This window comes from Nocardia colli (genome assembly GCF_008704205.1).
Taxonomy (GTDB): Bacteria; Actinomycetota; Actinomycetes; order Mycobacteriales; family Mycobacteriaceae; genus Nocardia; species Nocardia colli.
On sequence record NZ_VXLC01000018.1, the window covers coordinates 228,124 to 270,166 of the forward strand.

General features: G+C 67.7%; 39 protein-coding genes (1 of these 39 cut by a window edge). 28 read left to right on the forward strand and 11 right to left on the reverse strand.

Annotated features, from left to right (window positions below):
- On the forward strand, positions 1–117 hold the final stretch of the coding sequence (locus F3087_RS32995; protein ID WP_223885533.1) for an MFS transporter. 1,038 nt of this gene lie to the left of the window's left edge; 117 of the gene's 1,155 nt are visible here — the last part of the coding sequence; the start codon falls outside the window, past its left edge; it ends in the stop codon at positions 115–117.
- A gap of 101 nt (positions 118–218) precedes the next feature.
- On the opposite strand, the gene F3087_RS33000 is transcribed toward F3087_RS32995, so the two are convergent.
- Positions 219–1,181, reverse strand: coding sequence for an alkaline phosphatase family protein (locus tag F3087_RS33000; RefSeq protein WP_150406005.1), 963 nt, complete (start codon positions 1,179–1,181; stop codon positions 219–221).
- Between the two features lie 318 nt (positions 1,182–1,499).
- On the reverse strand, positions 1,500–2,264 hold the full coding sequence (locus tag F3087_RS33005; protein ID WP_223885518.1) for an enoyl-CoA hydratase-related protein: 765 nt from the start codon (positions 2,262–2,264) through the stop codon (positions 1,500–1,502).
- Positions 2,265–2,572: 308 nt separating this feature from the next.
- On the opposite strand from F3087_RS33005, the gene F3087_RS33010 reads away from it, so the two are divergent.
- On the forward strand, positions 2,573–3,181 hold the full coding sequence (locus F3087_RS33010) for a cysteine hydrolase (RefSeq protein WP_150406006.1): 609 nt from the start codon (positions 2,573–2,575) through the stop codon (positions 3,179–3,181).
- On the opposite strand, the gene F3087_RS33015 is transcribed toward F3087_RS33010, so the two are convergent.
- A complete protein-coding gene (locus F3087_RS33015) occupies positions 3,182–3,553 on the reverse strand; it encodes a PNPOx family protein (protein WP_150406007.1) in 372 nt (123 codons plus the stop codon).
- A 174-nt stretch (positions 3,554–3,727) separates the two neighbouring features.
- On the reverse strand, positions 3,728–4,411 hold the full coding sequence (locus tag F3087_RS33020; protein ID WP_150406008.1) for a hypothetical protein: 684 nt from the start codon (positions 4,409–4,411) through the stop codon (positions 3,728–3,730).
- Positions 4,412–4,487: 76 nt separating this feature from the next.
- Between F3087_RS33020 and F3087_RS33025 the strand changes: the two genes are divergently transcribed.
- The 8 genes from F3087_RS33025 to F3087_RS33060 all read left to right on the forward strand — a co-directional run bounded on the left by F3087_RS33025 (position 4,488) and on the right by F3087_RS33060 (position 12,034).
- The gene (locus tag F3087_RS33025; protein WP_223885519.1) at positions 4,488–5,180 is read left to right on the forward strand and encodes a TetR/AcrR family transcriptional regulator; all 693 of its coding nucleotides are present in this window, start codon (positions 4,488–4,490) and stop codon (positions 5,178–5,180) included.
- Positions 5,181–5,301: 121 nt separating this feature from the next.
- Entirely contained in the window at positions 5,302–6,141 is an 840-nt protein-coding gene (gene panC / locus F3087_RS33030) for a pantoate--beta-alanine ligase (protein WP_150406009.1), read from the forward strand.
- A gap of 48 nt (positions 6,142–6,189) precedes the next feature.
- Positions 6,190–7,317 carry a serine hydrolase domain-containing protein gene (locus F3087_RS33035; protein ID WP_191094253.1) on the forward strand — a complete coding sequence of 376 codons (1,128 nt, stop codon included), beginning with the start codon at positions 6,190–6,192 and terminating at the stop codon, positions 7,315–7,317.
- Positions 7,308–8,255 (forward strand): ABC transporter ATP-binding protein, encoded by a 948-nt coding sequence (locus F3087_RS33040; protein WP_150406011.1) that lies wholly within the window; start codon positions 7,308–7,310, stop codon positions 8,253–8,255. The genes F3087_RS33035 and F3087_RS33040 overlap by 10 nt, the downstream gene beginning before the upstream one ends.
- Positions 8,252–9,004, forward strand: coding sequence for an ABC transporter permease (locus tag F3087_RS33045; RefSeq protein ID WP_150406012.1), 753 nt, complete (start codon positions 8,252–8,254; stop codon positions 9,002–9,004). Before F3087_RS33040 ends, F3087_RS33045 begins: the two co-directional genes overlap by 4 nt.
- A 46-nt stretch (positions 9,005–9,050) precedes the next feature.
- The gene (locus tag F3087_RS33050) at positions 9,051–10,370 is read left to right on the forward strand and encodes an aminotransferase class III-fold pyridoxal phosphate-dependent enzyme (RefSeq protein ID WP_150406013.1); all 1,320 of its coding nucleotides are present in this window, start codon (positions 9,051–9,053) and stop codon (positions 10,368–10,370) included.
- 4 nt (positions 10,371–10,374) lie between these two features.
- Positions 10,375–11,793: a class I adenylate-forming enzyme family protein gene (locus F3087_RS33055; RefSeq protein WP_150406014.1), complete on the forward strand. Its 1,419-nt coding sequence runs from the start codon at positions 10,375–10,377 to the stop codon at positions 11,791–11,793.
- A gap of 10 nt (positions 11,794–11,803) precedes the next feature.
- Entirely contained in the window at positions 11,804–12,034 is a 231-nt protein-coding gene (locus tag F3087_RS33060) for an acyl carrier protein (protein ID WP_191094254.1), read from the forward strand.
- Here F3087_RS33060 and F3087_RS33065 read toward each other — a convergent pair.
- Genes F3087_RS33065 through F3087_RS33095 form a run of 7 tightly spaced genes read right to left on the reverse strand, consistent with a single transcriptional unit; the run spans position 12,031 to position 19,855 of the window.
- The gene (locus tag F3087_RS33065) at positions 12,031–12,822 is read right to left on the reverse strand and encodes an SDR family NAD(P)-dependent oxidoreductase (protein WP_150406016.1); all 792 of its coding nucleotides are present in this window, start codon (positions 12,820–12,822) and stop codon (positions 12,031–12,033) included. The genes F3087_RS33060 and F3087_RS33065 overlap by 4 nt on opposite strands.
- Positions 12,823–12,831: 9 nt before the next feature.
- The gene (locus F3087_RS33070) at positions 12,832–14,232 is read right to left on the reverse strand and encodes an aldehyde dehydrogenase family protein (protein ID WP_150406017.1); all 1,401 of its coding nucleotides are present in this window, start codon (positions 14,230–14,232) and stop codon (positions 12,832–12,834) included.
- On the reverse strand, positions 14,222–15,373 hold the full coding sequence (gene aepY / locus F3087_RS33075; RefSeq protein ID WP_150406018.1) for a phosphonopyruvate decarboxylase: 1,152 nt from the start codon (positions 15,371–15,373) through the stop codon (positions 14,222–14,224). Before aepY ends, F3087_RS33070 begins: the two co-directional genes overlap by 11 nt.
- Complete coding sequence (locus tag F3087_RS33080; RefSeq protein ID WP_223885520.1) at positions 15,370–16,293, reverse strand: isocitrate lyase/phosphoenolpyruvate mutase family protein; 924 nt, start codon at positions 16,291–16,293, stop codon at positions 15,370–15,372. Before F3087_RS33080 ends, aepY begins: the two co-directional genes overlap by 4 nt.
- A 17-nt stretch (positions 16,294–16,310) precedes the next feature.
- Positions 16,311–17,321 carry a C-terminal binding protein gene (locus tag F3087_RS33085; RefSeq protein WP_150406019.1) on the reverse strand — a complete coding sequence of 337 codons (1,011 nt, stop codon included), beginning with the start codon at positions 17,319–17,321 and terminating at the stop codon, positions 16,311–16,313.
- A 31-nt stretch (positions 17,322–17,352) separates the two neighbouring features.
- Complete coding sequence (locus F3087_RS33090; RefSeq protein ID WP_150406020.1) at positions 17,353–18,669, reverse strand: helix-turn-helix domain-containing protein; 1,317 nt, start codon at positions 18,667–18,669, stop codon at positions 17,353–17,355.
- On the reverse strand, positions 18,659–19,855 hold the full coding sequence (locus tag F3087_RS33095) for a phosphonoacetaldehyde reductase (protein WP_191094255.1): 1,197 nt from the start codon (positions 19,853–19,855) through the stop codon (positions 18,659–18,661). The genes F3087_RS33090 and F3087_RS33095 overlap by 11 nt, the downstream gene beginning before the upstream one ends.
- 259 nt (positions 19,856–20,114) lie before the next feature.
- On the opposite strand from F3087_RS33095, the gene F3087_RS33100 reads away from it, so the two are divergent.
- The 18 genes from F3087_RS33100 to F3087_RS33185 all read left to right on the forward strand — a co-directional run bounded on the left by F3087_RS33100 (position 20,115) and on the right by F3087_RS33185 (position 41,508).
- Positions 20,115–20,906, forward strand: coding sequence for a class I SAM-dependent methyltransferase (locus F3087_RS33100; protein ID WP_150406022.1), 792 nt, complete (start codon positions 20,115–20,117; stop codon positions 20,904–20,906).
- A 57-nt stretch (positions 20,907–20,963) separates the two neighbouring features.
- Positions 20,964–22,166 carry a M20 family metallopeptidase gene (locus F3087_RS33105; RefSeq protein ID WP_150406023.1) on the forward strand — a complete coding sequence of 401 codons (1,203 nt, stop codon included), beginning with the start codon at positions 20,964–20,966 and terminating at the stop codon, positions 22,164–22,166.
- The gene (locus F3087_RS33110; RefSeq protein ID WP_150406024.1) at positions 22,163–23,551 is read left to right on the forward strand and encodes a condensation domain-containing protein; all 1,389 of its coding nucleotides are present in this window, start codon (positions 22,163–22,165) and stop codon (positions 23,549–23,551) included. The genes F3087_RS33105 and F3087_RS33110 overlap by 4 nt, the downstream gene beginning before the upstream one ends.
- On the forward strand, positions 23,551–24,627 hold the full coding sequence (locus tag F3087_RS33115) for an SDR family oxidoreductase (protein ID WP_191094256.1): 1,077 nt from the start codon (positions 23,551–23,553) through the stop codon (positions 24,625–24,627). The genes F3087_RS33110 and F3087_RS33115 overlap by 1 nt, the downstream gene beginning before the upstream one ends.
- A gap of 231 nt (positions 24,628–24,858) precedes the next feature.
- Positions 24,859–27,090, forward strand: a complete 2,232-nt coding sequence (locus tag F3087_RS33120; RefSeq protein ID WP_150406026.1) for a SulP family inorganic anion transporter — start codon at positions 24,859–24,861, stop codon at positions 27,088–27,090.
- 253 nt (positions 27,091–27,343) lie between these two features.
- Positions 27,344–29,596, forward strand: coding sequence for a SulP family inorganic anion transporter (locus F3087_RS33125; protein WP_150406027.1), 2,253 nt, complete (start codon positions 27,344–27,346; stop codon positions 29,594–29,596).
- 94 nt (positions 29,597–29,690) lie between these two features.
- The gene (locus tag F3087_RS33130) at positions 29,691–30,116 is read left to right on the forward strand and encodes a TIGR02611 family protein (RefSeq protein WP_150406028.1); all 426 of its coding nucleotides are present in this window, start codon (positions 29,691–29,693) and stop codon (positions 30,114–30,116) included.
- Positions 30,113–30,727, forward strand: coding sequence for a (2Fe-2S)-binding protein (locus tag F3087_RS33135; RefSeq protein WP_223885521.1), 615 nt, complete (start codon positions 30,113–30,115; stop codon positions 30,725–30,727). The genes F3087_RS33130 and F3087_RS33135 overlap by 4 nt, the downstream gene beginning before the upstream one ends.
- 252 nt (positions 30,728–30,979) lie before the next feature.
- Positions 30,980–33,070: a threonine--tRNA ligase gene (gene thrS, locus F3087_RS33140; protein WP_396897597.1), complete on the forward strand. Its 2,091-nt coding sequence runs from the start codon at positions 30,980–30,982 to the stop codon at positions 33,068–33,070.
- Entirely contained in the window at positions 33,067–33,657 is a 591-nt protein-coding gene (locus F3087_RS33145) for an HIT family protein (protein ID WP_150406030.1), read from the forward strand. The genes thrS and F3087_RS33145 overlap by 4 nt, the downstream gene beginning before the upstream one ends.
- Before the next feature lie 2 nt (positions 33,658–33,659).
- A complete protein-coding gene (gene pgsA, locus F3087_RS33150; RefSeq protein ID WP_150406031.1) occupies positions 33,660–34,352 on the forward strand; it encodes a phosphatidylinositol phosphate synthase in 693 nt (230 codons plus the stop codon).
- A gap of 46 nt (positions 34,353–34,398) precedes the next feature.
- Positions 34,399–35,391, forward strand: coding sequence for a phosphatidylinositol mannoside acyltransferase (locus F3087_RS33155; RefSeq protein ID WP_150406032.1), 993 nt, complete (start codon positions 34,399–34,401; stop codon positions 35,389–35,391).
- Positions 35,388–36,512 carry a glycosyltransferase family 4 protein gene (locus tag F3087_RS33160; protein WP_150406033.1) on the forward strand — a complete coding sequence of 375 codons (1,125 nt, stop codon included), beginning with the start codon at positions 35,388–35,390 and terminating at the stop codon, positions 36,510–36,512. Before F3087_RS33155 ends, F3087_RS33160 begins: the two co-directional genes overlap by 4 nt.
- A complete protein-coding gene (locus F3087_RS33165; protein ID WP_150406064.1) occupies positions 36,512–37,555 on the forward strand; it encodes an NUDIX hydrolase in 1,044 nt (347 codons plus the stop codon). Before F3087_RS33160 ends, F3087_RS33165 begins: the two co-directional genes overlap by 1 nt.
- Before the next feature lie 471 nt (positions 37,556–38,026).
- The gene (gene pdxS / locus F3087_RS33170) at positions 38,027–38,929 is read left to right on the forward strand and encodes a pyridoxal 5'-phosphate synthase lyase subunit PdxS (RefSeq protein ID WP_150406034.1); all 903 of its coding nucleotides are present in this window, start codon (positions 38,027–38,029) and stop codon (positions 38,927–38,929) included.
- Positions 38,930–39,016: 87 nt separating this feature from the next.
- The gene (locus F3087_RS33175; RefSeq protein WP_191094258.1) at positions 39,017–39,925 is read left to right on the forward strand and encodes a LysR family transcriptional regulator; all 909 of its coding nucleotides are present in this window, start codon (positions 39,017–39,019) and stop codon (positions 39,923–39,925) included.
- Between the two features lie 154 nt (positions 39,926–40,079).
- Positions 40,080–40,574, forward strand: coding sequence for a hypothetical protein (locus F3087_RS33180; protein WP_223885523.1), 495 nt, complete (start codon positions 40,080–40,082; stop codon positions 40,572–40,574).
- Between the two features lie 202 nt (positions 40,575–40,776).
- Complete coding sequence (locus F3087_RS33185; protein WP_150406036.1) at positions 40,777–41,508, forward strand: SDR family oxidoreductase; 732 nt, start codon at positions 40,777–40,779, stop codon at positions 41,506–41,508.
- Positions 41,509–42,043: the final 535 nt, after the last annotated feature.

Below are 42,043 nucleotides of genomic sequence, written 5' to 3' on the forward strand. Positions count from 1 at the left end.
GCCGCGACATTGACGCACGGCGCCGCTCTCACCACGCTATGCCTGATCGGAGCCGCCCTCGCCGCAGTCGCCGCCCCATTGATCTACCTCGACAAGGCACGGCAGATGACGGGGTAACCGGGGGCTACGCGCACCGAGGCGCGACCGATCGATGCGTAGGATCTCGCCGCGCACGCCGGCGCCCCCGGCTCTGGATGAGCCGAGGGCGCCGGGGAACGTCAGTCCGCGTTGATCATCGACGTGCCGTCGAAGTCCTTGCTGGCCGGAACACCCAGCAGCGCGACGGCGGTGGGGGTGATGTCGACGAGCGAGTTCTTGGTCTTCGCACCGGGTTTGAACGACGAGCCGCGGGCGATGACGAAATTGGCTGTCTCGTCGGCGGATTGGCCGCCGTGACCACCGGTGGGGCGGTGGCCGTGATCGGCGGTGACGATGATCTGCCACTTCTCCTTAGGGTTGGCGGCGGCGCGGGCGTCGACGGCGGCGACGATCTTGCCGACCTGCTGGTCCACCCGGGTGACGGCGTCCAGGTATTCCCGCGAGGCGCCGCCGTGGCTGTGGCCTGCCTCGTCGACCTGGTCGAGATGGGTGAACAGGAAGTCCGGGGCGTCCTTGGCGATGGCGGCGGCACTGGCGTCGGCGGTGGCCGCGTCGATCTTGGATTCGTCCGGATCGTCCGGTTGCGCCGCGGTCGCGATGTTGACGTCGGCGTGCGGATCGCCGCTCCCCGCGATGGTGGCGATGGGACCCCAGGTCGCGATGGACTCGGTCGTCAATTCCGGCTTGGCGGTTTCGAGTTGGGTGAAGACGGTGGGGTACTTGGCGAACGGGGTGGCGTCGAAGTTGTTGTTCTTGATGCCGTGCTTGGTGTCCCACACGCCGGTGAGCACGGTGGCCCACGACGGGCCGGAAATGGTGGTGTGCGGGGCGATCGAGGACTGGGCCAGGGTGCCCTGCTCGGACAGTGCGAGCAGGTTGGGCGCTTTGGCTTCGACGATCTTCTTGTACATGGTGCCGTCGAGCCCGATGACCACCACTTTGGTGTTCGAGCCGGATGACCCGGTGCCGGGCAATCCGGGTGCGCCGGTGGCGGGACCGGCTACCAGCAAGGTAGCGGCGATCGGGGCGATCGCGGTGGCGGTGATCCAGCGCGAGGACTTCGATTTGCGGTGCGGTCTCATGGTCTAGACCATTCCATTCGGCATTCGCCGGACGCTAGATCGCATGCGATCAGTTCACCGATGATTCGTTCGGATAAACGATCGGTGCGCCCCGTTCCGTTGATTTCGAACGGAACTGCCGGCCCGCCCTTTCGGGGCGTTGACGAGCACTTATGTGCCGAGGGGGTGAGCCGCCGCCGCTGTTGCGGAGTTCGTCGCTATGTGTGAAATCAGTTGCTGCGCACGGCATGTCGCGTCGTCTGATAATTTCATCTGGAAATTGCCGAAGCATTCACGCGGATTTCATCTGCTCGCGCCTGCTGGTGCCGCGAGGTGGATTCACCTGCCGCTCCACCGGGGTTCACGGCGCTCGAAGAACGCGGTGATGCCCTCCATGGTGTCCTTGGACGCGAGGACGGCGGTCATCGCGTCGTGGGTGATCCGCCAGGCTGTCTCGTCGTCGGCGGAATTGATGCGCTCGAGGGCGGTCAGGCTCTCCTGGACCGAGATCGGCGCGTTGCGGCAGATCCGTTCGGCCAATTCTAGCGCGGCGTCCAAGGTGTCGCCCGGCGCGGTCAGCACATTCACGAAGCCGAGGTGCCACGCGCGTTCGGCGCCGAGTGGTTCGCCGGTGAGCAGCAGCTCTTTCGCGACATTCAGCGGAAGTGCCCGCTGGGTCCGGAACAGCCCGCCGCACGTGGCGATCACGCCGCGTCGTGGCTCGGGGAGTCCGAAGGTGGCGGTGTGCGCGGCGACCACCAGATCGCAGGCGAGCACGATCTCCATGCCGCCGCCGAGCGCGTATCCCTCGACGGCGGCGATCAGGGGCTTGCGGCGTCGCCTGCGGATCACGCCGTATTCGCCGCCGCGCGCCGTGGCGGCGCCCGGTCCCGTGCTCAGATCCGTTCCCGCGGAGAACCTTTCGTCGCCACCGGTGACGATGGCGACCCGGAGTTCTGGATCGTCCTCGAATTCGTTGAGGGCGCGGTCCAGCTCGGCGGTCATCGCGGCGTCGAACGCATTGCGTTTGGCGGGACGGTTCATCCCGATGATGAGGGTGTGGCCGTCGCGTTCACCGCGGATCAGATCGGAATCCGTCGTCATATTGTCGGTACCTCTCGGGGGCGGGGCGGTCGCCGCGCGGGCTCCCTACTTGACGGTAAGTTGTTGTGCCCCCGCAGGTCTCGACACGATTCGCCACGGGATTGACATCCGGAGTCAGGCGCGCGGCTCGCGGGGGCGTCGACGACCGACGCCGAGCAACGTCCGTGATCTACTGCGAGCAAGGTCTGGCGGATCCCCGTCCGGCAGATTTACTAGCATAACGCTAATATTGACGTAATCACGGCTGACAATGAGCAAAGTCGCGCCGACAGATTTGCCCGCGGCCACGGCGCTCGGAATGGAGTGGCATGCGTGAATCGAGGTATCGCGCGGCGCGAACCCTGTTGCTGTCCATGGATTTCCAGCTCGGACTGCTGGAACAGATGCCGCCGGACGCTTACGAGGCGGCCGTCACGACGCGGCTGGTGCTCGCCGTCGCCCGCCGCGCCGATATTCAGGTCGGCCACGTCGTTGTCGGGTTCCGGCCCGGATATCCCGACCTGGCGCGGTGGAACACCGCGTTCGCCGGTGTGCCCGAGTCCGGGCGGATGGTCGTCGGCGGGCCGGACGCCGCGATTCATCCCGAACTGACGCCGGTGGGTCAGGAGTTCGTCATCACCAAGAGCCGGGTCAGCGCGTTCGGCGCCACGGACCTGGATCGCATTCTGCGCAGCCGGGAGATCACCACCGTCGTGCTCGCCGGGGTCGCGACGAGCGGGGTGGTGCTGGCCACGCTGCTCGACGCCTTCGACCGGGACTACCGGGTGATCGTGCTGCGCGACTGCACCGCCGACAGCGACGTGCACGTGCACAACGCGCTGGTCGAGCGGATCTTTCCGCGCTATGGCCAGGTGCTGTACGCCGATGAGCTCGAAGGTTTGTTTTCATCGGTAGCGACGCCAGTGGCCGTCTGCTGATCAGCGCTCGATCACATCAGCTACCAGGACCGGCACCAGGCGCGTGTAAATACTTGCGGGAAAAGGGAATTCGGTCGCCCGCGTCGCGTCGATCACCTGCGGCGTGACCAGCTCATGGGTGCGGCGGCGGTATGTCGCCAGACCGCCGCCGGCCGCCAGAAGGTTACGTACCCAGTCGGTCCGCTCGCCGTAGAACAAAGGGACCAGCAGTACACCGTCTCGGTAGCTGCCGAACACCGGCGTGTCGAACATGCGCCCCGAACGGCGTCCGCTGTGGTGAATCACGGTGTACGGCGGCAGCTTTCCCGCCGTCACGCGCACGATCGGATTGGTCACGACGCGGTTGAAACGAGCGATGAGGCGTCTCGGCATGAGCGGAGCCTATGGACCGAACCACGTACCGGCCATGACTTGATCCGCCAGTCGATTGAGCTTCCGGGTCAGCGCGCCATCCATAACGACGACTCCGCCGAGGACTCGCTGAACGCGCCGTTCTGCGAGCGGAACACCGCGACCGGATCGAACACCACGGCACGCGGTGCCGCGTCAGACCGGTTTGCAGATGATGGACGCGAAGCCGACGCGATTCGCGCGCATTTTCCGGTAGACCGAGTTGCGGAAGTTGGGTCCCAGCAGGGCGAGGATGAATGCCGCCAGGGTTCCGGGGAGGCGTACCTGATTGATGAAAACGTACGGGGCATCCTCGAGTGGTCCGAGGAGCGCGATGTCGTCCACCTTGGCGTCGCGGCTGAACCAGCCCGCGACGGAGTCGAAGTACCGCAACGCGCGATCGGGGTCGTCGGCGGTGAAGTGGTTGAACAGGAAGGTGCCCGAGGGGGAGCGGTCGATGTCACCGAGGCGCCTGATGTTGCGGGCGGGCATGACGAAGTCGGCGCCCAGCTGCTGGACCTCGGGCGTAATCTGTACTGCCGCAACGGTGTCCGGTGTGGTGGTCTCGATCAGGACGATCACGTCGAAGCGCGGGCTCACCGGGGAAGGCTGGATCGCCACCGCCCGGTAGGCCCTCGCCGAGACCACCTGATCCATCGCCCGCAGCCGGCGAGTCACTTCCTGGCACCGGCGCAGCACTTGCCGGCGTCGGGAACTGCGTGGCACGAGCGGAATCCGGCGCGGCGGGTCGGCCCGGAATCCCAGGTAGAGATAGCCGTAGGCAGTTGGTTCCACGTAGGGAGGGGGTGGATTGGTATGAGTACGCGAGTCGATGGTCATGCGCTTCTCCTTCTCGGAGTAAAATAAGCGATCGTTCGATTAATTGTATACCCGGAGAAGGAGGCGTGGAAGCCCGATGACAACACCACGGCGTGGGCCGGGGCGGCCGCGAAAGACGGACGCAGGCGATACCAAGGCCGCACTGCTGAACGCCGCCCTGCAACTGTTCGCCCGCAACGGCTACGCGGGGACCTCGATCCGGTCCATCGCGCGCGAGGTCGGATTGAGCGAGAGCGTGCTCTACGCACACTTCCCCAGCAAGCAAGCGATATTCGATGCCGCGCTCGCCGCCCTCGGCCCCAAGAACCCACTCGACGCGATGAGCGACGCCGCCGCCACCCTCATCGACACCGACCCCCCGCAATACCTGCGCGAACTCATCCGCGCCGCCCTGGACGAATGGGAGACCGACAACGCCCGGCTACTGATCAGCGTGATGGCTAGGGACGGCCTCCTGCACAGCCCCGCCCTCCGCGAAGCGCTCTCGGCCATGCGAACCCCGGTGCGCCTCCTGTTCGACCGCTGGATCACCGCCGGCCTGATCCCAGCAGACCTCGCCACCCCGGAAGACCTCGCAATGTCCTTCACCGGCCTCATCGGCCTGACCCGAATCCTGCACCTGCACGCCGACGCCACAGCCGAGGACCGCGCGAACGCCCGCGACGACATCCGCCACCACGTCGAGACCTTCATCCGGCTGGTTTTCCGAGACAATAGAGCCGTCCACGATCACAACGCCCGGAGGATGTCCGAAAACCCTTCTGAGTAGCGCGGATTCGAGAGCGCGAGCGAAACCTGCTTGTTAGGATCGCGGGGTGTATAGACCGTGGGGGGTTTCGCACGTTGATGGCGGCGGTTGTCGCGTGTCGTACTGCTGAGGGATCGACGCGATGATTGTGGTCAGGAGTGGGGAGGAGCTTCGGCGTGCGCTGGAGGAGGCGCGGGGGCGGGGGAGGAGTGTCGGGTATGTGCCGACCATGGGGGCGCTGCATGACGGGCATCTGGCGTTGGTGCGGGCGGCCAGGGGGCTCGATGACGTGGTGGTGGCCTCGGTTTTCGTGAATCCGCTGCAGTTCGGGGCGGATGAGGACTTCGAGACGTATCCGCGGGACGAGGAGCGGGATCTGGGACTTCTGGAGAAGGCGGAGGCGGATATTGCCTGGTTGCCTTCGGCGGAGGAACTGTTTCCGGCGGGGTTCGGGCTGACGATCGCGGTGCCGCGGCTGTCGAATGTGCTGTGCGGGGTGGGGCGGCCTACGCATTTCGCGGGGGTCACCACGGAGCTGGGGAAGATCTTGATCTTCCTGGCGCCTACCGCGGTTTATTTGGGGGAGAAGGACTTTCAGCAGTTGGTGGTGATGCGGGCGCTGGTCCGGGATCTGGGATTGCCGATGGCGGTGCGGGCGGTGCCGACGGTGCGGGAGCCGGACGGGCTGGCGCTTTCGTCCAGGAATGTCTATCTGACGGTTGATCAGCGGCCGGTCGCCGCGTCGATCTTCCGGATCCTGTCGGAGCTCACGACGCAACTGCGGGGCGAGCGAGCGTCGGTCGACGCGGTGCTCGCCGAGGGACGTCAGGCGTTAACGCGAGCGGGTGTGCAGCGGATCGAATATTTAGAGCTGGTGGACCGCGAGACGCTCGACCCGGTTCGTGCGGCCGAACCCGGTAACCGTCTCGTGGTCGCCGTGTGGGTTGGGAGTACACGCCTGATCGACAACATGGAGGTTTAGCCCGCGGCTGGGGGCAGCGGGATGCACTGGGGGGCGCGGGAGACGACGATGGACATGATTACCGAGCTGCTGAAGGCCGTGTCGGCCGACGTGGAAGCGCGCCGGATACCGGGCGTGGTGGTTGCGGTTACGGAGAACGGGTCGCTGATCGATCTGCAAGCGATCGGTGACCTCGACGCGAGCGGCGAGCGTCCGATGCCGGCCGACGCCATCTTCCGGATCTATTCCATGACAAAGGTCTTCACCGCGCTGGCGACGCTCACGATGGTGGCGGAGGATCGGCTCCGATTGGACGACCCGGTCGCCGAATGGCTGCCCTGCTTCGCGGACACGAGCGTGCACGACGGCACGGTGCGACCGCCGAGCCGTCCGCTGACGGTCCGGGACCTGATGCGCCAGACCGCGGGCATCGGCGGCGGCTACCACTCCTCGGAGAACATCAAGCCGTACTACGCGGCAGCGAAGGTCCAGAAGTACGAACACCGCACCGGCACATACACACTGGATGATGCCGTGCGGAACCTCGCCCGGCAGCCCCTCGCCGCCGACCCCGGAACCGTCTGGGAATACGGCATGTCCATGGACGTCCTCGGCCGCATCCTCGAAATCGCGGACAACCGCCCCCTGGACGCGATCATCGATCAGCGAGTCTGCCGCCCACTCGGCTTGCGCGACACCGGATTCAGCGTCCAAGCACCGGACCGCGTCGCCGAACCGCTCGCCGAAGGAACACCGAACGGGCTTGTGGCACACCAGAAAACCCCGGCCTGGCTCTCGGCTGGTTCCGGCGCCTATTCAACCGTCGGCGACTTCGCCGAGCTGCTCTGCGCCATCACCCCCGACCGTGACGGCCACCTGTCGATCCCAGCTTTGGGACCGATCACCAAGGAACTCTTCATCGATCAGATCGGCCCGCTGGCCGGCACCGGCCCGGACTACATCCCGGGCAAGGGCTACGGCTTCTCCTACGGCCTGCACGTCCCGAGCAGCGACCCGACCTGGGCGGCCCTGGACCCGAACGCACGCACCGTCGGCTGGCTCGGCCGCGCCGCAACCAGTTTCGTCTACCACGTCCCCAGCGGCGTCGGCGCGGTCCTGATGACGCAGCGCTACGGCCGGGCGGTCCACTACCGCGATCTGGTCCGCTCGATCGTGGAGAGACAGTCATGGAGATAACCGACGAACCGGTCGTCTCGGTGGACGGACTGTGCAAGCGATACGGCTCGGTCCGCGCCCTGAACGAGATGAGCCTGGCGATCGGCCGCGGCGAGATCTTCGGCCTCCTCGGCCGCAACGGCGCCGGCAAATCCACGGCGCTGGACATCATTTGCGGACTGGTCAAACCGACCGCGGGCCGGGTCCAGGTATTCGGCACCGACGTGCGCAAGCACGGCCGGAAGGTCCGCCGCCACATCGGCTATGTCCCGCAGGACAATACGGTCTACCTGGCCATGACGGTCTGGCAGAACCTCCGCTTCTCCGCGGTCATCCGCGGCCTGTCCCACGCCACCGCGCAACACAGAGCGGCGGAGGTGATGGAACGGCTGGGCCTCAGCCAGATCGCCGACCGGGGCGGCGCGCAGCTGTCCGGCGGCGAGCGCCGCCGGCTCTCGATCGGCATGGGCATCGTCCATTCACCACCGCTGATGGTCCTCGACGAACCGAGCACGGGTGTCGACATCGATTCCCGCCACGCCATCCACAACCTGCTCCGGGAGATGCGCGGCGAGGGCTCGACGATCCTGTACACCACCCACCATCTGGAAGAAGCCGAAATCCTTTGCGACCGAATAGGTGTGCTCGATTCCGGCTCGATCATCGTCACCGCCGACGTGAAAAGCTTTGTCGCCGAATACGGCAACCCCTACTGCGAGATCGTCAGCGACGAGACCTCGGCGGTGCTGACACTGCTGCGCGACGCGCTACCGGACACCGGAATAACAGTGCACGGCAGGCGCATCAGGGTGGCCGCGCACGAAGTGGAGATTCTCCCCGCCGTGGTGCGGGTCCTCGACGAGAGCCACGTCCCGATCAAGGACGTGCGCTTGGTCCCGATCTCCCTGGAAAACGCGTTCCTGCACGCCATCGAGCAGCCCGGATCGGCGACATCATGACGATCACCTGGGCCTTCGCCCGAAAAGAGCTGGCCACCTGGCGTCAGGACCCCACCCTGTTCGTCTTCCTCTTCGCCGCACCGTTGCTGATGCAGGCCCTGCTGAGCGACGCCTTCTCCGGTATCACCGGCAGCGCGGGTGCGAACCAGACGGTCCCCGGCTTCACCATCATGTTCGGCTTCTACGTCATGATGTTCATGGGCACCTCGCATTACCGCGAACATGCCTCGGGCGCATGGAGTTTGGTGCGTACCAGCGGCCTGTCCCGCGGCATGATGGCGATCCAGCTCGCGATCCCGTACTTCGTTCTCTCCGCGGTGCAGATGGCGCTGTTGATCGTCACCGGACGGTTCCTGTTCGGCGGCACGATCAACGGATCGCTGCTCGCACTGACCGTGCTGATTCTGGCCATCGCCTGGACCGCCATTTCCCTCGGCCTGGTACTGGTCTCGCTCACCCGCAACGTCTCCGCCATGCAAAACCTGTGCCAGCTGGTGGTTCTCGGCATGGGCGCGGTCGGCGGCGCCGTCGTGCCGGTCCGCCTGATGCCGGCCTGGGACCGCCCGCTCGCCCCGCTGACCCCGCAGTACTGGGCGGTCGACGGGATGAAGCGGGTGCTGGCGGACAACGGCGGGTTGTCGAGCATCGTGCCGAACATCCTCGTGCTGACCGGTTGGGCCTGCGTCCTTTCGGTCATCGCGACCTTCGCCTTCGACCCGGGTACGCAGCGTCGCGTCGCCATTCGCTGAGGTCGGAATCGAGTAGTACCAAGGTAATTCGGGAGGTGTCTCGCCAATGGCAGAGTCAAAGGGGCGGGTAATACAGTCATGGTCGCGGCAGGGGGTACAACCGCCACCGCGGATCGTCGGCGGCGACGGCTGCCGATTCTTCGACGCCGCGGGACACTCCTATCTCGACTTCGGTTCCCAGCTGGTCAACGCCAACCTGGGACACAGCCGCACCGAGGTGCAGGAGGCGGTGCAGAAGCAGGTGGCCAGCATGGCGACCCTCGGCCGCCCGTGGGATATCGAGATCGTCGAGGAACTGGCGGACCGGCTCGCCGAAGTCACGCCGGGCGACCTCAACTCGTTCTTCTTCGCGTGCAGCGGAACCGAGGCGAACGAGGCCGCGATCCGGCTGGCTCGCGCCTACACCGGCCGGAGCAAGGTCATCGCGCGTTACCGCTCGTACCACGGCAGCACGGCGGGCGCGCTCACCCTGACCGGCGAACCACGCCGCTGGGTGGGCGAGCCGGGCCTGCCGGGCGTGGTCCGCATGCTGGACCCCTACACATACCGTTGTCCCGCAGGGCATCCCACGCCGTGCCCGGTGTGCACGGGCGCACCGCATCTGCGTGAGCTGCTCCAGTACGAAGGCGCCGAGAACGTCGCGGCGGTGATCATCGAGCCGATCACCGGCATCAACGGCGTGATCGTCCCGCCCGACGGATATCTCGAGGCGATCCGCGAGGTGTGCACCGAGCACGGAATCCTGCTGATCTTCGACGAGGTGATGACCGGATTCGGCCGCACCGGAAGCTGGTTCGCCTGCGACCGGTGGAACGTGGTTCCCGACATCATCACGTGCGCAAAGGGTCTCACCGCCGGCTACGTGCCGCTGGCCGCGGTCGCCGTGAGCGACCGGCTCTCCGGCTGGCTCCAGGACTCGGTCTTCCCCTACGGCCTGACCCACAGCGCCCATCCGGTCGGCTGCGCGGCGGCCGTGGCGGTGCTGGGCGTCTATCAGAAAGAACGGCTGATCGAACGCTCGAACCGGCTGGGCCCACTGATCGAAACGGAGCTGCGCAAGCTGGCCGAACGGCATCCGTCGATCGGCGATATCCGCGGCAGCGGTTGTTTCTGGGGCATCGAACTGGTCGTCGACCGCGAAACCAAGGAACCGCTGGTCCCGTACAACCCCGATGCCGCTGCCGCCGAACCGATGTCGAGGCTGACGGCCGCGGCCTTCCGCAAGGGCCTGTACCTGCTCACCCACTGGAACATCATCCTGATCTGCCCGCCGCTGATCATCGAGGAGGCGGAAATCCACGAGGGGATGGCCCTGCTCGACGAAACCCTGTCCATCGCCGACGAATACGTCCGCACCGAGGGATGACCGCATGACCGTCTCGATCTGTGCTCTGATCGCGCGCACGGCAGCCGAGCGGCCGCGGGAATGCGCCGTCACGGTGCGCGGCTTCACCGCCGGCGAGGAGATCACCTGGCACGACCTCGTGATCAAGTCACGCGAGCAAGCGGAAGCCTATCGGCGCAACGGTTTACGCCCGGGTGACCTGGCCGCGGTCGCCTTGCCGCCCGGAATCGGCCACGTCATCGCGACGCTCGCGCTGTGGGAGGTCGGCGCCGCCGTCCTCCCGGTGGACCACCGCTGGTCGGAGGACGTGAAATCCGGCATCGTCGAACGCTATTCCCGCGGCTGGGTGGTCGAGGGAAACGACCTGGCCCTGATCGCTGCACACGACATGAACGTCCCCACCGAACTACCGCCGGACGGAATCCCGAGATCGATTTCGCTGTCCGGCGGAACCACCGGTGTGGCCAAACTCATCATCCGGAACCGCCCCTGGGAGTACGCGGACTCCGGACCACTCAGCAGCAAGGAGAAGGAACGGGGAATGGCCTACGGCCAGACCCAGATCATCGGACTTCCGCTCTACCACGCGGGTTTCGGCGCGCTCTATCACGGTCTCGCGCTGGGCCACCGCATCGTCATCCCCGGCAACGCCTCACCCAAGTTGTTCCTCGATCTGCTCGAATCCGAACGGGTAGCGGTACTTCGGACCGTGCCCGCCCAGATGAGCACGCTCATCGAAGCGAGTCGCATGAACAGGCAGCCGTTCTCGTCGCTGCGGCTGGTCGTGCACACCGCGGCGCGATGTCCGGAATCGGTGAAACGCCGGTGGCTGGAACTGATCGAACCATCCAGGGTGTACGAGGAATACGGCAGCGTCGAACGGATCGGCGTGCTCAGCATCCGCGGCGACGAATGGCTGCGACATCCCGGATCCGTCGGCCGTCCGATCCATTGTTCGGTGCGAATCCTGGACGACTTCCTTCAGGAGGTCCCGGTCGGGCAGACCGGCGAGCTGTTCATGACCGACGACAACGCCACCCAGCCGGCCTACATCGGCTCCGGGCCGAAACTGGACGAAGTAGACGGGCATTTCAGCGTCGGCGACCTCGCCTCGATGGACGCCGAGGGCTACGTCACGCTGGTGAGCCGCAAGGACGACGCCATCAACGTCGGCGGCGTCAAGGTCTTCCCCCGCGACATCGAACGGGTCCTGGACCACCATCCCGCCGTCCGCGACGTCCGCGTTCGCGCCATGCCCGACCCCGCGCTGGGCGAGGTAGTGCATGCCGCGGTCAGCCTGAACAGCGGTGACCCGGAACAGATCTCCGCCGAGCTGTGGCGCAGCTGCCGCGAGCAACTGACCAGAGCTCAGACACCGCGAGCGATCGAGATCGTCGCCGACGTGCGCCGGACCGCCGCCGGCAAGCTGCGCCGAGCAGACTAGGAGAGCGATTGTGCAGGAACGTATCTGGGGCATCGTGGGGCAGGTATGCGGCGCGGGATATACCGAACCGGCCGCGAACTTCTACGAGCTGGGCGGCGACTCCCTGCTCGCCGGCGAGCTGATGTCCGCACTACGGAAGGAATTCGGCGTAGAGGTCCCGATGAACCTCTTGTTCGAGGCGCCCGACATGGGCACGTTCGTGAACGACGCGGTCCTGCTGGTCGATTCGCCGCGGGCCTAGCGCGGTGGTTCGTAGCGCCCGTCGACGGCGGTCCACCCGCCGTCGACGGTCAGCATCGTCCCGGTGACGAAGCTGGACGCGTCGGAGGCCAAAAACGCGACCGCCCCGGCGATTTCACTCGGCTGCGCCCACCGGCCGAGCGCACTCTTGTCCGCGTAGGCCTGCTGCCACTCCGGCACGTCGAAGATCGGATCGGTCAGCGGCGTGCGCACCACGCCCGGCGCGACCGCGTTCACCCGGACCCCGGCCGGACCGAACTCGGCGGCGGCCCCGCGAATCAGCTGGAGCAGACCGGCTTTGGTCGCCGCGTAGACGGCCTGCCCGGGCTCCACGGTGATCGCCCGGATCGATGACATCCCCACGATCGAACCGCTCCCGCGCGCGACCATTCCCCGGCCGAACGCGCGAAGCATATGGAAGGCGCCGCGCAGATTCAGGTCGACGACGGCGTCGAACTCGTCCACCGCGTAATCGAGCAGCCGCTTGCGCACATTGCGCCCGGTGGTGAACACGAGCACGTCGAGTTCCGGCAGCGCCGCGGCGGCCGCGTCGACGGCCACCGCGTCCCGCACATCCAACTGGATAGCGGCGGCCAGCGGTCCGGCCAGCTTCGCGGTCTCCTCGGCCGTGGCGAGATCGATGTCGGCACACGTCACTTCGGCGCCGAGCGCCCCGAGGGCCAGGGCCGATTCGCGGCCGATGCCGCTGCCCGCGCCGATCACGAGGATGCGTTTCCCGTCGAGCCGGAACAGGGCCTGGTAGTCGGGCGATGCGGGTTCCGCGGTCATGGGTTCGTCCTAACCTTGATGTAGTGGGTAGGGCAGCGTGATGGTCTTGACGGTGCTCATCTCCCGAATCGAGTAGGGGATGCCCTCGCGGCCGATCCCGCTGGACTTCACCCCGCCGAACGGGATGTGTGGTGAGTCGAAATGTGGTCCCGCATTGAGGTTTACGGCGCCGACCCGCAGCGCGGCGGCGATCTCGGTGAATTCGGCCACGTCCGCGGTGATCACCCCGGCCTGCAACCCGTATCGCGTGCTGTTCGCGACCCGGATCGCCGCCGCGGTGTCGGCCACCCGGATCACCGGGGCGACCGGACCGAACGTCTCCTCGACCACCAATTCGGCGTCGGCAGGCACGTTATCAAGGACGGCGGGGGTGATGAGCGGACCGCGCCGGTCCCCGCCGAGCAGGAGTTTCGCATTCGCGGCCACCGCGTCACCGATCCGCCGTTCGACGGTGATCGCCGCCTCCTCGCTGACCAGCGGCCCGACGTCGGTCGCCGGATCGAGGGGATCCCCGGCCTGTTTGTGCCGAGCCGCCTCGACCAGCCTGGCGACGAGGTCGTCGGCCGCCGCGCCGACGACGATGACCCGCTTGATCCCGCGACACGACTGTCCGGCGGTGGCGAAGGCACCCTGGCCCGCCAATTGCACCGCCAGCGCGAGATCGGCATCCGGCAGGACGATCAGCGGATCGTTCCCGCCCAGCTCCAACAGGATCTTCTTGCCCGCGGCCGCAACGGATACCGCCCGCCCCGTGTGCACGGAGCCGGTGAAGGTGACCATGTCGATGTCCGGATGCCCGGCCAGCGCCGGACCGAGCACGCCGGGCGCACCCGTTGTGACGACCAGGTTTTCGGCGGGCAGCCCTGCTTCCAGGAGGATTTCGGCGAAGGCGAGCGCCGTAAGTGGCGTCTTCTCCGAGGGTTTCAGCACGACCGCACAGCCGGCGGCCACACCGGGGGCCACCTTCACGACCACCTGATTGAGCGGCCGGTTGAACGGCGTAATCGCCGCGACGATCCCGATCGGCTCGAACTTGGTGAGCGCCAGCCGATCCTGACCCGGCACCGGAATGCTCTCCCCCCGCAACCGCTCGGTCTCGGTCGCCGCGACAATCAGGTTGGCCGCGGCTCGTTCTGTCTCCTTGCGGGTTTCGGCGATACACACGCCGGACTCCCGGGAGATCAGTTCGGCCAGCTCTCCGGACCGCGCACGGATCAGCCGGGCGGCCTGGCCGAGGATCGCCGCCCGCCGGTCCGGTCGCAGCGGTCGCCAAGCGGCTCGAACACCCTGTATCGCCTCGTCCAGCTGGGCGACGGTGTCGCGCGCGACCACACCGACGGTCTCTCCGTTCCACGGATTACACACGGTGAGTTCGTCGGACGAGGGTTGGACCGCGCCATCACGAAACATGATCGACTCCTGTCACGAAATCCCGGAACCGCCTTGCTACTTCGGCCGGTGAGACCGCGGGCCGGCCCAGCTCGGCGATCGAGCCCGGTCGAATCGTCAGATAGACGAACGTCGGCCCGGCCTCGACCTGCGCGACCTTGATGACCTCGGTGAATTCGGCCAGATCCGCGCAGTCGTACACCCGAGCGTATCCGCAGGCCCGCGCCACCGCCGGGAAGTCGACCTGTGCCGCGAGGCTCTGCTGCCCGCCGGTCGAATCGTGAACCCCGTTGTCCAGCAACACATGTATCAGGTTCGGCCCGCCATGGGCGCCGACGGCCGCCAACGTGCCGAGCCGCATGAGCGCCGCGCCGTCGCCATCGATCACGACCACAGATCGGCGGGTGTGCCGCGCGACGCCCAGGCCGACGGCGCTCGCCGACCCCATCGCACCGACCAGATAGAAGTGCTGTGGCCGATCGGCAATCGTGTAGAGCTCACGGCTGGCCTTGCCCGTGGTGGACACCACGGCAGCGGAATCGTCGAGCGATCCGACCAGTGCCTCCAGCGCCGCCGAACGCGTTGGCGCAACACGAGTTCTGGGGGAGCGAGTAACCGCCGGAATCACGGCGGCAGCAAGCGACGGCTCCTCGAGCTGCTGCGCGACCATCACCCCGTCGCGCAGAATGAACGCGAAAGGCTGCTGCTCCCGGTCCATTTCGGCCCAGCCACCGGCCAGGCACGCATCGACCTCGGCGGGCTCGTCGGGTATCACCGCATGACCGACCCGCATCAATTCCAGCAACCCGGGCATGATCGCCCCCATCAGCTCGTGCTGCGGTTCATCCGGACGACCCGGTTCCCCACGCCAACTGATGATCAGCGGCACCGGAATTCGCCCGGGATAGTTGAGCGAGGTCAGCGGATTGACCATATTGCCGAGCCCCGAGTTCTGCCCCATCACGCACGCCGTGGCGCCGGCCAGCCAGCAGCCCGCGGCGATCGCCACCGCCTCACCCTCGTGCGTCACCGGCAGATACCCGGCCGCCGAACCGGACGCCACCCGGTTGATGATCGGCGTCAGATACGAACACGGCACCCCGACCACGTCGAGGACCCCGCGCGCGATCAGCCCGCCGAGCAGATCGTCGGCGTCGATCACGAATCCACCCACTTTCGCGCCAGCTCGATGTAGTGCGCCTCGTCGACCTCGAGCTGCGGATAACCCATGAGCGCGAACACTTCCGCGAGCGAGGCGATGGTCGGCTCCACCGCGGCCGCGCCGTCGAGCAGCATCGCCCGGCACACCTGCCGCATCGCCGCGACCGAGGCCCGCATCGCCTGGTTGGCCCAGATCACCGCGGCGATGCCGAGTTCGGCGAAGGTTTCCCTGGGGACCGTGTGATAGGTCGTCGGCGCGATCACCAGCGGCAGCCGCGCCGCCCATTCCGCGGTGAACTCGGCGATCTCATCGATGGTCTGCTTGCGCGAGTGAATGAAGATGGCATCGGCGCCGGCCTGCCGATACGCCTCGGCCCGCCGCAGCGCCTCGGCCTGCCCGGCGCCGGCGATCAGCGCCTCGGTGCGGGCGACGAGCACGAACTCGGCGCCGACCTGGTCCCGGCAGGCCGCGATCTTGGTGCACATGTCGCCGATCGGCGCCAGCGGGTGACTGTCGCCGAAGTAGGAGTTCATCTTCGGAAAGACCTTGTCCTCCATGGATATCCCCGCCGCGCCGATCTGCTCGGCGCGGGCGGCGAAGCGCCGCGCGGTGTTGAAGTTGCCGTAGCCGGTGTCGCCGTCCACGAGGACCGGGACGCCGCCGTCGACCAGCCGGGCGGCGAGATCGAGCAGCTCGCCCCAGGACACCTCGTCGCTGTCCCGGGCGCCCAGGACGGTCGACATACACAGGCCGGACGCCCAGATGCCGGCGAACCCGGCCTCGGCCGCGATGCGCGCGCTCAGGCCGTCGTGTGCGCCCATCAGGTATGTCGGCTCGGGTTCGGCGAGCAGCCCGCGCAACCGCAGGCCGGCCGAAAACTCGGCTGGTGATCCCGTCTGAACAGGGAAGTTCTCTATCACGCGCACTGCCTCTCGGATCAGGTCACTCTGCCTGCGGCGGGCGGCGGCCCGCCGGCCAGGACACTGGCGACACCCTCGGCGACCCGGCGCCGGCAACTGCGTTCGGATTCGATCGAGAGGAACGCGCGGTGTGCGGAGACCACCACGTCCTCCCTGTTCAGCAGCTTGCGGGCAGTCGGGTCGTCGTTGGGGTCCTCGGGCGTGAACACGTCCGAGCCGAAACCGCCGAGCCGGCCCGCCTCGAGCGCTTCGAGCACGGCGGCCGGGTCGACCAGCCGACCTCTGGCGGTATTGACCAGCAGGGCGCCCGGCCGGACAGCGGCGAGGGCGGCGGCATCGATGAGCCGGTCGGTCTCGTCGGTCAGCGCCGCGTGGATCACCACCGCGTCCGCGGTGCCGAACAGTTCGGCCAAATCCGTTGCGGCGGTTACGCCGTACCCGGCCATGAGGTCGGCCGACACGTAGGGGTCGTAGGCGATGATCGTCTGGTAGAACGCCTGTAGCTTGCGCGCGGTCGCCCGGCCGATGCGGCCGAATCCGATGATGCCCGCGGTGCAGGCCGACACTCGTCGCGGGACTCCGCCCGCGTGGATGTTCCACTGGTTGGTCTTGACGAGGCGGTCCTGCGTGCAGACCTTGCGTTCCAGCGCGAGCAGCAGAGCCAAAGTGTGGGTGCTGACCTCGTCGACGCAGTAGTCGGGGACGTTGAACGAGACGATCCCGGTGCCGCCCAGCAGCGGTGCGTTCAAGTTGTCGATGCCGACACCGCTGCGGGCGATGACCCGGCAGGTCGGCTCGATCGCCTCGAGGAGTTCCTGGGTCACCTGACAGCGATAGATCACCAAGGCATCGGCGCCCCGCACATGGTCGTGAAAGTCCTTACCCCGCACCTTGTATCGACCGTCGAACAGGCCCAGGCTCAGGTCGATATCGGTGCCGAACACCGAGCGTTCGATATCGGCCAGAGCGAGATCCGGCTGCCCTTGGGCGTCGAATGCCCAGGCGGGATCGGTGTAGACGACGCGCAATCTTGTCTCCCGTTGTGACGCAAGGTGTTTCTCAAGAGTCGTAACCCCAGCCGCGACTGTCGCGGCGGCCGCGCCGCACAGTCGACACCGCGGCATAGGTATTGGTGAGCTCGTACAGGTCGAGGTAGCCGAGATGTCGTCCGGAGCCGAGCTTGATCAGTGCGCCGTCGCCGGACCATCGATGCGTCACGAACGGCGCGACCCAGGCCGACGCGTCGACCTCCAGCTCCGAATGTCTCTCCTGCCCAGCGGCATCGGTCCAGTGCAGGGTGGGCGAGCCGGCGGTCACCAGGTAATGGGATTCGGCCGGTTCGCAGAGGTTCGCGCCGTCCTGGCCGGCCACGAGCAGGAAGAGTCCGGTGAGATCGGGCAGGTGCGGGGCGGACGCCAGCGAGGTGACCCGGTAGCCCTGGAAGTCGCGGATTTCCTTGCGGCACTGCGCGATGTCCTTGAAGGTCTTGCCCACGGCGTCGTGCCGGGTCGCGGGGCGGAGCAGTAGCCGGTAGTCGAAGCCGAGTGTTGTTCCCAGGTCACGCAATTGGTCGAGCGCGCCCTCGTCGAGCGCCGCGATCAGGTCGCTTGCCCGGATACCCAGTGCTTCGGCGGCCGACTCGATGGTGTGCCCGCGGCGCGAAAGCAGCAGGGTGGCCACCTTCTGCGGCGTCAGGCTTTCGTCGAGCCAGCCGAGCATCGCGTGCGCGGCCGGATCGGACCAGTCGTTGACGTCTTCGATGAGCCCGGCGAGTGCGGACTGACCGGTGTAGGAAACGATTCGAGCCGAGGCGTCGGAGGCCAGCGAGTAGGTATGCGGGCAATAGGACGGTTCGACATAGGAGTCGCCGACGATCCAATTGTCCTCGTCCGGATTGGCGCTGATCACCTGCCACGTCGCTTCGCCGAGTTCCTCGCCCCACCGCCCGTGGATATCGCCGGGCCCGAGATTGATGGTGATGGCGGGTTCCAGGTGCCCATTGTTCAAGGCGGGCAATCGATCAGCGGGGCAGCGGATGTCGAGAATGACCGGCGCGACCGCGCCCTGCGGCGCCGCCATTGTGTAGTAGTTGTAGAAATGAATGCCGTCGCGCTGAATGGGGCGCCGGGTGTCGCGCAGTTCCTGGGCGGTGCGGAGCAGCACGGTCAGATCGGCGCGACCGCTTGCGACCAGCTGCTCCGGGGTGATCTGGAGTGCTCGGGCCAACGCGTCGGCGAGTTCGTCCGGCCACTCGTCGGTCACCGACAGCAGTTTCTCGAACTGCCCGTGGTCCAGGCCGACGGCTTCGGCCACCTGGCCGGTCGTCATTTTCCTGGTGTTCAGCCAGTGCATGAGCTTGTAATTGTCAACGCGCATAGTCTCTCTCCGCGGTCCCGGCCAATAGGCGCGTCAGGCCCTCTCCGTCGACGCGGCGGGGATTGTTTCCCGCGCGGTCGTAAGCGAGTGCCTCGGTGGCGATCCGAGTCGCGTCGTGGCGAATGTCGGGGGCCGGTGGCAATGCGGGCGATCGCACCAGCGCCTCGATATTCCGGGCCAGCTCGTCGATAGTTCCGACGCCAGCCGCCTGCACCACCTGATCGATCGCGCCGTGCACCCGAGCGGCGCCGCGCGGATCGGTGCAGTCGTCGCCGACGAGCGCGTTGTAGCGCAGCACCGATGCCAGCGTGAGCCCGCAGGCATGGCCGTGGCTCAGTCCGTAGCGCAAGGTCAGCGGGTACGAGATGGCATGGCACACAGTGGTTCCCGCGATCGCGATGGCGCGTCCGGCGAAGTGCCCGGCGAGCAGGGCGGCGTGCCGTTGCGCCGATCCCAAGCCGGTGTGCGGCTCGTCGAGCAGCTCGGCCAGCAGCGACCACGCGGCCGCGCCCAGCCATTCGGACCGCTCGTCGGCCCGGATCGACCACGCGCCCTCCAAGCCCTGCGCAAGGGTGTCCAGCAGGCAGCTGACGAGGTGGGCCTCGGGCAGGCCGATGAGCAGGTCGGGGTCGAGAATCGCCGTCACCGGCTGGAGCGCGGACCCGCGCAGGGAGAGTTTGCGGCCTTGATCGCGATGCCAGATCGTGGCGAACGGTGTCGCTTCCGCGCCGGTCCCCGGCGTTGTCGGCAGGGCGATGATCGGCGGTACGTCCTCGGTGCCCACCTCGTCTTCGCACATCCGCACCACCAACTGGGGAGTGGGATCGGCGCTGACCGACAGTGCCGCAGCGGCTTTGCCCGCATCCATGACGCTGCCGCCGCCGATCGTGACGACCACGTCGGCGCGATGTGCCCGCACCGCGTGCGCGAGCCGCGCCACGGATTCGGGTGTCGGCAAGCCGGATTGGGTCACGACGTGCAGCGGGAATGTCCGCAATGCCGCCAGCAGCGGTTCGGACCAACTGCGGAGTGCGAAGCCGGCGCCCGCGATCACGAGCACGCGGGGGACCCGCATCCGGGCCGCGGCGGCCACCACGTCGGCGGCGACCTCGGCGGCGCGCACGCCGACGATCGTGCGCGGCGAGTCGAGCAGCAGGGTGCTGACCCGGACCTGGGCGGCGTCCATCGACCACCTGCCTCCCACGAAAACGAGAACTACCGCAGGGCACCGTGATACGGACTCCGGCAACATCTCGGGCACCGCCGGCCGGTCGCCGTGGCGACCACGAACCGGGCAGTCCCGATGATGTCCCCCCGGTGTACGGACGCGGCTTTTTGCGTGAATACACGGTACCGTAGGGCGGTTGAATATCGGCGAATATCCGAGTTCGCCGTCCACCAGTTCCGTGGCATTGCCGGAACTTACGGCGCCGAAGGTGCGACAGATGACCGATGGCTACCGCGAGCAGGTTTCCCGAAACCAGTTGAGGTTCGCGACAATCGCGCAGGCGTACGCGGGCGGGCAGGCGCGCCGCCTGGACGTGGAACTGCTGGCCGAGATGATCCGTCCGCTGGCCTTCGAACGCGCCCTCGATGTCGCCACCGGGACCGCCGCCGCGGCCGCCGTCGCCGCGAAAGTGGGTGTGCGGGCGAAGATCGTCGGCATCGACTCCTCGGTGCAGATGCTCCAGCAGGCGCGCGCCAACGACGGGGTCAGCGGCGTGCAGCTGGTGGTCGGCCTGGTCGAGGAGCTGCCGTTCGCGGACGACACCTTCGATCTCGTCATGTGCACGCGCGCCCTGCACCACGTGCGACGACCCGACATCGTGGTGGCCGAGATGGCGCGGGTGGTCCGGCCGGGCGGGCACGTCATCATCGCGGACAACGTCACCGGCCTCTCCGGCGCCGCGCATGCCCGGTTCGAGGAGCTACAGCGCCTGCGCGACCCCGGGCACGCGTGCACGCTCACCGAGCGCCAGCTCATCGACCTGCTGCTGGACAACTCGCTCGACATCGTCGAAGGCCACCGGACCACCAGTTTCCGGCCGCTGGACGAGTGGCTCGACGACGGCGGCGCGGGCCCGGACGAGGCGGCCGAGATTCGGCGACAGTTGTTGGCGCTCGGGCAGATCGATGACAACGGCACCTTCGGTACGAGCGTCGCGACGGAGGCGGGCGAGGTCACCGGGCTGCGGCAGGCGATGTCGTGGATCAAGACACAACGGACCCGGATCTAGCCCGGAGATACCGGTCGCGCCGTAGCATGGACAAACCTGACTTCTGGGGGTCACACCGTGGACATCGCGTCGCTGGATGCCGGAATCGACGAGCAGGAACTCATCGAGTTCACACAGCAGCTCGTGCGGACCCATGCCTTGGGCGAGGAAGGCCGCGGCGAGCGTGCCGTAGCCGCCTTCCTGCTCGCCAAGATCGAGGAATGGGGTTGGCGCGCTGAGTTTTTCGATGCCGGCGGTCGTCCGAACATCGTGGTGACGTTGACCGGCGGCGGTGGCGCGGGCCCGACCCTGGCCTTCGAAGGTCATCTGGACGTGGTGACCGAAGGCGATCCCGGCCAGTGGACCGTAGACCCGTACGGCGGCGAGATCCGCGACGGAAAGCTCTACGGGCGCGGCTCCGCCGACATGAAATCCGGTGTCGCGGCGATGCTTTACGGCGCACGGGCGTTGCAGCTGTCCGGTCCGTTCCCGGGTCGGATCCGGCTGCTCCTGCTGTGCGACGAAGAGGGCATGATGACCGGCGCGAAAGCGGCGGTGGCCCAGGGTTTCGTCCGCGACGTCGACGGGGTGATCTGCTGCGAGCCGGAAGGCGATGAGGTGTGCCCGATTTCGAAGGGCGCGATCCGGGTACGGGTGGAGTTCACCGGCGTGATGAGTCACGGCGCGATGCCGTTTCAGGGCCGGAACACGTTGCCCGCCATGGCCAGGGTGGTGCTGGGGCTGGAGGCACTCGAACGCAAGCTGATCGCGGAGGTGGGCACTACGCCGGAGCTCGGCGCACCCTCCATCACGCCGACGGTGGTCCAGGCCGGAACCGCGGATCAGATGAACGTGATCTGCGGGACGAGCTCGCTCTACCTGGATGTGCGCACCGTCCCCGGGGTGGATCACGAGATGTTGCTCAAGCGGATCGGCGAGTGCATCGACACCGCCGCCCGCGAGGGCGAGATCGGCGTCACGATCACGGTGATCGATGATCGACCCTGGGTCGAAACCGGTTCGGACACAGCACTTGTCACGTCCTTGGTCGGCGCGCACGAGCTGGTCAACGGTGTCCGGCCGGTGCTCGGTGGCGTGCCGGGTACCACCGACGGCACCATCCTGACCCATTTCGGCAACGTCGCGAGCGTGGTGTACGGGCCGGGCGGCAAGTGGATCGCGCACATGGCCGACGAGTACGTGGAAGTGCGTGACCTCAAGCGATATGCGCTGACATATGCCGTTGCCGCACAACAGTTCCTGCATCAAGGCTCGCAATGAACCCGACGGAATCGATCGGGCGGCTGCCCTTGACGCCGGGGCAGCATCTGCTGGATTTCCTCGAATCGATCCGGCCCGGCGGGGCGGCGGAGGCGTTCAACATCTCCTTCCGGCTCACTGTCGACGGGCCACTGGACCGCAATCGCCTGTTCGACGCGATTGCCCGGACTGTCGAACGGCATGACGCGCTGCGCGTCGCCATCGTCCGCGGACGTGGCATGGACGAGCAGGTCATCGGGTCCGACATCGAACCGGACACGACGGTCGAGCAGGTCGCTGCGGGATCCTGGGATGCGCCGGAGATCGCGGCAAAACTGGTCGAGCACAACAACTCTCCGTTCGACCTCACCTGTCCGCCGCTGGTCCGCGTGCTGCTGCTCGAGCGGGCGCCGGATCGGCGGCTACTCCAGGTGACGGTGCACCACAGCGTCGCCGACGCATGGTCCCTGGAAGTGCTGAAACGCGATATCGGGCGGTTCTATCGGGCCGCCGCCGGACTGGAAACCGAACCGGAACCACCCGCGGTGCGTTACGGCCGGCTGGTGCTGGACGAACTGGCCGCGCTGGAGTCACCGGAGGCGGACGCGGCCCGCGCGTTCTGGCCGGAATACCTCGGCTCCCTGGAGATTCTGCAGATCGCCGCGAAGGCGTCGCCGGACGACCGGGCGATCACCTGCCGCGGCGACCGTCGATGGGAGTCCGCGGAATTCACCGCGGTGCGCGCCCTGGCCGGAAAGCTGCGCGCGACACCGTTCATGGTGATCGCCGCCGCGTACGGCTTCATCCTCGGACAGCTCAGCGGCTCGGCCGCATACCTCATGCCGACCTTCAGTCACGGCCGGAAGGATCCGCGATTCCACGAGTCGGTGGCCATGCTCTTCAATCCGTTCATGGTCGCGTTCCGCTGGACGCCGGAGCTGTCCTTCGCCGATCTTGTCGCGTCGTTCAAGCAGAACTGCTTGCAGGCCTACCGATTTCAGTGGTATCCCTTCATCGAGGTGCTGGAGGACTGCCCGGACCTGTCCGTCGCCCTGATCGACCCGCACAGCGCCCTGTTCCCGGTGCAGATGCTGAATGTGCCGAAGGCCTCGGTGGGGGAGTCGCTGTTCGGACCCGATTGCGTCGCCGCGGATTACGCGCTGCGCGCGACCTCGGTGGGCAACGTGCTGCCGATCGACGGCATGCTCACGATCAAGGGAACCCAGGAGGCGATGGCCATGACTTTCAATGCGGCACAGCGCTTATGGAACGACGAACTGGCCGCCGCCATGTGCGCGAGCGTGGTCGACCTGTGCGTCGAGGCCGCGCAGGATCCCGGCGTCGCCCTGCGCCGGCTGGCCGGCACCATCGACCGCCGCTTCGACCGCGACATGTGGAGCATCTGATGGGGCATTCGAGAGTGGCCGTGGTGGACGGCGCGAACGGCTACGTGGCCAGTAATACGATCTGCGCGCTGCTCGAGCGCGGCATTCGGGTGAAGGCGCTGGCCAGAGGAGCGCGGACCCGCGTTCCCGAGGCGCTCGAATCGGCGACGATCATCGACGGGGAGACGCCGCCCGACATCACCGAACTCGAGACCTACGACTGCGAACTCACTCAGGAATACCTGGGCATCAACGACTTCGAAGCCGCCACCATCTTCTCCGAGCCCTGCGATTTCTGGCATTTCGCCGCCGCGGTCGACCTCTCGCCCAATCGCCCGGCGCTCCTTCAGGATGTGAACACCCGGGGAACCGAGCGGGCGCTGCGACTGTTCGTCAAACACTCCCGGCCGGGCTCGAGGTTCTTCCTGATCAGCACCGCCTACGTCGGCGGGGTATCGGACACGCCCAGCGCGGAGACCTGGCTGCCGCCCACGGACGCCACGCAGTACCGCACCGTCTACGAGGCGACCAAATGCGGCGGCGAGCTGGTCTTCCGCGATTTCCTCCGGGAGCACAACATCGACGGTGCGGTGTTCCGCCTCGGCCAGGTGGTCGGTTCGTCCAAAACCGCCCACACCACTTCGGATTTCGGCATCTACAACTTCATGTCGAACATGAAACGAGTCGCCCGCCGATTCCCCGGCGGTGACGCGGCCGTGCAGGTGACCGACGGGGCGACGCTCAACCTCGTGCCCATCGACACGACGGTGGAGTGGTTGCTGGGACTTGCCGAGGCCGACCAGCTGCCGCGGATCGTCAACCTGACCGACCGCATCGGCGTTCCGGCGGACGAGACGGTCCGCATGATCGGCGCCGGCCTCGGCATGACCCTGCGTCCCGTCACCCCGGAAGAATGGGACGACGGCTCCCTCACCGCACTGGACCGCGCCGTCGCCACCCGCATGGCCTACACCGGCAAGTACCTGCTGGAACGGATCGAGTTCGATCGCAGCAACCTCGAATCGGTGCTCACCGTCCCGGATGAGGCCTGCGATCTTGGCCTGCTCGAACGCCTGATCGCCTGGTACCTGAAGTAGCTGCCCCTTGCCAGACGGTAGTGATCTGGATCACAATTCGGTGACGGTTGTGTCGATTCTACCTGAAACCTTTCCAAATGCTTTGCGAAGTCTTTACTATTAGCCAGACCTTCGAGTCAACCGGGTCGCCGCTCTCGAGCGGTTGAGCTACGCCCGCCGCTCGCTTTCGATGCCAGTACATGTTCCACCGATGAACCGGGACGGTCCACGTCCGCCCGGCGAAGGAGAAATATGTCCACCGACACCGATTCCGCACCACGGACGTCGCTGCGCCACTTTGCTTTACCCGAACGCCTGGCCGCTGTCGGCCGCCACGATCTGCCCGCCTCGATCGTGGTTTTCCTGGTCGCGCTCCCGCTGTCCCTCGGCGTCGCGGTCGCCTCCGGCGCGCCCGTCGCCGCCGGTCTGATCGCCGCGGTGGCCGGCGGCGTGGTCGCGGGGCTGGTCGGCGGGTCGGCGGTGCAGGTGACCGGGCCGACCGCGAGCCTCACCGTGGTCGTCGCCGCGAGCGTGCACCAATTCGGCTGGGCCGCGACGTGTTTCATCACCGTCTGCGCCGGTGCCGTACAGATCCTGTTCGGCTTGAGCCGGATCGCGCGCGGCGCGCTCGCGATCGCGCCCGTGGTGGTGCACGGCCTGCTGGCCGGGATCGGCGTGATCATCGCGCTGCAACAGGTGCATGTGCTGCTCGGTGGCACGTCGCAGAGCTCCTCGTTCGACAGCCTGGTCCAGTTGCCGCGTCAGCTGATGTCGGTGCATCGCGGCGACCTGGTGATCGGTCTCGTGGTGATCGTCATCCTGATTGCCTGGAAGTTCCTGCCGCGCCAGGTCCGCGCGGTGCCGGGACCGCTGGTCGCGGTGGTGATCGCGACGGTGCTGTCGCTGGCGCTGCCCACCCATGTCGAGCGGCTGGTGCTGAACGGCTCGCCGCTCGACTCGATCGGACTGCCCTCGATTCCGGCCGGCGGCTGGACCGCGATCGTGATCACCGTGGTGACCATCGCGCTGATCGGCAGCGTGGAGACCCTGCTCTCGGCGGTCGCCGTGGACAAGCTGCGCCCGGGAACCTCGACCGACCTCGATCGCGAACTGATCGGCCAGGGCTCGGCCAACATGGTCTCCGGTCTGCTCGGCGGCCTGCCGGTGGCAGCGGTGATCGTGCGCAGTATCACCAACGCGCAGGCGGGTGCGCGGTCCAAGGCGTCGACCATCATGCACGGTATCTGGGTGCTGCTGTTCGCGGTCGCGCTGGCCGGGCTGGTGCAGCAGATCCCGAAGGCGGCGCTGGCCGGGCTGCTCATCCTGATCGGGGTGCAGCTGGTGAAGCTGGCGCACATCCGGCTCGCGCGGCGCACCGGTGATCTGTACGTCTACGTCGCGACGGTGCTGAGCGTGGTGTTCCTGAACCTGTTGGTGGGCATGGTGATCGGGCTCGCGCTGTCGTTCGCGCTGCTGCTGTGGCGGGTGGTCCGGGTGACGATCACCGCCGAGCCGGTGGCGAGCGCGCGGCGCTGGGTGGTGTCCATCGACGGCACCTGCACGTTCCTCGCGCTGCCCAGGCTGTCCGCGGAACTGGCGAAAGTTCCGGCGGGAGTGGCGGTCACGATGGAGATGACGGTCGACTTCCTCGATCACGCGTCCTACGAGCGGATCACCGAATGGGCGGCGCACCACGAATCCGAAGGCGGCACCGTCGAATTCGTGGAGATCGGCAGCGCGCGGATGGCCCGCGCGCTGGCGGGCCCGCCGGAGCGGGGACACTCCAGGCAGGTCCTGGACCAGGCGATCAGCCCGTGGCGGCGCACCGGCATCCGGGAGGACCCGATCGCGGCGGGCATCGCGGCCTACCACCGCAGCCACGCGCACCTGATGCGCCCGCACCTGGACGGGCTGCGGCACCGGCCCGACGCCGACTCGTTCTTCCTGACCTGCGCCGACGCCCGGATCGTGCCGAACGTCATCACCAACAGCGGGCCCGGCGACCTGTTCACCGTCCGCAACGTGGGCAATCTGGTCCCCACCGCGGGCAGCGACGTGTCGGTCGAGGCCGCGCTGATCTACGCGCTGGAGAAGCTGGACGTGCGCGCGGTCGTGGTGTGCGGCCACTCCGGCTGCGGCGCGATGGAGGCGCTGTACCGCGAGGTGCAGACCGGGCCCGGACTGGGCGACTGGCTAGCGCACGCGCGGCCCAGCCTCGACCGGTTCCGTCTCGGGCACCCGGTCGCCGAGGCCGCCGCGCTGGCCGGCTTCGGCGAGGTGGACCAGCTGGGCATGGTGAACGTGGCGCTGCAATTGGAGACCCTGCACGCGCACCCGGCGGTGCGGCAGGGCGTCGAGGAGCGGGGCGTCGCGGTGTCCGGGCTGTTCTTCGACATCGCCACGGCCAGGGTGATCGAGGTGACCGTGGACGGCATCGCAGAGTTCGACGACGAGGGCCGCCGTGTCGCCGCAGAGCCGGTTTAACCGCCGCGACGGTCCCGGCGCCGCGTCGGCGCCTCGACAGGCAGGCCTGACCTCGTGTTAACGCGCAGTTAGCACGATTCTCAGGCTTTGCTTAGTCTTTACTAATAGCCTTGCTGAGGTTTACAACTCGACCCACTGGTGCGTCGAGTACTGCTTCACCGCGAGATGCCGGTTCGCGGTCGTGTGCCCTGCTGGACATGTTGATCGTCAACCGACCTCGGCCGTTGTGCCGAGTTCGGCGAAGGAGATAGTCATGGTCATCGAGAACGATTTGGCCCCCCCGATTACACCGCCTGGTTCGGCGGACAAGGGTCCTGGTCCCGGATCCCTGTCCGATCGTCTGCAATCCGTCCTCCGCCACGATGTGCCCGCTTCCATCGTGGTCTTCCTGGTCGCGCTGCCGCTGTCCCTCGGCATCGCCCTCGCCTCCGGCGCGCCCGTCGCCGCCGGTCTCATCGCCGCCGTGATCGGTGGCATCGTCGCCGGCCTGCTTGGCGGCTCCGTTCTTCAGGTGAGCGGCCCGGCGGCCGGGCTCACCGTGGTCGTCGCCGAGTCGATCAACCAATTCGGTTGGAAAGTAACCTGTTTCATCGCCGTCGCGGCCGGTGTGCTGCAAATCCTGTTCGGGCTGAGCCGGATTGCCCGCGCCGCGCTGGCGGTCGCGCCGGTCGTGGTGCACGCGATGCTGGCCGGCATCGGCATCACCATTGCGCTGCAACAGATTCACGTGCTGCTGGGCGGTTCGTCGCACAGTTCGGCGTGGAAGAACCTCACCCAGCTACCTCAGCAGCTGATGTCGCTGCACGGCGGCGACGCGTTCCTCGGCGCGGTGGTGATCGCCATCATGCTCGGCTGGAAGTATGTGCCAGCCAAGGTGCGGGCCGTCCCCGGCCCGCTGGTCGCGGTGTTCGTGGCGACGATACTCGCCATGGTGTTGCCCACCGGTGCCGAGCGAATCGTGTTGAACGGCTCGCTGTTCGACGCGATCGGCCTGCCGGAGCTGCCGCGCGGCGACTGGTCGGCGGTGGTCATCATGATCATCACCATCGCGTTGATCGCCAGCGTGGAGAGCCTGCTGTCCGCGGTGGCCGTGGACAAGATGCACTCGGGTAAGCGCACCAATTTCGACCGTGAGCTGATCGGTCAAGGCTCGGCAAACGTGCTGTCCGGCCTGCTGGGTGGCCTGCCGGTCACCGGCGTGATCGTGCGCAGCGCGACCAACGTGCAGGCGGGCGCGCGCAGCCGCGCGTCGGCGGTGCTGCACGGCGTCTGGATCCTGGTGTTCTCGGTGGCGTTGGCCGGTGTGGTGCAACAGATTCCGAAGGCGGCGCTGGCCGGTCTGCTGATCGTGATCGGCATCCAGCTGGTCAAGCTGGCGCACATCCGGATGGCCCGGCGCACCGGCGATCTGCTGGTCTACGCGGTCACCGTGGCGGCGGTGGTGTTCCTGAACCTGCTGGAGGGCGTGCTGATCGGCCTCGCGCTGGCCTTCGCGCTGCTGCTGTGGCGGGTGGTGCGAGTCGCGATCAGCGCCAGGCAGATTCCGGGTTCGCAGCGCTGGATGATCACCATCGACGGCTCCTGCACGTTCCTCGCGCTGCCGAAGCTGTCCGCGGAATTCGCGAAGGTGCCTGCCGACGCCGACGTCACCGTCGAGATGACCGTCGACTTCCTCGATCACGCCGCCTTCGAGGCGATCGAGGAGTGGGTGCGGCAGCAGGAAAACGGCGGCGGCAGCGTCGATTTCGTGGAGATCGGCAGTGCGCGGATGGCCTACGCGACGGCTGGCCCGCCTTCGCGCAGCTTCGGGCGCGCGGTGTGGACCGACATCCTCGGCCCGTGGCGGCGCGACGAACACGCCGACCCGATCGCGGCCGGCGTGGCCGCTTACCACCGCAGCCACGCGCACGTCGTCCGGCCGCACCTGGACGAGCTGCGGGACAGCCAGGATCCGGATTCGTTCTTCCTCACCTGCGCGGACTCGCGGATCGTGCCGAACATGATCACCAACAGCGGGCCGGGTGACCTGTTCACCGTGCGCAATGTGGGCAATCTGGTTCCGGCCGTTGGTGATCCGTCGGTGGATGCCGCGCTGGTCTTCGCCCTCGAGGAGCTGAACGTCCGGTCCATCGTGGTCTGCGGCCACTCCTCGTGCGGCGCCATGAAGGCGTTGCACTCCGGCGCCCAGGCCGGTCCGGAAATCGACAAGTGGCTCGCGCACGCGCATCCGAGCCTGGACCGGGTCCGGCACGGACACCCGGTGGCCATCGCGGCCGCCCGGGCGGGCTTCGGCGAGGTCGACCAGCTGAGCATGGTGAACGTGGCCGTGCAGCTGGAAAACCTGCAACGGCACCCCGCAGTCCGGGCGGCGGTCGCCGAGCGCGGCGTGACGGTGTCGGGCCTGTTCTTCGACATCGCCAGCGCGCGGGTCATCGAGGTCACCGAGCACGGACTGGCGCACATCGAGGACGAGGCGGGGCATCGGGTCACGCCCGAACTCGTCTGAGCGCTGACCGCCGAGCCCGCCCGAACTGTCCGGTTCGGGCGGGCTCGGCTGCTGCGACCTGGGCCGGACCGGTCGGTCTCGTACGCTGGAACAGGTGACGTCTGACCTGGAGACAAGATCGACGCGGACGGGTTGGCGCGCCTTCCGGGCCCGCATTGCCGCGCGCCCTACGCTGAACTTCGCCTATCGGGCCGGGGTCGCGTTGGTCGGCACCGCGGTGCTCGTCGTCGGAATCGTCACGATTCCCTACCCCGGACCCGGCTGGGCGATCGTGTTCGCCGGACTGGGCGTCCTGGCCACCGAATTCGCCTGGGCACAACGGGCACTCGGCTGGCTGCGGGACAAGTACCGGCAGGGTATGGCGTGGTATTCCGCACGGGGTGCCGCCATGCGCGTGTTCGCGGCGGGCGCTACCTTTGCGCTGGTTGTCGCGACACTATGGATATTGGGCACGTTCGGGATGGTCGGCAGCTGGATCGGAGTCGAGTGGCAATGGTTACGCAGTCCCCTGAAGTGGTGAACACGGTTCCCGGGCGAACGTTGACGCAGCCGGACTGGCTGGCGGCGCGGATCGCCGAGATGGGTCATTCGTGGGGGACCACGTCACCGCGTATCGCGGGCACGCTGTGGTGGTGCATGGTCGCCTCCGCGCTGGTCGAGCAGATCGCGCGCGCGTACGCCCGGGACGAGCGGGCGGTCGAGCCGGTACTCGACCACTTCGACTGCGAGGTCCGCCCGGACGGCGGCGTGGAGCGCATCCACGTGCTGGCCGAGCCCGACGAAGCCGTCGAGCCGGGCGCGGCGTTGCGGGAAACCCTTGCGGCCGTGATCGGTCCGGTCGCGGAGGTCTCCGGCGCGGGCGTGCCGTCGCTGTGGGCGATCGTCGCCGACGCGGTCGGCAACCGCGCCCTCGACGCCGGCTCCCCAGACGCGGGCGCCCGACTGGCGACCGAGATCGGCGGCAAACTCCCCACCCCCCGTTTCGTCGAGATCGGCGGCCGCACCTTCGTCAAACGCATCTCCTGCTGCCTCGTCTACGAGGTCCCCAACTGCGAAATGTGCACCAGCTGCCCGAAACGCCCATCCGCCGAACGCGAGGCAATGCTGGAAAAACTGGCTGCGGACACCTGACCGACGACCGTAGATTCATCAGGCGACCACCGTTTTCGCATGAACTGACCACTGATTTCGCAAGCACATGGGTAACTCACCGGGTACAGGCTGACTTATCCACCACCCCACAGCCGGTCGCCAACGTCACTCCGCACGCACCTGAATCGGGCCTGAATACCCGGAGAGGCGGGCGAGCGTGCGCGTGGGGGTGGGCATGCCGATAGCATGGTCGCGCCGGGGCAGCCGCTGTCCTGGGCATGATCCGCGGGGATGTCCCCGCACCCGAGAAACTCCAAGGAGAGCACCGCCGTGACCACCTCAGCCCGCAATGCCCCTGCCGCCCTCGTCCGGGTGCCGGCCGGGACGACGGCGGGCGCCGCGGTGCGCGAGGCCGGGCTGCCGACCAAGGGCCCGGACACCATCGTCGTCGTGCGCGACGCCGAGGGGCTCAAGGACCTGTCCTGGACCCCGGACACCGACGTCGAGGTGGAGGCGGTCGCCGCCGACACCGAGGACGGCCGCAGCGTCATCCGGCACTCCGCCGCGCACGTGCTGGCCCAGGCGGTGCAGCAGGAGTTCCCGGAGGCCAAGCTCGGCATCGGCCCGCCGATCAAGGACGGCTTCTACTACGACTTCCAGGTCGACAAGCCGTTCACCCCGGAGGATCTGGCCAAGCTGGAATCCCGGATGAAGAAGATCGTCAAAGGCGCGCAGCGCTTTTCGCGGCGCGTGGTCGAGGTCGAGGAGGCCCGGGTCGAGCTGGCCAAGGAGCTGTTCAAGCTGGAGCTGATCGGCGACAAGTCCGGCATCGACGATCCGGAGGTCATGGAGGTCGGCGGCAAAGAGCTGACCATCTACGACAACCTGGACCCGCGCACCGGCGACCGGCTCTGGGGCGATCTGTGTCGCGGCCCGCACATCCCGACCACCAAGTTCATTCCCGCGTTCAAGCTGACCCGCAGCTCCGCCGCCTACTGGCGCGGCGATCAGAACCGCGAGGACCTGCAGCGCATCTACGGCACCGCCTGGGAGTCGCAGGAGGCGCTCGACGAGTACCTGCACCTGCTGGCCGAGGCCGAACGCCGCGATCACCGCAAGCTCGGCCTGGAGCTGGACCTGTTCAGCTTCCCCGACGAGCTCGGCTCCGGCCTGCCGGTGTTCCACCCCAAGGGCGGCATCATCCGCAAGGAGATGGAGGAGTACTCGCGGCGCAGGCATGTGGCCGCGGGCTACGAGTTCGTCAACACCCCGCACATCACCAAGGGGCACCTGTTCGAGGTCTCCGGCCACCTGGACTGGTACCAGGACGGCATGTTCCCGGCGATGCACCTCGACGCCGAGCTGAACGAGGACGGCACCGTCCGCAAGCCCGGCCAGGACTACTACGTCAAGCCGATGAACTGCCCGATGCACAACCTGATCTTCCGGGCGCGCGGGCGGTCCTACCGGGAACTGCCGTTGCGCCTGTTCGAGTTCGGCTCGGTGTACCGCTACGAGAAGTCCGGCGTGGTGCACGGCCTGACCCGGGTGCGCGGCATGACCCAGGACGACGCGCACATCTACTGCACCAAAGAGCAGATGCACGCCGAGCTCACCAGCACCCTGCAATTCGTGCTGGCGCTGCTGAAGGACTACGGCCTCGACGACTTCTACCTGGAGCTGTCGACCAAGGACCCGGTCAAGTTCGTCGGCTCGGACGAGCTGTGGGAAGAGGCGACCGAGACCCTGTCCAAGGTGGCCTCGGCCTCCGGCCTCGAGCTGGTGCCGGATCCGGGCGGCGCGGCGTTCTACGGGCCGAAGATCTCCGTGCAGGTCAAGGACGCGCTCGGGCGCACCTGGCAGATGTCGACCATCCAGCTGGACTTCAACCTGCCGGAACGGTTCAACCTCGAATACACCGCCTCCGACGGCACCAAGCAGCGGCCGGTGATGATCCACCGCGCGCTGTTCGGCTCCATCGAACGCTTCTTCGGCGTGCTCACCGAGCACTACGCCGGCGCCTTCCCGGCCTGGCTCGCGCCGGTCCAAGCGGTCGGCATCCCGGTCGCGGAAGCCTTTGCGCCGCACTTGGATCGGGTGATCGAGCTGCTGCACGACGCGGGCGTGCGGGCGCAGGTCGACCGCAGCGACGACCGGATGCAGAAGAAGATCTTCAACAACACCGCGCAGAAGGTGCCGTTCATGCTGCTGGCCGGCGAGCGGGACGTGAACGCCGGCGCGGTGAGCTTCCGGTTCCGCGACGGCACCCAGGTGAACGGGGTGCCGGTCGCCGACGCGGTCGCCACCATCGTGGCATGGATCGCGAATCGGGAGAACGCTTCGCCGACCGCGGAGGGCTTCGAGATCAAGGGTGCGCAATGAGTGATCGCACGGCGGCGGACGGCCTCTCCGAGCTGAATGACGCCGATCAGGGCAGCATCGTCGATCGCGGCGCGGGCGAACCCGATCGGCTGCAACGGCTGTGGACGCCGTACCGGATGTCCTACATCGCGGAGGCGGCCTCGACCGACCCCGCCTCGACCGGGCATCCGTTCACCGACATCCCGAAGATGTCCGACGAGGACGGCCTGGTCATCGCGCGCGGTGAGCTGGTGTACGCGGTGCTGAACCTGTACCCGTACAACCCCGGCCACATGATGGTGGTGCCCTACCGCAAGGTGGCCAACCTCGAGGACCTCACGCCTGCCGAGGGCGCCGAGCTGATGGCGTTCACCCAGCAGGCGATCCGGGTGATGAAGCAGGTGTCGCGGCCGCACGGCTTCAACGTCGGCCTGAATCTCGGTGGCGTGGCCGGTGGTTCGCTCGCCGACCACCTGCACCAGCACATCGTCCCGCGCTGGGGCGGCGACGCGAACTTCATCACCGTGGTCGGCGGCGCGAAGGTCATGCCACAGCTGCTACGCGAGACGAGGGCGCTGCTGTCGGCAGCCTGGAAGGAAGTCGACTAGAGGTGCTGAGCTTCTTCGGCCGCGATACGTTTGCCAAAGCGACTGCGCCGCTGGGCAAAGCGCTGGTGAGCACCGGGCTCACGCCGGATGCGGTGACGGTCATCGGCACCACCGCGTCGATCGCCGCCGCGGTCACCCTGTTCCCGACCGGACATCTGTTCTGGGGGACCATGGTGATCTGGTTGTTCGTCATGTTCGACATGCTCGACGGCGCGATGGCCCGGGCGCGCGGCGGCGGCACGAGGTACGGCGCGGTGCTCGACGCCACCTGCGACCGGATGGCCGACGGGGCGATCTTCGGCGGATTGGCCTGGTGGGCGGTCTATCACGAGCAGCACAAGCCGTTGTTCGCCGCGACGCTGGTGGTGCTGGTGACCTCGCAGGTGATCTCGTACGCGAAGGCGCGGGCCGAGGCGAGCGGGTTGTCCGCCGACGGCGGGATCATCGAGCGGCCGGATCGGCTGATCATCGTGCTGGTCGGGGCCGGGTTCACCGGCATCGGCGGGTACTGGGGCCTGGACTGGCTCACCTACGCGGTGCATGTCGCGATGTGGATACTCGCGGTGCTCAGCATCGTCACGGTGTTCCAGCGGATCCTCGCGGTGCGCAGCTCGCCGGGCGCGCGCGACGTGATCCCGCTGGCCAAGCCGACCGCGCCGGAAAACCCTACGGCCGGAACGGCGAACGCGACGTGAGACCGCCATATCGTGGTGGTGTGGTGCGGGAAACGGGGCAATGGTCATGAGTATCGGGGAACGGTTGAGCGACGCCGGTTACGCGGCGGGCTGGCGGCTGGTGCGGGCGCTGCCCGAGCCGACGGCGCGGCGGCTGTTCGATGCCGGCGCCGATCGGGTCGCGGGCAAGGCGAACCGGGCGTTCCGGGCCGGTGGTGAGCCGAATCAGCTGCGGCGCAATCTCGCTCGGGTAATCGGCGGCACGCCCGCGGACGTGCCGGACGAGTTGATCCAGGCCAGTGTCCGGTCCTACGCGCGGTACTGGCGCGAGGCGTTCCGGCTGCCGTCGATGGATCACCGGGCGATCGGTGAGCTTGTCCTGGAAGGGAAGTCGCATCTGGAGGCGGCGCTGGCGGCCGGCCGCGGCGCCATCCTGGTGCTGCCGCACTCGGGGAACTGGGACATGGCCGGGGTGTGGCTGGTGCAGAACCACGGCACCTTCGCGACCGTCGCGGAGCGGTTGAAGCCGGAATCGCTGTACAAGCGGTTCCTCGCCTATCGGGAAAGCCTCGGCTTCGAAGTCGTGCCGCTGACCGGTGGCGATCAGCCGCCGTTCGTGCAGCTGGCGAAGCGGTTGCGGGAGAACAAGGCGATCTGCCTGATGGGGGAGCGCGACCTGACCGGCCGGGGGGTGCCGGTCACCTTCTTCGGTGAGCGCACCTGGCTGCCCGCCGGTGCGGCCAAGCTGGCCATCGAGACCGGCGCGCCGCTGCTGCCCGTGCACACCTGGTTCACCGGCGCCGGCTCCGAGGGCTGGGGGATGAAAGTCGAACCGCCCATTGATGTTTCGAACGGGGTCGCGGTGGCCACGCAGGAACTGGCGGACCGGTTCGCGGCGAATATCGCTGCGCACCCGGCGGATTGGCACATGCTGCAACCGATGTGGGAAAGCGACCTGTCCGCGGAGCGGCTGGCCCGGATCGCGGCCGCGCAGCCACATCTGGACAGGGCCGGCACGGATCCGGTTGATACGCCGGCTCATTCGGACGGGGCCCCATGAAGATCGGCATGGTCTGCCCGTACTCGTTCGACGTCCCCGGCGGGGTGCAAGCGCATGTGGTCGAGCTGGCGCGGGTTTTCATCGAACGCGGGCACCGGGTGAGCGTGCTCGCGCCCGCGTCGGAGGAAACGCAGCTGCCCGATTTCGTGGTGTCGGCCGGGCGCGCGGTCGCGATTCCGTACAACGGATCGGTCGCGCGACTGTCCTTCGGGCCCATGGCCTACACCAGGATTCGCCGGTGGATCGACGGCAACGATTTCGACGTGCTGCACATCCACGAGCCGAACGCGCCGAGCCTGTCGATGCTCGCGCTGAAGATCGCCGAGGGGCCGATCGTCGCCACCTTTCACACCTCGACCACGAAGTCGTTGATCCTCAGCACCTTTCAGGGCGTGCTGCGGCCGTATCACGAGAAGATCAGCGGCCGGATCGCCGTCTCTGAGCTGGCGCGGCGCTGGCAGGTGGAGGCGCTCGGGTCCGACGCGGTGGAGATTCCCAACGGGGTCGACGTGCCCGCGTTCGCGCGGGCGCCGATGCTGCCCGGCTATCCGCGGGCGGGCAAGACCGTGCTGTTCCTCGGCCGCTACGACGAGCCGCGCAAGGGAATGGACGTGCTGCTCGGCGCGCTGCCCGAGCTGGTGCGCAAGCACCAGGATCTGGAGATCCTCATCGTCGGGCGTGGGGACGAGGAGCGGCTGCACCGCGAGGCCGGGCCGCTGGCGGGGCACCTGCGCTTCCTCGGCCAGGTGTCGGACGCGGAGAAGGCCTCGGCGATGCGCAGCGCGGACGTGTACGTCGCGCCCAATCTCGGCGGCGAGAGCTTCGGCATCATCCTGATCGAGGCGATGGCGGCCGGAACCGCCGTGGTGGCAAGCGAATTGGACGCCTTTCGGCGGGTGCTGCGCGACGGCACGGCGGGTGCGCTGGTGCCGGTGGGTGATTCGGCGGCGCTGGCGCGGGCCATCGACGAGGTGCTCACCGACGACAGTCTCCGGGCGGCGCTGGTGGAGACCGCGACCCAGGTGGTCGGCGAGTATGACTGGCCGGTGGTGGCCGAGCAGATCCTGCGGGTGTACGAGACGGTGACCGTCGGCGACACCAGGGTGCGGGCCGCCGGATGATCACCTTCTCCGCCACAACGGTTCTCGTTCTCGCGCTGATCGCGGCGGTCGTCGTCGCGATCGGCATCTGGGCTTATTCGACCGCCAACCGGCTCGACCGGCTGCATGTGCGCTCCGACCAGTCCTGGCAGGCGCTGGACGCGGCGCTGGCCCGTCGTGCGGTGGTCGCCCGTTCGGTCGCGATGGCGATCGCCGATCCGGTGGCCGATCCGGCGCTGGCCGATCAGGGCAAAGTGCTTGCGCTGCTGGCCGATCGGGCCGAGCGCGTCGCCAGAGCCGATCGGGAGACCGTGGAAAACCAGCTCTCCGGGGCGCTGTCGACGATCGATATCGAAAAGTTGCGCCCGCAGATGGTGGCCGAGCTGGCCGACGCGGAGGCGCGGGTGCTCATCGCGCGCCGCTTCCACAACGACGCAGTGCGCGACACCCTCGCGCTGCGCACCCGGCGGTCGGTGCGCATCCTGCACCTCGGCGGCACCGCGCCGCTGCCCACCTACTTCGAGATCACCGAGCGGGCCAATCCGGCCGCGTCCACCGGGCTCACCGTCGACACCACCCGCACCACCGCGCGCATCGTGCTGTTCGACGAGCAGGACCGCACGCTGCTGATGCGGGGCAACGACCCGAAGACGCCGGACATCTCGTTCTGGTTCACCGTCGGCGGTGGCGTGGATCCGGGGGAGTCGCTGCGTGACGCCGCCGTTCGCGAGCTGTACGAGGAGACCGGGCACAAGGCCGACCCGGACAGCCTGCGCGGCCCGATCTGGCGTCGCGTCGCGGTGTTCCCGTTCGACGGCGACCTGATCCGCTCCGAAGAGCTGTTCTTCGCTCTGCGGGTGCCTGGCTACGAGCCGCAGGCCACCAACCTGACCACCATCGAACGCCGCTCGATCACCGGCAGCAAATGGTGCACCGTCGACGACATCGTCCAGCTGGATCGCTCCGGCGAAACCGTCTACCCGTACAACCTCGATCAGCTCCTGCCCGAAGCCGCCGCGGCCGCGTCCGGCGTCGCGCACCCCGAGGTCCGCTCGATCCGCTGACGTGGATGTGATGTGTTTCACGATCGTGCTACGGTCGCGTCTGGATCGCCGCGGGCTGGGTAGTGCTTTTCGCAAGGCACTCGATATCGGTGCCGCGGCCCCCACGCGTCGTGGGGGGAAATGCTCGGTGTGCGGAGGTACGTAGTACATGTCCTACCTGTTGTTCGATTTCCTGCTGCCGCTCATCGGTCCCGCCGCCGCCGAGTACTGGGCACAGTTGCTGGTGGTCGGCCCGCTCTGAATCGCCGCCGGAAGTTAGCGGGGACGGTGAATCCGCCCCGCTGCCCGGCGAATCCGTTCCCGTGGCCCGGGCGACCGGTCCAGTACGGCACGCCGACGGACAGAGCCCCAGGTAGGTGACAAGGCCAGTCATCTCCGACTGGCTATCAAGTGGCCTGGGTGGCCCGCCTAGAATTGGGTCGATTCAATCCCTTGCGACCCCGATTGGCGCAGATGACCCAGGAGTTTGCCGTGACGACGCCCGAGACCACCCAGACCATCGGCACCGCCCGCGTGAAGCGCGGCATGGCCGAGATGCTGAAGGGCGGGGTGATCATGGATGTGGTCACCGCCGACCAGGCCAAGATCGCCGAAGACGCCGGCGCGGTCGCGGTGATGGCGCTCGAGCGGGTGCCCGCCGACATCCGCGCGCAGGGCGGCGTGTCCCGGATGAGCGACCCGGACATGATCGACGGCATCATCTCCGCCGTCTCCATCCCGGTCATGGCGAAGGCGCGCATCGGCCACTTCGTGGAGGCGCAGATCCTGCAGAGCCTCGGCGTCGACTACGTCGACGAGTCCGAGGTGCTCACCCCCGCCGATTACGCCAACCACATCGAGAAGTGGAACTTCACCGTTCCCTTCGTCTGCGGCGCCACCAACCTCGGTGAGGCGCTGCGCCGAATCACCGAGGGCGCGGCCATGATTCGCTCCAAGGGCGAGGCCGGCACCGGCGACGTCTCCAACGCCACCACGCACATGCGCAAGATCCGCGGCGAGATCCGCCGGCTGTCCGCGCTGCCCGCTGACGAGCTGTTCGTCGCCGCCAAGGAGCTGCAGGCGCCCTACGAGCTGGTCCGCGAGGTCGCCGAGACCGGCAAGCTGCCCGTCGTGCTGTTCACCGCCGGCGGCATCGCCACCCCCGCCGACGCCGCGATGATGATGCAGCTCGGCGCCGAAGGCGTCTTCGTCGGCTCCGGCATCTTCAAGTCCGGCAACCCCGCCGAGCGGGCCGCCGCGATCGTCAAGGCGACCACCTTCCACGACGACCCCGATGTGCTCGCGAAGGTTTCGCGTGGACTGGGCGAGGCGATGGTCGGCATCAACGTCGAGGAGCTGCCGGTCGATCACCGGCTGGCCGAGCGCGGCTGGTGAATTCCCGCCCCGCGCGGCGGTTTGAGTTTGTCCGAGCAAACGGGACATGGTGGTGGCAGCGGAGCCGGCCATCATGTCCCGTTTGACGTGAACGGGGCGATCGTGGAATTGCGGCAGTTGCGGTACTTCGTTGTTTTGGCGGAGGAGTTGCATTTCCGGCGGGCGGCGGAGCGGTTGTTCATTTCCACGCCGACGCTCAGTCAGCAGATCAAGGTGCTGGAGCGGGAGATGGGCGGGGCGTTGCTCAACCGGGACCCGCGGGTCGAGCTGACGGCGGCGGGGGAGGTGTTGTTGCGGACCGGTCGTGAGGTGTTGCGGTCGGTGGATGCGGCGGTGCGGGAGACGCGGCGGGCCTCTGCCGCGGGTGCGCCGGTGCTTCGGTTCGGATTGCTGAACGGCGTACCCCCTTGGCTCCCTTCACGAATCGAGGAATTGCTGCCGGCCGGCACTCGAACGGTGCTCACCGGGGGAACGACTGCAGACCAAGTCCGACTGCTCGATGACGACGAGGTCGACCTGGCCCTCGTCCGCACCCCGGTCGCCCTACCTGACCGCTTCGCCCAGCAGCCGATCGCCCGCGACGAACTCGGCATACTCATGTCCTCGACCCACCCATTCGCGAACTCCGCCGAAATCGACCCCAACGACCTCACTGACCAAGAACTGATCCTGTTCGCCAGAGAGTCCGCCCCCGGCCTCCACGATGAACTCCTCCACACCCTGCACGCCAGAGGCGCCCGAGTCCGACTCAGCGACAGCGCCATGGGCCACGCCCAAATGCTCGCCGTCCTCCCTTCCCGCCCCGCCACCATCGGCCTCAGCACCTCCCGCCCCGCCACCCACCCCGGCCTCGCCTGGCGCCCACTCCGCGGCGGCCCCATAGCGGTCACCTACGCCGCCATCTGGCGCGTACCTACCCGAAACCCGGCCGTGCGCGCCCTTGTCGAGGTACTGGCCGCCAGCCCGGAGTGGCAAGCACCTGCCGATCAGATCTGACCGCGTCGGGCGGACTCTTCTCCGGACCTCACCGTCGTCTTACTGTTCTCACAATTGTGCTGGGTAGCTTGACGTTTCGATGCCTGTCGACCACTGCGCTGGTTGTTCGTGCCGCATCACCGTCGATGTATCAGCCGAATGTTAGGACGAGCAGTTGAAGCTTCGTAAGACCGGACGCATGGCGATTGCCGGCTTGGCCGTGGTTGCCGCACTGGGCCTGACGGCCTGCGGTAGCGATGACAAGTCGGATTCGCCGAAGCCGCCCCGCACTTCGACCAGCACGACTGCCAACGCCAACACGCCCGCTCCGCCGACCGTCGCGGAGTTGAACGCGCTGCTGCAAAAGGCGCTGGACCCGTCGGTGCCGAGGGCGGAGAAGCTGGACCTGGTGCAGGGCATCGAGGCCGATCCGGATCTGCCCAACCGGCTTGCCGAGGCGTTCAAGCAGGCGGACGCCAAGGCCGAGATCACCGGGGTTACCGTCTTCGGTGAATCCGTAAGCGCCCAAGGGAAATTCACCGTCAATGGCCAGGAGAACGTGGTCGATGTGCCGTTCGTGCTCGACGGCGGCAAGTGGAAGGTCCAGAAGTCTTGGGCCTGCGGTGCGCTCGCCAACCTCAACCAGCAGTCCCCGGCCTGCGCCGCCTGACCTGCCCACTCGCCGACGAGGGGTGATCGAGGCGAGTCGAAAGGTTGCTGTTGAAGATCAACTGGCGACCATTCGACTCGCCTCGATTTTTCGGATGGCCGCGTGCGGTGTGGTGCGCCCGACCTGTGGTGTTAGCCCTGCACTAACACGAATTCGATAGTGCGACATGGACACTCGACCGGTGCGATGGTCGGGTGGAGGCATGACAGATAGCACCACAGCAGAACGGGTCGTCATCGTCGGCGGCAGCTCCGGCATGGGTTTGGCGTTGGCCGCCGCGCTCGTGACGGAGGGCGCGGAGGTCATCATCGCCAGCCGCTCCGCCGAGCGGCTCGCCGCAGCCGAACGCACTTTGCCCGAGGGGCCGGGCAAGGTGCGTTCGCTCGTCACTGACATCACCAGCGAGACCGATATCGAGCGACTGTTCACCGAGGTGGGCCCGGTCGACCACGTGGTGACCACCGCGGTCTACGCCGAGGGCGTGTATCAGCCGATCGCGTCTTTCGACGTCGAACTGGCACGAAAGACCTTGGCCGCCAAGCTCATCGGCCCCGCCCTCCTGGCCAAACACGCCCGCATCACCCCCGGCGGCTCCCTCACCTTCACCTCCGGCATCGCCGCCTACCGCCCCAGCCCCGGCTCCTCGATCGTCGCCGCCGCCAACGGCGCCCTCGAATCCCTTGCCTACGCCCTGGCGGTCGAACTCGGCCCCACCCGAGTCAACGTCATCTCCCCGGGCTGGATCGACACCCCGATCTGGGACACCATCGCCGGCCCCGCCAAATCCGAACGCCACCAACAACTCTCCGCCCGCCTCCCCATAGGCCGCATCGGCCACCCCACCGAAATAGCCCAAGCCATGCTCGCCCTGATGCACAACCCTTTCATCACCGGCACCGTCCTCCACGCCGACGGCGGCCACCGCCTCGTCTAGCCCCGCCAGCGGCCCGTGCTGTCGACAAACGCGAGAGGTTATCCACCTCGCATCTCTCTCTGCGAGCAACTAGCCAGATAGACCCCGACCCGGCCACAGCCGCAGCGAACCGCGGATAAGCCCGCAGCCGCGTCCCGTTCGGCGGCGAGGAAGATCCTGAACGGGACCTGGCAGCGGCAAAGTGCGAGTGGCCCTGCCGTCATGTCCCGTTCGGCGGAAAGGTGAACGCTGAACGGGACGTGGCGGCGGGCAGCGCCTCGTCTCGTCGGCGAGTGGCACGTGGTGGCGGCACAGCCTGGGAGCCATCCACCTCGCGTCCCGCTGTGGCGAGCAACGGTATTCAGGTAGACCTGAGCAAGTCATGGTGGCGGCAAAGCGCGAGTGCGCTCGCAGCCGCGTACCGCTCAGCGGCGGCGACCCGAGCGGGACATGGTGGCGGCAAAGTGCGAGTGGCCGTGCCGTCATGTCCCGTTCGGCGGAAAGGTGAACGCTGAACGGGACGTGGCGGCGGGCAGCGCCTCGTCTTGTCGGCGAG

Bases quoted from the DNA above. Each gene is read 5' to 3' on its own strand.
- F3087_RS33000 (WP_150406005.1), bottom strand. From the start codon at position 1,181: ATGAGACCGCACCGCAAATCGAAGTCCTCGCGCTGGATCACCGCCACC.
- F3087_RS33005 (WP_223885518.1), bottom strand. From the start codon at position 2,264: ATGACGACGGATTCCGATCTGATCCGCGGTGAACGCGACGGCCACACC.
- F3087_RS33010 (WP_150406006.1), top strand. From the start codon at position 2,573: ATGCGTGAATCGAGGTATCGCGCGGCGCGAACCCTGTTGCTGTCCATG.
- F3087_RS33015 (WP_150406007.1), bottom strand. From the start codon at position 3,553: ATGCCGAGACGCCTCATCGCTCGTTTCAACCGCGTCGTGACCAATCCG.
- F3087_RS33020 (WP_150406008.1), bottom strand. From the start codon at position 4,411: ATGACCATCGACTCGCGTACTCATACCAATCCACCCCCTCCCTACGTG.
- F3087_RS33025 (WP_223885519.1), top strand. From the start codon at position 4,488: ATGACAACACCACGGCGTGGGCCGGGGCGGCCGCGAAAGACGGACGCA.
- panC (WP_150406009.1), top strand. From the start codon at position 5,302: ATGATTGTGGTCAGGAGTGGGGAGGAGCTTCGGCGTGCGCTGGAGGAG.
- F3087_RS33035 (WP_191094253.1), top strand. From the start codon at position 6,190: ATGGACATGATTACCGAGCTGCTGAAGGCCGTGTCGGCCGACGTGGAA.
- F3087_RS33040 (WP_150406011.1), top strand. From the start codon at position 7,308: ATGGAGATAACCGACGAACCGGTCGTCTCGGTGGACGGACTGTGCAAG.
- F3087_RS33045 (WP_150406012.1), top strand. From the start codon at position 8,252: ATGACGATCACCTGGGCCTTCGCCCGAAAAGAGCTGGCCACCTGGCGT.
- F3087_RS33050 (WP_150406013.1), top strand. From the start codon at position 9,051: ATGGCAGAGTCAAAGGGGCGGGTAATACAGTCATGGTCGCGGCAGGGG.
- F3087_RS33055 (WP_150406014.1), top strand. From the start codon at position 10,375: ATGACCGTCTCGATCTGTGCTCTGATCGCGCGCACGGCAGCCGAGCGG.
- F3087_RS33065 (WP_150406016.1), bottom strand. From the start codon at position 12,822: ATGACCGCGGAACCCGCATCGCCCGACTACCAGGCCCTGTTCCGGCTC.
- F3087_RS33070 (WP_150406017.1), bottom strand. From the start codon at position 14,232: ATGTTTCGTGATGGCGCGGTCCAACCCTCGTCCGACGAACTCACCGTG.
- F3087_RS33090 (WP_150406020.1), bottom strand. From the start codon at position 18,669: ATGCGCGTTGACAATTACAAGCTCATGCACTGGCTGAACACCAGGAAA.
- F3087_RS33095 (WP_191094255.1), bottom strand. From the start codon at position 19,855: ATGGACGCCGCCCAGGTCCGGGTCAGCACCCTGCTGCTCGACTCGCCG.
- F3087_RS33100 (WP_150406022.1), top strand. From the start codon at position 20,115: ATGACCGATGGCTACCGCGAGCAGGTTTCCCGAAACCAGTTGAGGTTC.
- F3087_RS33110 (WP_150406024.1), top strand. From the start codon at position 22,163: ATGAACCCGACGGAATCGATCGGGCGGCTGCCCTTGACGCCGGGGCAG.
- F3087_RS33115 (WP_191094256.1), top strand. From the start codon at position 23,551: ATGGGGCATTCGAGAGTGGCCGTGGTGGACGGCGCGAACGGCTACGTG.
- F3087_RS33120 (WP_150406026.1), top strand. From the start codon at position 24,859: ATGTCCACCGACACCGATTCCGCACCACGGACGTCGCTGCGCCACTTT.
- F3087_RS33125 (WP_150406027.1), top strand. From the start codon at position 27,344: ATGGTCATCGAGAACGATTTGGCCCCCCCGATTACACCGCCTGGTTCG.
- thrS (WP_396897597.1), top strand. From the start codon at position 30,980: ATGTCCCCGCACCCGAGAAACTCCAAGGAGAGCACCGCCGTGACCACC.
- F3087_RS33145 (WP_150406030.1), top strand. From the start codon at position 33,067: ATGAGTGATCGCACGGCGGCGGACGGCCTCTCCGAGCTGAATGACGCC.
- F3087_RS33155 (WP_150406032.1), top strand. From the start codon at position 34,399: ATGAGTATCGGGGAACGGTTGAGCGACGCCGGTTACGCGGCGGGCTGG.
- F3087_RS33160 (WP_150406033.1), top strand. From the start codon at position 35,388: ATGAAGATCGGCATGGTCTGCCCGTACTCGTTCGACGTCCCCGGCGGG.
- F3087_RS33185 (WP_150406036.1), top strand. From the start codon at position 40,777: ATGACAGATAGCACCACAGCAGAACGGGTCGTCATCGTCGGCGGCAGC.